Source organism: Halomonas chromatireducens (assembly GCF_001545155.1).
Lineage (GTDB): Bacteria > Pseudomonadota > Gammaproteobacteria > Pseudomonadales > Halomonadaceae > Halomonas > Halomonas chromatireducens.
In genome coordinates this window covers 3,085,748-3,143,000 of record NZ_CP014226.1, presented here as the reverse complement: position 1 = coordinate 3,143,000, position 57,253 = coordinate 3,085,748, and the positions used below count along the sequence as shown (strand labels likewise).

Below are 57,253 nucleotides of genomic sequence, written 5' to 3'. Positions count from 1 at the left end.
GTTCACGGGACACGAAGATATTGCCGGGATGCATGTCGGCATGGAAGAAGTTGTCACGAAACACCTGGGTGAAGAAAATCTCCACGCCGCGCTCGGCAAGGCGCTTGAGATCTGTGCCCTGGGCCTTCAATGCTGCCAGGTCGGCGACCGGGATGCCGTAGATACGCTCCTGTACCATGACCCGACGACGAGTATGGGACCAGTGGGTCGCCGGTACGTAAAGTAGCGGTGAATTCTTGAAGTTGCGCTTCAGCTGCGAGGTATTGGCAGCCTCCTTGTGGAGATCCAGTTCGTCGAACAGCGTTGATTCGTAGTCGCGTACCACTTCCACCGGGCGCAGGCGACGGGCCTCGGGAATCCGGGCCAGTACGCCGGCCACCCGATACATCAGCGCCATGTCCTGGCGCATGATGTGCTCGATGCCGGGACGTATGATCTTGGCAACAACATCCTCGCCGGTATGCAGGCGGGCGGCATGTACCTGGGCAATGGAGGCAGAGGCCAGTGGTTCGGGCTCGAAGTGGGCGAATGCCTCGTCGATCGTCATGTGCAGTTCCGCCTCCACCAGCTCACGGGCTTCGCGACCGGGGAAGGGGGGCACCTGATCCTGCAGTCGCCGGAGTTCGTCGGCGATCTCCTCGGGTAGCAGGTCGCGACGGGTGGAGAGCAACTGCCCGAACTTGACGAAGATAGGGCCGAGAGCTTCCAGCGCCAGGCGCAGGCGCTCGCCAGGCGAGCGCTTGCCGACAGGCACCACTCGCAGTGGCGATAGGATGAACATCAGCCTGAGGTACCAGGGGAGACGCTCCAACGGCAACAGCGTGTCGAGACGGTAGCGGGTGATCACCCAGATGATGCGCAGCAGCCGAAGACTCATCACAGCGCGGCCTCGCGGTCGAGTTGTCGATGCAGCCTCGCCAGGCGCGCTTCGAGGCGGTCGGTGGTCATTTCCAGTTCGGTGAGGTGGTCACGCAGATTCTCGAGTTGGTGCTTGCCAGGCAACAGCTTCGCTTCCTCGAAAACGTACTCGGCAATATCGCTGCGCATTTCACCATGGGCACGGCGACCCCAGCGAGTGACACGGCGCAACCCTTCGGCCAGGCCGTGGGCGGGTACATCGCCCAGCCAGCGGGCCATCTCACCCTCCCAGTCCAGGTCCAGATCCAGCAGCAGGTCGCGGGTTGCCTCCAGCAGATGGACCTGCCCACGTACCGAGAGCTTGCCCTGGAACATCAGCCGTTCGATGCTCTCCCCGCCCAGCAGCTTGCCCAGGGTTTCGGCATTAAGCGTGACCACGGCATCGAAGGCGTCCTCGTCTTGTGCTTCCGGGCGCAGCAGGTCCAGGCCGGCAGGGTGGAAGTGAATCGCCAGCGACAAATCGGGGCGCTCGAGGCGAAGCAGCAGACGGTTTCCGCTCAGGCGGGCCAGTCGCGAAGGCGCTGCGGGGTCTTGCGCCAGCAGGGCATTGAGCGTTCTTTCTATGCCGGCCAGCAGCAGGGTGGGGGTCAATGTCATCACCGCCTCAAAGCTTGATACCGCGATGCAGGGCAACGATGCCCCCGGTGAGATTGGTGTACTCGACCCGCTCCAGCCCGGCGGCCTCCATCATCTCCTGCAGCGTCTCCTGGTCGGGATGCATGCGGATGGATTCGGCGAGGTAGCGATAGCTGTCGGCGTCGCCGGCAACCATCTGACCCATCCGCGGCAGCAGGCGGAAGGAGTATTCGTCGTAGGCCTTGGAGAGCAGCGGATTGACCGGCTTTGAGAACTCCAGTACCAGCACGCGGCCACCGGGCTTGAGGGACCGGGTCATGGAGCGCAGTGCGGAGGCCTTGTCGGTGACGTTGCGCAGGCCGAAGGCAATGGTGATGCAGTCGAAGGAATTGTCGGGGAAGGGCAGGCATTCGGCGTTGGCCTGCACGTATTCGACATTGCCCCCGACGCCGTTGTCCAGCAGCTTGTCCCGGCCGACCCGTAGCATGGATTCGTTGATATCGGCCAGAACCACCCGGCCGCGTGGGCCCACCATGCGCGAGAATTTCAGCGTCAGGTCGCCGGTGCCGCCGGCGATATCCAGCACGCTATGGCCTGGGCGAACGCCGGAGCGCTCGATGGTCAGGCGCTTCCACAGTCGGTGGATGCCGAAGGACATCAGATCGTTCATGACATCGTAGCGGGCCGCCACGGAGTGGAAGACATCGGCCACGCGGGAGGCCTTTTCGTCGACCGGGACTTCCTGGTAGCCGAAGTGAGTGGTGTGCTTGTCACCGGGGCTGGAAAGAGGGCTCATGCGAAAAAGGCTCCCGAATCGCTGCAGTGAGAGGAGGCCGGGGTGATTCGGCCTCGAATGGGCGCCATTGTAGCCTTGCACGACCGTACTTGTCTTGACGTCGGTCCCCTACAACTGCTTGATCTCGATGCCCAGCGGCTCTCGTGAAGCACCAGCTTCCTCCAGGCGTCGCAGGTAGTCGGCCCAGTAGGCGTCGCGATTCTCGATCAGGTCGTGGAGGTACTCCCAGCTGTACAGGCCGCTGTCGTGACCGTCGTCGAAATGCAGTTTGACGGCATAGCGGCCGACAGGCTCAATGTTCTGCAGTCCCACATGCTGCTTGCCGACCTGCAGTACCGCCTGGCTGGGGTTGTGGCCGCGCACCTCGGCGGAGGGGGAGTAGACGCGCAGGTACTCGACCGGCAGGCAATGGGTCTGGCCGTCGGAGTAGGTGAGCTCCAGCTCGCGGGCCTTCTTGCGGTAATGGATCTTGCTGGGGGCGGGGGTAGTCATGTGGGTGTCCTTCGCAAGAATGGGCGTCAGGCGCCGGGCCGAGCGATTTGCGACAATCAAGAGCGAAACCCTGGCCCCGCGCTTGCAGCTTGCGCGTCGGACAGGAACAAGGTCCCTCTTGCCTGTCCTCGATCGACATCCCTGTCGATCGCCGCGCGCTGCTGCGCTTGAGCCAGCGCTCTTGCTAAGGTCGCGTCACTGCTCGCCCGACGCCTTCATGACAGCTCAGATCATACGTTACCGCATCTCTTACGCTACAGAATATACCGCGACAGATCCTCGTCCATGGCCAGTTCGCCGAGCTGGGAATCCACGTAGGCGGCATCGATCTCCAGCGGCGTGCCGATATCGGCCCCCTTGAACGAGGCCTCTTCCAGCAGCCGCTCCATCACGGTATGCAGGCGGCGCGCGCCGATGTTCTCGGTGCCCTCGTTGACCTTCCAGGCGATCTCGGCGATGCGCACGATACCGTCTTCGGTGAAGCTGATATCCAGCCCTTCGGTGGCCAGCAGCGCCTTGTACTGCTTGGTCAGCGAGGCCGACGGCTCGGTGAGGATGCGCTTGAAGTCCTCCGGCGTCAGCGCATTGAGCTCGACGCGGATCGGCAGGCGGCCCTGCAGTTCGGGGATCAGGTCCGATGGGCGCGACAGGTGGAAGGCGCCGGAGGCGATGAAGAGGATATGGTCGGTCTTGACCATGCCGTACTTGGTCGAGACCGTGGAGCCCTCGATCAGCGGCAGCAGGTCGCGCTGGACCCCCTCGCGGGAGACCTCCCCGCCGCTGGACTGGCCGCTGCCCTTGGTCACCTTGTCGATCTCGTCGAGGAAGACGATGCCGTTCTGCTCTACCGCGTCGATGGCGCGGTGCTTGATCTCTTCCTCGTTGACCAGCTTGCCGGCCTCCTCGTCGCGCAGCAGGGCGAAGGCGTCCTTCACCGCCACCCGGCGAGTCTCGCTCTTCTGCCGGCCCATGTTGGAGAACAGGCTCTGCAGCTGGCTGGTCATCTCCTCCATGCCCGGCGGGGTCATGATGTCGATACCCGGCCCCTGGGGGGTGATCTCGATATCGATCTCCTTGTCGTCTAGCTGGCCCTCACGCAGCTTCTTGCGGAAGATCTGGCGCGTCGAGCTGTCGCTGCGGGCGCTCTCTTCCTGGCCCCGGGGCGGGGGCAGCAGGGCGTCGAGGATGCGGTCCTCGGCGGCGTCCTCGGCGCGGTGGCTCACCTCCTCCTTGGCCTGTTCGCGGACCAGCTTGATGGCTGCCTCGGTCAGGTCGCGGATGATCGATTCGACGTCGCGGCCCACGTAGCCCACCTCGGTGAACTTGGTGGCCTCGACCTTGATGAAGGGCGCCCGGGCCAGCTTGGCCAGGCGGCGGGCGATCTCGGTCTTGCCGACGCCGGTGGGGCCGATCATCAGGATGTTCTTGGGGGTGACTTCGTGGCGCAGGTCGTCGTCGAGCTGCATGCGCCGCCAGCGGTTGCGTAGCGCGATGGAGACGGCGCGCTTGGCATCCTGCTGACCGATGATGTACTGGTCCAGGGCGTGGACGATCTCGCGGGGTGTCATCTGTGTCATGGTGGCGGCCTTAGCGTTCCTGTGAAGCGTCTTTGGCAGACAGCTCTTCGAGGGTGACGTGGTGATTGGTGAACACACAGATATCACCGGCGATCTCGAGTGACTTGCGGGTGATTTCGCTGGCAGGGAGGTCGGTGTTCTCGAGCAGGGCCCGGGCGGCGGCAAGGGCATAGTTGCCACCGGAGCCGATGGCGATGATGCCGCGCTCGGGTTCCACCACGTCACCGTTGCCGGTGATGATCAGCGATGCCTCCTTGTCGGCCACGGCAAGCAGCGCCTCCAGGCGGCGCAGGGCGCGATCGGTGCGCCAGTCCTTGGCCAGCTCCACGGCGGCCTTGACCAGGTTGCCCTGGTACTTTTCCAGCTGCGCCTCGAAGCGCTCGAAGAGGGTGAAGGCGTCAGCGGTGCCACCGGCGAAGCCCGCCAGTACCTGGCCGCGATAGAGGCGGCGCACCTTGCTGGCATTGCCTTTCATCACCGTATTGCCCAGCGAGACCTGGCCGTCACCGGCAAGGGCAACCTGGTCGCCGCGGCGCACGGATACGATCGTGGTCATGGAGAGAACTCCGTAACGGGGAGCGAGGGCTCCCGATGACTTTCGGCGCCGCGGCGGTGCCGGGTGCCGTGAACGAGCATTCAAGGAAAGTGTGGGCGTGATCTCTCGAATTCAACCGGCAGCGTCGTTGCAGCTGGCAATTACCGTCTGTCAGTTACTGGCCCGGTGCCGCAGCGGCGTGATGCCCTGGGTGGTCATCAGGTCCTCGGCGCGGTTGAGTTCACGGGTATCATCATAAGGACCCACCATGACCCGGTGCCAGGTATCGCCATCGGCTGACTGGACCTGGCTCACCTGGGCCACCAGGCTGAGGTTGCGCAAGCGCTGTTGCAGCGCTTCGGCGTCGGCCGGCTGGCGGAAGGACGCCGCTTGCAGCATATAGCGCGTACCGTCGGGCACCGCCGTCTCACGGGCGGCTTCGCTGGCCGTGGCGTTGGCATCGTCCTGCAGGTTGGCGGCGATGACCTGGGCGATCGGGTCATCGACTCTGTCACCATCGGCAGGTGCCTCGGTGACGTCGGGCACGGGTGTGACGACCTCGGGCGGGGAGGCCGTCGAGGCGATGTCACGGGGAGCAACGACCTCTTCGGGCAGCAGCGTATAGAACTCGAAGGTCGGCATACGCGGCTCGCTGGGTTCGACCGTCGGCGTGGGAGGCACCTGCTCCGTCGTCGGCGTTCGAGGTATCAAGCTGGCCAGCGGTGAGTCGTGCCCCTCCTGCCAGGGCGCCGTACCGTGCTGATGCTGTGCCAGCAGGAAACCCGCCGCCACACCGCCCAACCCCCACACCCAGCCGGGCAGGCGGAAGCCCTCACGACCTCGTGCGGTGCGGCGCCGGGCGGTGGTGGCGCCACGTTTCTTCGGTGGGGGGCGACGGGTTGCCATGGTTTACATCTCCTCCGGGGCGCTGACGCCCATGAGGTCGAGGCCGTTGCGCAGCACCTGGCGGGTGGCGAGCCCAAGCGCCAGCCTGGCGTTGCGCAGCTCGTCGTCCTCGACCATGACCTTGACGGCGTTGTAGCAGGAGTGGAACTCGGCAGCCAGGTCCAGGAGATACTGGGCCACCTGCTGCGGCTCCCGCGACAGGGCCGCATGGGATACGACCTCCGGGAAACGAGCCAGGCGGTTCATCACTGCCTTCTCCTGCTCCGCATCCAGCCTTGCGAGGCTGACCATGGCCAGGTCGTGGTCGAAATGCAGGGATTCGGCCTCGGCGCGGCGCAGCATGCTGCAAACCCGGGCATGGGCGTACTGGACGTAATAGACCGGGTTGTCGTTGGACTGCGAGCGCGCCAGGTCGATGTCGAAGGTGAGCTGGGAGTCCGCCCTGCGGGCGGCCAGGAAAAAGCGGGTGGCGTCGCGACCTACCTCGTCGATCAGGTCGCGCACCGTGACATAGCTCCCGGCACGTTTGGACAGCTTCACCTCGACGCCGGATCGGGTCACCATCACCATCTGATGCAGCACATAGTCTGGCCAGCCCACGGGAATTCCGGCCTCCAGGGCCTGAAGACCGGCCCTTACCCGGGTGACGGTGGAGTGATGGTCGGCGCCCTGCTCGTTGATCACCGTGGTAAAGCCGCGCTGCCACTTGTTCAGGTGATAGGCCACATCGGGCAGGAAATAGGTGTAGTTGCCGTCCGACTTGCGCATCACCCGGTCCTTGTCGTCACCGAAGTCGGTGGTGCGTAGCCACAGGGCGCCGTCCTGCTCATAGGTATGGCCGTTGGCAATGAGTCGCTCGACTGCCTCCTCGACCTTGCTCTGGTCGTACAGCGAAGACTCCAGGAAGTAGACATCGAACTCCACCCCGAAGGCCTTGAGGTCGAGGTCCTGTTCGCGGCGTAGCCAGGCCACGGCGAATTCGCGGATCGCCTCCAGGTCGTCGGGGTCCGCCTTGGCGGTGACATGGCGGTCGTCGGCGTGGACCGTCTCGCCAGCCAGGTAGTCCTTGGCCACTTCGGCAATGTAGTCGCCGCGGTAGCCGTCGGCGGGCCAGGCGGTGCTGTCTGGCTCGATGCCCTTGACCCGGGCCTGGACTGACAGTGCCAGATTGCTGATCTGGGCGCCGGCGTCGTTATAGTAAAACTCCCGGGTGACGTCGAAGCCGGTGGCTTCCAATAGGCGGCAGATGCTGTCGCCGATGGCTGCGCCGCGACCGTGGCCCACGTGGAGCGGGCCGGTGGGGTTGGCGGAAACGAATTCCACCTGCACCTTCTGGCCCTTGCCCTTGAGGCTGCGACCGAAGGTGTCGCCGGAATCGAGTACCTGGCGCACCACCTGGGCGGCGGCATCGGTGGCAGCGAAGAAGTTGATGAAGCCGGGGCCGGCGATTTCGACCTGCTGTACGGCGTCGCTGTCAGGCAAGGCCGCCAGGAGCTCTTCGGCCAGCTCGCGGGGCTTCCTGCCGGCCGGCTTGGCCAGCATCAGCGCCAGGTTAGTGGCGTAGTCACCGTGGGCCTTGTCCCGGGTGGGATCGACCTTGATGGTGGGAGCGGCATCCGCGGGCAGCACACCCTGCTGCTTGAGGTTGTCGAGGGCAGTCTCGAGCAGGGAAATGATCGTTTCTTTCATGAAGTCTGTTGTCCTGTAGCGCCGGGCCCGCATCGGGTAAGGGTGACTGTGCGACTGGCGGGCGGACGCTGGCATGAAAACTCGCCCGGTGGGGCATGATCGCCCATTATCGGCAATTGTGCCTCGGCTTTAAACCCCGCGTAGGCAGGCTGTTCGCGGGGTGCCCTGCCCCAGTGGCTTGAATCGTCGCCAGGAGCCTGTCGGATTTGACCGATCGTCACGAGAGATTTGGATTTCGAGACAAGTTTATCGATCTGATGAGGCGAATAGCCCGCTATTTAACGAATCAGAGCGAATGAAATTGGCCGAAAGACCGGATCTCGCAGTAGATCAGCGTTAAGTCCGACAGGCTCCTAGGATAGCGTCTGAGGGTCGATATCCAGTGACCAGCGTGCCTTGCGCGCCTCGGGCGCCGCTTCCAGCCAGGCAGTGAGCTGGGCGCAGGCCTCATGGAGCTGGCTGCGCTTGTTGCTGGCCAGCATCAGCTGCAGGTGGTAGCGATTCTGGCGCCGCTCCATGGGTGCAGGCACCGGTCCCAGGCAGTCCACGCCCGGCCCGCGTGCCTGCAGCCACTCGCGCAGAGCCGCCGAGGCAGCAGAGGCTAGGGCGTTGGCCGCCTCTTCCCGCGGGCTCTCCAGCCGCAGCAGGGCGAGGAAGCGGAAGGGGGGGAGGCCGGCGGCGTGGCGCTCGGTCAGCAGCTGTTCGGCAAGGGCATCATAGCCGGTCTCCGCCAGCAGGCGCAGGTGCGGGTCATCGTCGTGCAGCGTCTGCACCAGCACTCGTCCAGGATGGGAGGAGCGGCCGGCACGGCCAGCGACCTGGATCAGCAGCTGGGCGCTGTGCTCCAGAGCGCGAAAGTCGCTGGCGTAGAGGCCGGCGTCGGCATTGACGACCACCACCAGGGTCACATGGGGCAGGTGATGTCCCTTGGCGAGCATCTGGGTACCCACCAGCAGGCAGGGCTCGCCGCGCTTCACCTCGGTCAGGATCGCCTCGAAGGCGTCGCGGCGTCGGGTACTGTCGCGGTCGATGCGATGCACCGGAACCCGTGGAAAGAGAGCGGCGAGGGTCTCTTCGGTGCGCTCGGTGCCGCTGCCGAGAGGGCGAAGATCGCCGCTGCCGCAGGCAGGACAGATCCCGGGTATCGGGCGTCGCTTGTCGCAGTGATGGCAGGCCAGTACGGGCGGCTGGCGATGCAGGGTCATGCGGGCATCGCAATGGTCACAGTCGGCCAGCCAGCCGCAGGCGTGGCAGGCCAGGGTGGGGGCGAATCCCCGTCGATTGATGAACACCAGCACCTGATGGCCGGCATCGAGGGTGCCCTGAATCGCCTCCAGCACGGGGGGGATCAGGCCGCCCTGGCGGGGGCGGCCGCGCAGGTCGACCAGCTCCAGCTTTGCCGGGGCGTGACGGCTGGCTCGCTGTGTCAGCCGCAGGTGGCGATAGGCGCCGCTGCGGGCATGGTGCAGGCTCTCCAGTGACGGGGTGGCAGTGCCCAGTACCAGCGGGATGCCATGGTGGTGGGCGCGGGCCACGGCCAGGTCGCGGGCGTGGTAGCGCAGCCCCTCCTGCTGCTTGAACGAGCCGTCGTGCTCCTCGTCGACGATAATCACGCCCGGGCGAGACAGCGGCGTGAAGATGGCCGAGCGGGTGCCGATGACAATGGGCGCCCGGCCACTGGCGGCGGCTTCCCAGGCATCCAGGCGCTCGTTATCGGTCAGCCCCGAATGCAGTGCCACCACCGGTACCTGAAAGCGCTGACGAAAACGGGCCAGGGTCTGGGGGGTGAGGCCGATCTCGGGCACCAGCAGCAGTGCCTGTCGGCCGCGGTTCACCACGGCTTCAATCAACTGAAGGTAGACCTCAGTCTTGCCGCTGCCGGTGACCCCGTGCAACAGGCAGGGGTGGAAGTGGTCCAGCCGCTCGTGGATTGCCGCCAGGGCTGCCGCCTGTTCCTGTTTCAGCGGTAGGGACGGTTCCGCCAGCAGATGGCCGCTGGCTGGCTGGGGGGAGGCCGCCACCGGGGTCTCGTGGCGCTGAATCAGCCCCTTTTCCACCAGCGCCAGTAGCTGTTCGCGGGTAAAGGATTGGGCCAGGATTGCCTGGGTCGGCAGTCCGTGAGGGTGCTGGCACAGCATTGCCAGCAGTTCGGCCTGCCGAGGGGCGCGCTTGAGGCGTTCGTCGTCCTTGTGCCGGCTTTTGTCAGTGGCCTGCCACTGCTCGCGTACCCGGCCCGCCAGGGGGCGCCCTTGGCGCAGCAGCACCGGCATGGCCTGATGCAGGGTGTCGCCCAGCGAGTGCTGATAGTAGCGGGCAGTGAAGCGGCAAAGCCACAGCCAGTCGGCCGGCAGCGGTGTCGCGTCCAGCCACTCCTCTACGGCCTTCAGCTTGGCCAGTGGCAGATCACTGTCCTGGTGACAGCTCTCCACCACGCCCACCATCTGTCGCCGGCCGAACGTCACCCGGACGCGAATGCCGGGTTGCCAGCCGCCGGGCGGTGGCGTCTGGCTGGGACGGTAGTCGAACAGTCGTCGCAGCGGCGTGGGGATAGCCACGCGCAGGACGCGGGGGATGCTGCAAGATGAGTCGAGCAATTGGCCTCCGGCCTCGGTTCTGCTAGAATGCTCCGCCGTCGTGGCGCCTGGCGCGCCCGGCGGCAACCGGTTAGAGACGACAGACAACCCGTATGCGGTGCCTGGCAATGGATCAGGTGGCGGCATACCGCTCCATGAGGCTCAAGATGAAACAAGGTATCCACCCCGATTACAAGATGGTCACTGCCACTTGCTCCTGCGGCGCGACCTTCGAGGTCGGCTCCACGGTCGGCCATGACCTGTCACTGGACGTCTGCTCTCAGTGCCACCCCTTCTATACCGGCAAGCAGAAGCAGGCGACCACCGGTGGCCGCGTCGAACGCTTCAACAAGCGCTTCGGTGCCGCCATCAAGCGCGGCTGATGCGTCCGTGCCTGCGGCTGCGGCCGAGAGGAAACCCGCCCAGGTGGCGGGTTTCTTTTTGTCAGTACGCTGGGGACTGCAGCGATAAGCAATGGCTTATGACTGGCATCATGAGTATAAGTTACAGCAAATAGCTGCGAATGGTCATGATCAGGTGATGAAAATGCGCGAACGCGCCGGTCATTGAGAAATGGAAGGTTTTTCTATATTCTGTTTTTCCATGTTCACGTTACACGGATACCGGATCACAGCATGACAGACGCCAAGAAGCAGGCCGCGCTGGACTATCACGCCAAGCCCATTCCCGGAAAACTCTCGGTGGAGCTGACCAAGCCTACTGCGACGGCTCGTGATCTCTCCCTCGCCTACAGCCCCGGTGTCGCCGAGCCGGTCCGTGAAATCGCCCGTGACCCGGAGAACGCCTATCGCTACACCGGCAAGGGTAATCTGGTCGCGGTGATTTCCGACGGAAGTGCCATTCTTGGGCTTGGTAACCTGGGGCCGCTGGCAAGCAAGCCGGTCATGGAGGGCAAGGGGGTCCTGTTCAAGTGTTTTGCCGGTATCAATTCGGTGGATATCGAGGTCAATGCCGAGAGTCCACAGGCCTTCATCGACACCGTGGCACGTATTGCAGACACATGGGGCGGCATCAATCTTGAGGATATCAAGGCGCCCGAGTGTTTCGAGATCGAGCAGGCGCTGATCGAGCAGTGCAGTATCCCGGTGTTCCACGATGATCAGCACGGAACCGCCATCGTCACTGCGGCGGGCATGCTCAACGCGCTCGATATCGCCGGCAAGCGGCTCGAGGATGCCAGGATCGTTTGCCTGGGTGCCGGTGCGGCAGCCATCGCCTGCATGAAACTGCTGATTTCCTGTGGCGCCTGCTCCGAGAATCTGGTGATGCTCGATCGCCGTGGCGTCATCCATGCCGGTCGTGAGGGGCTCAATCCCTACAAGGCGATGTTCGCGGTGGAAACCGACAAGCGCACCCTGGATGATGCCATCGACGGTGCCGATGTCTTTATCGGGTTATCGGGTCCCAACCTGATGACGGCCGACCATATTCGCAAGATGGCACCCAACCCCATCGTCTTCGCCTGCACCAATCCCGACCCCGAGATCAATCCCGAACTGGCCCGCGAGACCCGCCCGGACGTGATCATGGCCACCGGTCGTTCGGACTATCCCAATCAGGTGAACAACGTGTTGGGCTTTCCCTTCATCTTCCGCGGCGCGCTGGACGTGCGAGCCACGCGCATTAACGAGGAGATGAAGGTGGCGGCGGTGCATGCGCTGAAGGATCTTGCTCGTGAGCCGGTGCCCCAGGCGGTGCTCGATGCCTATGAGCTCGACCACATGACATTCGGCCCCGAGTACATCATTCCCACCCCGGTGGACGTTCGCCTGCTGGAGCGGATCACCTCGGCAGTGGCCCAGGCGGCAGTGGACTCCGGCGTGGCACGCCGGCCCTATCCGGCCCACTACCCGCTCAAGACCGTGGATGACGTCTACGGCAGTTGATGCGCCTGCTTGCCTCTTGTCGTCTCTTGCCCCTGTCACTGCGCCGGCCCCTTGGGGCCGGCGCAGTGCGTTGAGGTGTAGCGACTACCAGGTGTAGAGCAGCGTGACGTTGGTGGTATTGTCGGTGTCTGCCACGGCCGTCTCGGGAGGGCTGGAATTGTGCTTGACCTCATGCGAGAGCCTCAGGGAGAGGCGAGAATTGAGGCGGGCGGTGAGCGACGAGAGCGAGCGTGAAGTGGTGTTCTCGTCGGTGGACTCCACCGACATTTCCTGGCGCAGGCTGGCGAATCGAGAGAGCGTCCAGTGGTAGTCAAGGGCGCTGTAGATGACGCCGAGTCCTCGGTTCTCTTCTTCATCGATACGGTCATGGCGGTATCCTGGGCCGGCTTCGAGGGACAGGCGGTGGCGTTCGCCATCGAGGATATCTCGTCCGTAGCCGCCGATGAGGGTGGACTGCTGGTCGTAGCCACTGAAACGATCCTTTCCCCAGCGGGCAAAGCCAAAGGCATAGTGGGGGCCGTCAAAATCATAGCGCTCCCGCCCCGACAGCAGGTATTGCTCCGCGCTGGTATCGCCATCGCGTGTCACGTTTCGCACTTCACCACGCAGGGTGTGGGTCCAGTTGCCGGTCAGCCAGGAGAGACGGCTCTTTCCGATCAGTGTCTGGCTGTCGGTATTGCCGGAGAGGTGGGTGTAGCCAAGCTCGGCTTCGCCGCCGAAGGTGGGGGCTTCTTCATCCGGAGGCGGTGGGGCATAAAAGAGGCCGCTCGCCTGGGCGATGCAGGGAACTACCAGCAAAAGGAGGGCGAGCCGGCAGGGGGTGATAGGGTGTGGCATAACAAGGCGTTCCTGCTTTTCCGTAAGACTGGGCCGCACAGACGTGCGACAGACGCGGTCGGCAAGACGGAAAGGGCGGCGTCCTTGCCGCCCGACGAAGCGACCGTGTCAGAAGATCGCTTCGTAGCTCCCGCTACCCTGGGAGCCACTGCTCTGCTCGACTTCCTGCTCGATTCGGCGCGGCTCCATGTCCGGCAGGTAGTCGGGATGAAAGATCTCGCTGATGCCGCCAGACTGGCCATCGGCAAGTCGGCGGCCGGTCTGGCCGTCGACCCTTGCCTGCACTAGGCCCGAGGGTCTTTCTGGCTTGGCTTCGGGGCGTCCGTCGAGAGCGCGTTCCATGAACTCGATCCAGATCGGCAGGGCGGCGTTACCCCCGTACTCGGCGATCGTTTCGTTATTGTCCTTGCCGATCCATACGGTGGCCACCAGGTCGCGGTTATAGCCGGCGAACCAGCCGTCGCGCTGGTTGTTGGTCGTACCGGTCTTGCCGACCACGTCGTTGCGGTTCAGGCTGAGGGCGGCGCGGCCGGTGCCGGATTCGATCACGTCACGCAGCATGTCGGTAAGGATATAGACCGCGGTGGGGTCGGCTACCCGGTTGGCAACCTGGTAACGCCTGCCGTCTATCTCCACTTCGGTCTGGTCCTCGCGACACTCCCGGCAGGCAATCATCGGGCTGGCCTCTTCGATCAGGTTGTCGTCGCTGATGCGAGTGACGCGATCGATGAACCAGGGCGAGACCTGATAGCCGCCGTTGGCCAGCACGGCATAGGCGTTGGTCATCTCCAGCGGGGTCAGGTCGGCGCTGCCCAGCGCCAGTGACAGCCCGCGAGGGAGCCGGCTCGAGGCGAAGCCGAAGCCTTCCAGGTAGTTGATGGTGGCGTCCAGCCCCAGTGTCTGCAGTATCCGAATGGTCACCAGGTTGCGTGAACGGGCCAGGGCGACGCGCAGCCGTGTCGGGCAGAGGAAGTCACCGCTGGCATTTACCGGGCGCCAGATCTCGTTGCTGCCATCCTGCAGCACCACCGGGGCATCGTTGACCACGCTCGAGGCGGTCATCAGGCCGGTATCGAGGGCCGCCAGGAAGACGAACGGCTTGAAGATCGAGCCCGACTGCCGCTGGGCCTGCACCGCCCGATTGAACTTGCTGGCATTGAAGCTGAAGCCGCCCTGCAGGGCGAGAATGGCACCGGTGTCGGGCTCAAGCACCACGATCGAGCCTTCCGCGTCGGGGCGCTGAGAGAGTCGGAGGCTGCCGTCCTCCCGCTCCAGGAGGCGAACCAGGTCACCGGTGTTTGCAATCTCGGAGGCGGCGCTCGGCTCGGGGCCGCGCGCGCGCGGGTTGCGGTAGGCGCGAGCCCAGCTAAGGCCATCCCACTCCACGGTGCGCAGTTCGCCGCCGCGCGTCATGACCTGCATCTCGCGCCCTTCGCTGGCAACGACGATGGCGGGTTGCAGCGGGCCGAACCCGGGAGTGCGTTCCAGCACTCTCAGCCAGTTGCTGACATCGCCATCGACACCTTCGACTTCGGTCTGGCTGCGCTCTGCCGCCTGACGAGCTGTCTCCAGTATCTCGGGGGATTCGGAAAGCTCCTCCTCCAGGCCGCGACGTTCGGTGCGCGCCTGAGCCTCGGCAAGGCTGCCCGGGATGTCGGTCTCTTCCGGGCCGCGCCAGCCGTGGCGGGTATCGTAGGCGATAAGGCCGTTGGCCAGGGCGTTGCGGGCAAATGGCTGGAGCTCGCTGTCAAGCGTGGTGTGTATGCGATAGCCGCCGGTATAGGCCTCCTCGCCGAAGCGCTCGATGGCATACTGCCGCGCCATTTCGGCGACATAGTCGGCGTCTACCTCGACCTGGGCCACATGACGGCGGGCGGTGATGGGCTCCTGCACAGCGGCTTCATAGCTGGCCTGGTCGATATTGCCGAGCTGGCGCATCCGGTACAGGATCCAGTTGCGCCGGATCAGCGAACGCTCTGGATTGGCCAGCGGGTTGAAGGCGGAGGGTGCCTTGGGCAGGCCGGCAATCATCGCCTTCTGAGCCAAGCTGAGCTCCTCGAGGGGCTTGTCGTAATAGACCTCTGCCGCTGCCGCAATGCCGTAGGCGCGATTGCCGAGGAATATCTTGTTGACGTAGAGCTCGAGGATTTCTTCCTTGGTTAGGATCCGCTCCATCTGCAGCGCCAGCAGGATCTCTCGAATCTTGCGGGTGAAGGTCCGGTCCAGGGTCAGCAGGTAATTCCGTGCTACCTGCATGGTGATGGTGGAGCCCCCGGTCTGGATCTCGCCACCGCTGGAGGCAAGCTCCAGCGTAGCCCGCGCCAGGCCGCGAGGGTCGACGCCGCGGTGTTCGAAAAAGGCGGCATCCTCGGCGGCAAGCAGCGCCTGGATGAAGTCCTGTGGAATCTCGTCGAAGTCCACCGCCATGCGGCGCTCCTCACCATATTCGCCGATCAGCTTGCCGTCGCGGGTGAAGATGCGCAGGGGGGTGTGCAGCTCGAAATCCTGGAGCTGGCGCACGTCGGGCAGGCCGGGTGTGAAGTAGAGGGCTGCGCCGGCCACGCTGAGCAGGGCCGTGGTCGACAGCGCTATCAGCAGCCAGAAGGCCGAAAAAATCAGGGTCTTGATCCACTTCATGAAAAGGCGGTTTCCGTGATGAGGGCAGGAAGGAAAGGGCGATGATGGAACGGGCCTTCACTGGCGATAATCATTATATGAATCCAGGCCGTCGGCCACCAGCGTTGAGGCGTCAGAAGTCCAACTTTGTGTGATAAGGGCCAATATCATGTAACCTCGATCCTACAGTACAAGGTATTATCTATCTGAGCCTTGTCGTTTAGACGATCTAAGGCGCACCGATAACAAGCGGGATACCGCGACTGATTACGCAGGTATATGAATTGATACGACTCAGAGCCTCTGGCAAGGGGTTGATCGGCGTCGATATCACCTCGGCGACGGTCAAGCTGATCGAACTCAAGCGGGCGGGCTCCCATCACCAGATTGACAGCTATGCCGTCAGACCCTTGCGGGAAGGGGCCGTGGTGGAAAGACGCATTCGTGACATGGGCGAGGTGGCCGATGCCTTGCGTCGTGCCGTGGAGAGTGCGAAACCCTCCTCCAAGCTCGCCGTAGCCGCCGTTCCGGCCAGCGCCGCGATTACCAAGACACTGACGATGCCAGCTTCTCTCAATGACGATGAGATTGAGGCACGCATTCAACTTGAGTCAGACAAGCACATTCCGTTTCCGTTCAGTGAAGTGGCCTTCGACTTCCAGCGGCTGGGCCTGAACGCTCGCTATGGCGACCAGCAGGACATCCTGCTGGTCGCCTGCCGCCAGCAGGATGTCAACCAGTTGACCGACGCCCTGGTTCAGGCGGGGCTGACGCCGGCGGCGGTTGATGTCGAGACTTTTGCCATGGAGCGCGCCTTCACGGAACTGCGCCATCAGCTGCCGTCTGTCGGCGCGGGAGACGATTGCGTGGCGTTGGTTGATATCGGGGCCACCATGAATGCCTTTCACGTCGTGCGTGAGGGGCGCATCACCTACAGTCGGGACACCGTATTCGGCGGGCGGCAGCTCACCGAGGAGATCCGCGTGCGCTATGGCTTGACCCTGGAAGAGGCTGGGCTGGCCAAGAAACGTGGCGGTCTGCCCGAGGATTACAAGACCAGCGTGCTGGCTCCCTTCCTGGATACCCTGGTCCAGCAGGTTGGCCGCTCGCTGCAGCTCTACTATACCGCCGGCCGTAAGCACGAAGTCCGGCGCATGGTATTGGCCGGCGGGTCCAGCGTGATCCCCGGCTTGGCGGAGCGGCTGGCAGAGGAGAGTGGAATGGAGGTCGTGATCGCCAATCCCTTCCTGCGCATGCGGATCAATACGCGTATCGATGTCCAGACCCTGGCTAGTGATGCGCCCGCCATGCTGACGGCATGTGGTCTGGCAATGAGGTCGGTGTCATGACGATCGAAATCAACCTGCTCCCCTGGCGAGAGCGGCAGCGAGAGCGTCGCAGCCGCCGCTTCTATGTCGCCATGGCATTAGTGGCGGTGCTGGGCATGACGGGTGGGTTTGGCATGACCTACCACTACCAGGAAGCGCTGTCGGCCCAGGAGAAGCGCAATGCGCATATTCGCGAGGAAATGCAGCGCCTGGAGGGAGACATTCGTTCCATCAGTGAGTACGAAGCCATTCGTGAGCGCATGATCGGCCAGATCGAAGTCTTCAGTGAGCTGCAGCGGGGCCGCTCCCAGACGGTAGAGGTCATTCGCGACCTGGCCACCAGCCTGGTCGACGGCGTGCATTATACCGAGTTGAGTCGACAGGAGAGCCGCCTGAGGCTCTCCGGGCGCGCGGAAAGCAATCATCAAGTGTCGGATCAGCTGCGAGGGTTGTCCGCTGCATCATCGCTTTCCGAGCCGGTGCTGTCCGAAGTCGAAGCCGATGGCGGCGCCAGGCGACGCTTCAGTCTCAGCGTGAACCAGCTGGTGGGCCAGCCATCGGACTCGGATGAGGAGGCGCTATGAGTCTACAGGCTGAACTGCGTCGCTTGCGTGAACTCGACTGGCGAGAGCTGGACATCAAGGAGGCGGGTACCTGGCCGTGGTTACTGCAATTGATCTGTTGCGTGCTGATATTCGGCCTGACTTTTGCCGGTATGCATTGGTATCTCGCCAGCCCCAAGGCGCAGGAGCTGCAGCAGATGGAGGCCGAGGAGGGCCAGCTGTTGCGCGACTATCGCAACCGTGCCGCCCAGGCTGCCAGGCTGCCGGACATGCTCGAACAGATGACGGTGCTCGAGTCCCGCATGGATCGACTCATGGCCATGTTGCCTTCGGGGGCCGAGATTCCGTCGCTGATAGACAGCATCAGCGAGATAGCCATCGACAATCAGCTGTCGATCGATTTCATCCGCCTGCGCGGCACCGTCGAGCGCGATTTTTATATCGAGCGGCCTTTCGATATCCAGGTGGAAGGCCAGTACCACCATATCGCTGCCTTCCTGGCAGGCATTGCCTCGCTGCCGCGTATCGTGACACAGCATGACTTTACCTTGGTGCCGGTTGAGGGGAGCGATCGCCTGAGGCTGTCAATGCTGGCCCGGACCTACAGCTATCTTCCAACGGCCCAGGAGGCGTCGCCATGAGCGTGAGACGACACCGCTGGCTGGCGGTTGGGGGTGCCCTGGTACTGGCGCTTGCCGGCTGTGCGGATCCGCAGTTGGCGTCGCTCGACCGCGAGCTCGCAACCATTCGAGCCAATCCCGGGATGCCGGAGCCGCTGGCGCTGCCAGAGGTGCCGCGCTACGAGCCGACTCCTTATACAGAGGGGGACCGGCGCAGCCCCTTTCGGCCTCAACTGCCGGAGCCAGAGGCAACGCCGCAAGGGGATGACGGGGTGGCGCCGGATGCCGACCGGCCTCGCGAGCCATTGGAAGACTATTCGCTGGAGGAGTTGGAGCTGGTTGGCGTGCTGTCCATGGGCGGGCAGTCCAACGCCCTCATCAAGGCGCCCGACGGTGAAGTGCATCGCCTGCAAATCGGGCGTCATATGGGGCGCGATCACGGCAGGATCGTCAGTATCACAGGGTCTTCGGTGCAGCTGGTGGAGCTGGTGCCAACGGGCGGTGGCGGTTGGGTAGAGCGCAACACGCGTATCGCGCTGGATAATGACTAGATTAGAAGGCTGCATCGCTGCGCCCCAGCAGGGGCGTGGTCTCAGGCGGGGGGAAGGGGAACCATGAAACAGATGATTCGCGCATTGTCAGGGCTCTGCCTGCTGGCAGTGTCCTCGACGGCGCTGGCGACGACGACATTGACCGACCTGGATTTTCGGCAGGGCGAGAGCGGGGAGCTCCAGGTGGATCTCACCTTCAGTCATGGGGTGCCGGAGGTGCGTGGCTATCGGCTGGACGACCCTGCGCGATTGACCATTGACCTGGTCGATACTGCCAACCAGCTCGATCAGCGCAGGATGGAACTGGGGATCGGGGGCGTCGAGCAGGTCACCGCCCTTGAGGCCGGCTCGCGGACACGGCTGGTCTTCAATCTGGAGGGGCCGCTGCCCTATGACACCACGCAGCAGGGTGATCGACTCAGGCTCTCCATCGGCGGTGGTGCCGCCGCGCCGACGACAGCGGTCGCGCAGCAGCCGGCGGCTCGTCAGGAGGCACCCGCGCCTGCACCCGTCAGCGGCAGGCCGACCATCGAAGACATCGACTTTCGCCGCGGCGAAGGCGGCGCGGGTCGACTGATCGTCACCTTCGACCGCGCTGGCGTCGATGCGCGGGTGCGCGAAGAGGGTAGCAACCGTATCGTTGCCGAAATGCGCGACGTGGAGCTTCCCGCTTCCCATGACCAGGTGCTCGACGTCACCGATTTCAATACGCCGCTGAGCCGCATTACCCCGCGGACCAGTCGTGATGGCGTGACCTTCGATATCGAAGGCAGCGGTGAATTCGCCATGCTCTCCACCCAGAGTGGCCGGCAGTTGACCATCGAAGCGCAGCCGGTTACCCAGGCCGAGCGCGACCAGCGAGTGCGCCAGCAATTCCCCTATACCGGCGAGCGTATTACGCTCAATTTCCAGGATATCGAGGTCCGCTCGGTGCTGGCGGTCATCGCCGATTTCACCGGCCTCAATCTCGTCGCCAGCGATAGCGTGACCGGGCGCGTCACCCTCAACCTTCAGGACGTGCCCTGGGATCAGGCCCTCGATCTGGTGCTCAAGAGCCATGGCCTGGCCAGTCGCCAGGAAGGCAATGTCATCGTCGTGGCCCCTGCCAGCGAGCTTGCCAATATCGAGCGCCAGGAGATCGAGGCCAGGGCGCAGGTGGAGACGCTGGCGCCGCTGGTCTCGGAGTATGTGGAGGTCAAGTACGCCCGGGCCGAGGATCTGGCCCAGCTGCTACGCGGTGGCGACGGCTTCGGCCTGCTCACCGAGCGTGGTCGGGTCGCGGTGGACCAGCGTACCAACATGCTGCTGATTCAGGACACGGCCGACCAGGTGCAGGAGATTCTGCGCACCCTCGACCGGCTAGACGTGGCGGTGCGTCAGGTGCAGATCGAGGCGCGCATCGTGATCGCCCGCGATGGTGTAACTCAGGAGTTGGGGGTTAACTGGGGGGCATCGTCCCGGGGCAGCAGCCGCCTGAATCTGGAGGGTGCCTCCTCGGGGAGCATGATTTCCGGGACCGGCGATGGGCTGGGCGGGCAGCGCGACAGTCGCGGCGCCTTTACCGGAGGGTTCGACGACCCGAGTGGCAGTCGGTTCCAGCGTGGTGGGCTCGCCGTCGACCTGGGTGGGGCCAACCCCATGACCAGCTTCGGCTTTGGCTACCTGTCCGGAGATATCCTGCTTGACCTGGAGCTTCGCGCGCTGGAGACCGAGAGCAGGAGCCAGACGATCTCCCAGCCCCGCATCATCACGGCCAATCAGCGCACGGCCGTTATCCGTCAAGGGGAGGAGCGTGCCTTCCAGACCATCAGTGACAACGTGCCGCAGATCGAATTCAAGGAGGCCGTACTCTCCCTTGAGGTAACACCGCAGATAACACCGGACAACCGCATCATCATGGACCTGGTGGTGACCAATGACAGCTTCCGTGACGTGGCAGCTGGGCAGGAGCCGCCTATCGATACCAGCAGCATCGAGACCCAGGTGCTGGTCGATAACGGTGAAACCGTGGTGTTGGGCGGCATCTTGACCACCGAGCAGCTGAGCCGGCTGGCGAGGACGCCCTTCTTCGGTGACCTGCCTGTGCTGGGAAGGCTTTTCCGTTATAATGAGGAGAGCAGCCAGAAAGTCGAGCTGCTGGTTTTCATTACTCCACGAATACTCGAAGACGGCCTGGCCATTCGCTGATGCAGGACTTGCCCAATCTCATACTGGTCGGCCCCATGGGGGCCGGCAAGAGTACCATCGGCCGCCTTCTGGCGGCCGAGCTGTCACGTGAGTTCTATGACAGCGACCACGAGATACAGGCTCGGTGCGGCGCCGATATCCCCTGGATCTTCGACGTCGAGGGCGAGGCCGGCTTTCGCCAGCGTGAAGCGCATATGATCGATGAGCTGACTCAGCTCGAGTCCGTGGTTATCGCGACGGGCGGTGGCGCCGTGCTGCGCGAGGATAATCGTCGCCGGTTGCGTGAACGGGGTACCGTGGTCTACTTGTTTACCACCGTCGAGCAGCAGCTCAAGCGAGTGGCCAAGGATCGCAATCGTCCCCTGCTGCAGCGTCCCGACCGGGAAGCGACGCTGCGCGAGATGTTCGAGTTGAGAGACCCGCTCTACCGCGCTACCGCCGATGTCGTGGTACGTACCGACCGGCGCAGCCCTCGCGCCGTGGTCAACGAGATCGTGCGTCGCATCCAGCGGCTGGTCGATCCCCTTCAAGCCAAGGCCTGATCCCCCATGACCCTGACGCAATCCCCCGCCCCCCAGCGCAGCCTCCAGGTCGCGCTGGGCGAGCGCAGCTACCCCATCCATATCGGCCCCGGCCTGCTGGGCGATGCCACCTGGCTGTCGCCCTATCTCGCCGGGCGTCAGGTGATGATCGTGACCAACGAGACGGTGGCGCCCCGCTATCTGGCACGCTGTCGCCAAGGGCTTCCCGAAGGGCTCGAGGTGGAGGAGCTGGTGTTGCCCGATGGGGAGGCGACCAAGACGCTGGAAAGCGTGAGTAGGATCTGGGATGCCCTGCTGGCGGCGGGATTCAATCGCCGCTGTACCTTGATTGCCCTGGGCGGGGGAGTGATCGGCGATATGGTCGGCTTCGCGGCGGCCTGCTACCAGCGTGGGGTGGCCTTCATCCAGGTGCCGACCACCCTGCTTTCCCAGGTCGACTCCTCGGTGGGCGGCAAGACCGGCGTCAACCATCCGCGTGGCAAGAACATGATCGGCGCCTTCTGGCAGCCGCAGGCGGTGCTGATCGACACCGACACCCTGCTGACCCTGCCGTCGCGGGAGCTGTCGGCGGGCCTGGCCGAGGTGATCAAGTACGGTCTTATCCGTGATGTCGGCTTCCTGGGCTGGCTTGAAGAGAACATGACGGCGCTGCGTGACCTGGATGCGTCAGCGCTGACCCAGGCCATCGAGCGCAGCTGCACGATCAAGGCGGAGATAGTCGCCGAGGACGAGACCGAGCAGGGGGTTCGTGCCCTGCTCAATCTGGGCCACACCTTCGGCCATGCCATCGAGGCGCACCAGGGCTACGGCAACTGGCTTCATGGCGAGGCGGTGGGTGTCGGCATGCTGATGGCGGCCGAGCTGTCGCAGCGCCTCGGCTGGCTCTCCGTGGCGGAGGTAGCGCGTACCGCCGCCATTATCGAGGCTGCCGGCCTGCCGCTGCTGGCGCCTGCCGACATGACGGCCGAGGACTTTCTCGATCGCATGCGGCTCGACAAGAAGAACGTCGACAGCCGCCTGCGCCTGATCCTTCTGCGTGGCCTGGGTGACGCCTGTCTCCATGACGAGACCCCGTCTGGTTTGCTGACGGAACTGCTGGCTTCCTTTCCCCGCCGCTGACTGCCCGGGGACATGCCGGCCTGCTCCTCCAGCCGGCATAAAGACGCAACAATCCGCAGGTTTTGAGTACGGCGACCCCCGTCAGCGACGGGGGTCGTTTTTTTGTGGACTGGCGGTTATGCACCGAGCCGATAAATTTGCATGCCTCATGCCGTATCGGTATGGGAGAAAATGGCCATATTAGACTAAAGTCTAAATCATGGGCTCATGCCGTTTGAAAATCGTTTATGGCGAGTGCAAGTTATTGAACTACAGGATGTTTTCTTGGGGATTGATTAGGCAAGTTGCGGATTTGGCGGGAGTTTTCATGAGGCGCGGAGAGGGGTGGAATTGCGCGTAATGCCTTGGGGTGTCTATGCTGGGCGTCCTTTTTCTCACGGCAGCAGCGCGTCGATTTTTTAATAGATACAAATAAAAAACATAATAGAATATAAATTATCTGCTGCTGAGTCAATAGTCTTTTTTTGAGGCACGCCCATGAACAGAGGCCTTCATCACCCCGGTGAATTTCGCGATAACTGTGGCTTCGGCCTGATCGCCCATATGGAAGGACAGGCCAGCCATGACCTGCTCCGGACTGCCATCGAGTCGCTGACCTGCATGACGCATCGCGGCGGCATCGCTGCCGATGGCAAGACCGGCGATGGCTGTGGCTTGCTGCTGAAGATGCCAGGCGCCTTCATGCGTGAAGTGGCAGCAGAGACGCTTGACGTCACCCTGGGCGAGCGCTTTGCCGTCGGCGCGATCTTTCTCCCCGACGATGATGCCAAGGAGGCGCGTGCTCGCGGGATCCTCGAGGGGGAGCTGCGCGCCTGCGGCCTGGTCATACGGGGCTGGCGCGACGTGCCGGTAGATCCCTCATTCTGCGGCCCCATGGCGCTGGCTTGCCTGCCACGCATCCGCCACCTGTTTGTCGAGCCCGGCAAGCTGAGCGATCCGGAACGCTTCGACGTCGACCTGTTCATGGCGCGTCGTCGTGCCGAGCAGATGCTGCGCGACGAGGAAGATTTCTACGTCTGTTCGCTCTCCGCCGAGGTGGTTTCCTACAAGGGACTGGTTATGCCGGTGGACCTGCCGGCCTTCTACCATGATCTCGGGGACGAGCGGCTGGAAACGGCCATCTGCGTCTTCCATCAGCGCTTCTCGACCAACACGGCGCCGCGCTGGCCGCTGGCGCAGCCGTTCCGCATGCTGGCCCACAATGGCGAAATAAACACCATCGAGGCCAACCGCGGCTGGGCCAATTCGCGGAAGGAGAATTTCGTCAACGAGCGCCTGCCCGACATCGCGGAGCTGGACGAGATCGTCAATACCGTCGGCTCCGACTCATCGAGCATGGACAACATGCTCGAGGTACTGCTGATGGGTGGCATGGAGCTGCACCGGGCGGTGCGCATGATGGTGCCGCCGGCGTGGCAGAACGTGGAGACCATGGGCGGTGAGCTGCGTGCCTTCTACGAGTACAACTCCATGCACATGGAGCCATGGGACGGCCCCGCCGGCGTGGTGATGACCGATGGCCGCCAGGCGGTCTGCATGCTCGATCGCAACGGGTTGCGCCCGGCGCGCTGGGTGATTACCAAGAATGGCTATATCACACTCGCCTCCGAGATCGGTACCTACGGCTACAAGCCGGAAGACGTCGTCGCCAAGGGGCGCGTGGGTCCGGGACAGATACTCGCCGTGGACACCCAGACCGGCGAAGTGCTGCATACCAGCGATATCGATGAGCGACTGAAGTCGGCCTACCCCTACAAGCGCTGGTTGAAAGAGGAAGCGCACTACCTGGAGTCGGCGTTGACCGAGCTTGCCAGCTTCCAGAACATGGACCAGCAGGCGGTCAATACCTGGCAGAAGATGTTTCAGGTCAGCTTCGAGGAGCGTGACCAGGTGCTGCGTCCGCTGGCGGAGAGCGGCCAGGAGGCAGTGGGCTCCATGGGCGACGACACGCCCATGGCGGTGCTTTCACGAAAGCATCGGCTACTGACCGACTATTTCCGCCAGAAGTTCGCGCAGGTCACCAATCCGGCCATCGACCCGCTGCGTGAAGCGATCGTGATGTCGCTGGAAACCTGCATCGGCCCGGAGCTCAACGTCTTCAAGGCCACGCCGGAGCATGCGCACCGTATCATCCTCACAACCCCGGTGCTGTCACCGCGCAAGTTCACCGCGCTGCTCGAGCAGGATGATCCGACCTTCGCCAGTCATGCTCTCTCGCTGGGCTACGATCCCGAGCAGGTCGGGCTCAAGGCGGCGCTCGTCGAGCTGTGCCGTCAGGCCGAAGCCGCGGTGCATGACGGCAAGGTGATCCTGGTGCTGTCGGATGCCAACCTGGAAAAGGGGCAGTTGCCGATCCATGCGGCACTGGCGGTCGGCGCCGTGCATCACCACCTGGGCAAGCTGGCACTGCGCCCAAGGGCCAACATCGTGGTCGAGACCGGCTATGCCCGGGATGCTCACCAGATGGCGGTGCTCTTCGGCGTGGGTGCCACTGCGGTCTTCCCGTGGTTGGCCTATCAGGTCATGGCGGACATGCACCGTACCGGCGAGCTCACCGGCAGCCCGGCTGACGCCCGCGAGAACTATCGCAAGGGGATGCAGAAGGGTCTCTACAAGATTCTTTCCAAGATGGGGATCTCGACCCTGGCCTCCTATCGTGGCTCTCAGCTGTTCGAGGCGGTGGGGGTGCACTCCGAGGGGATGGACCTCTGCTTCAGCGGCATGGCATCGCGTATCGAAGGTGCCGGTTTCGCCGAGCTACAGCTGCAGCAGGAGCTGCTGGCCCGGGACGCCTGGACGCCGCGCAAGGGCATCTCCCAGGGCGGCCTGATGAAGTATGTACACGACCACGAGTATCACGCCTACAACCCGGACGTGATCAAGGCGCTGCAGGAGGCCGTGCAGGAGGGCGACTACGCCAAGTGGAAGAAATTCGCCGCGTTGGTCAACGAGCGCGAGCCCGCCACCCTGCGTGACTTGCTCAAACTCAAGCCGTCCGAATCCCCGCTTTCACTGGAGGAGGTGGAAACGGTCGAAGAACTGATCCCGCGCTTCGACAGCGCCGGCATGTCGCTGGGGGCACTATCGCCCGAGGCCCACGAGGCCCTGGCCCAGGCCATGAACGAGGCCGGTGGACGCTCGAACTCCGGCGAGGGCGGGGAGGATCCCGCGCGCTACGGCACCATTCGCAGCTCCAAGATCAAGCAGATCGCTTCCGGTCGCTTCGGCGTGACTCCGGCCTACCTGGTCAACGCCGACGTACTGCAGATCAAGGTGGCACAGGGTGCCAAGCCCGGCGAGGGCGGCCAGCTGCCCGGTGGAAAGGTCAACGACCTGATCGCCCGGCTGCGCTACTCGGTGCCTGGCGTGACCCTGATTTCGCCGCCGCCGCACCATGATATCTACTCCATCGAGGACCTGGCGCAGCTGATCTTCGACCTCAAGCAGGTCAATCCTGAGGCCCAGGTGTCGGTCAAGCTGGTCTCCGAGCCCGGCATCGGCACCATCGCCACCGGCGTGGCCAAGGCCTACGCCGACCTGATCACCGTCTCCGGCTACGACGGCGGTACCGCGGCGAGCCCGCTTACCTCGATCAAGCACGCCGGCTCTCCTTGGGAGCTGGGCCTGCCGGAGGTGCATCAGGCGCTGCGCATCAACGGCTTGCGCGACAAGATCCGCCTGCAGACAGACGGCGGCCTCAAGACCGGTCTCGACGTGGTCAAGGCGGCCATTCTCGGCGCCGAGAGCTTCGGCTTCGGTACGGCGCCCATGGTGGCGCTGGGCTGCAAGTACCTGCGTATCTGCCACCTCAACAACTGTGCCACCGGTGTCGCTACCCAACACCAGTACCTGCGTGACGAGCACTTCCGCGGCACCGTGGACATGGTCAAGAACTACTTCCGCTTCATCGCCGATGAAGTGCGTGAGCTGCTGGCAATGCTGGGTGTGCGCAGGCTGACCGACCTGATCGGCCGCACCGATCTGCTCGAGGTCCTTGAAGGCGCGACCGCCTCCCAGCGCAAGCTAGACCTGAGCCCCCTGCTGACCAATGACTTCGTGCCGTCAGATGCACCGCAGTATTGCCAGGTGAGCCGCAACGTACCCCATGATCCGGGTGTCAAGAACCAGGAGGTACTCGGCGCCATCGATCAGGCCATCGCCGACAAGAGCGGCGGCGAGTTCGAATTCACCATCACCAACTGCGACCGCTCGGTGCCGGCGCTCTCCTCCGGCGCGGTGGCCAAGCGCTACGGCGAGGCCGGGCTCGAGGACGCCCCGATCACGCTGCGCTTCGAGGGTGTGGCCGGGCAAAGCTTCGGCGTTTGGAATGCACGAGGCCTTCACCTCTACCTGGAAGGCGATGCCAACGACTACGTGGGCAAGGGCATGAACGGTGGCAAGGTGGTGATCACCCCGCCGAAGGGCAGCCGCTTCGCCAGTCACGAGACCGCGATTATCGGTAACACCTGCCTGTACGGGGCGACCGGCGGCAGGCTGTTCGCCGCGGGTACGGCCGGCGAGCGCTTCGCCGTGCGCAACTCCGGCGCTCATGCGGTGATCGAGGGGGCCGGCGACCACTGCTGCGAATATATGACCGGCGGTCTGATCTGCGTGCTGGGAGAGACCGGCGTCAACTTTGGTGCCGGCATGACCGGCGGTTTCGCCTACGTGCTCGACGAGGATCGCTCCTTCGTCGACCGTTACAACCATGAGCTGGTGGAGATCCACCGCGTCAATACCGAGGCCATGGAGGCCTATCGGCGTCACCTGCGGGAAATCATCGAGGAGTTCGTTGCCGAGACGGGGTCTGCCCGGGGGCACGAGATACTCGACGATTTCAGCGACTACGTGCGTCATTTCTGGCTGGTCAAGCCCAAGGCGGCGAGCCTGGGCAGCCTGCTCGACGAATCCCGCAGGCGCCCCGAGTAAGCCGGACTTCCCAGGAGACAAGACATGGCCAATCGTTTGACCAATAACGACTTCCAGTTCATCGACGTGGGCCGCCAGGACCCGCAGAAAAAGGATGCCCGCACCCGTGCGCGGGAGTTCGGCGAGATCTACGAGCCGTACAAGCCCCAGGAGGCGGCCAGCCAGGCGCACCGCTGCCTGCACTGTGGCAACCCCTACTGTGAGTGGAAGTGTCCGGTACATAATTACATTCCCAACTGGCTGCAGCTGGTGGCGGAGGGCAATATCCTCGAGGCGGCGGAGCTGTCCCACAAGACCAACACACTGCCCGAGGTGTGCGGCCGGGTATGCCCGCAGGATCGCCTGTGCGAGGGGGACTGCACCCTCAACGACGGCTTCGGTGCAGTGACCATCGGCTCGGTTGAGAAGTACATTACCGATACCGCCTTCGCCATGGGCTGGCGTCCCGACATGTCCCAGGTGGAGTGGACCGACAAGAGGGTCGCCATCATCGGCGCAGGCCCGGCTGGGCTCGGTTGTGCCGATATCCTGGTACGCAACGGCGTCAGGGCGGTGGTCTTCGACAAGTATCCGGAAATCGGCGGCCTGCTGACATTCGGCATTCCCGAGTTCAAGCTCGAGAAGACGGTGATGGAACGCCGTCGTGCGGTATTCGAGGAGATGGGCATCGAGTTCCGGCTCAATACCGAGATCGGCCGTGATATCGACTTCGAGGCATTGCTGGCGGAGTACGACGCGGTGTTCCTCGGTATGGGCACCTACAAGTACATGACTGGCGGGTTCCCCGGCGAGGAGCTGCCCGGGGTGCACAAGGCGCTCGACTACCTGATCGCCAACGTCAACCACTGCCTCGGCTTCGAGAAGGATCCGGCCGACTACGTCTCGCTGGAGGGCAAGAAGGTGGTGGTGCTGGGCGGCGGTGATACTGCCATGGACTGCAATCGCACGGCGATTCGTCAGGGCGCCTCAATGGTGACCTGCGCCTACCGCCGCGACGAGGAGAACATGCCGGGCTCCAAGCGCGAGGTGAAGAATGCCCGCGAGGAGGGGGTGGAGTTTCTTTTCAACCGCCAGCCGGTGGCGGTGGTGGGCGAGGGCAAGGTGGAGGGCGTGAAGGTGGTGCGCACCCGCCTCGGCGAGCCCGACGAGAACGGTCGCCAGCGTCCCGAGGTGGTGCCGGGCTCCGAAGAGGTCCTGCCTGCTGATGCCGTGGTCATCGCCTTCGGCTTCCAGCCGAGCCCCTCGTCCTGGTTCGAGCCCGCGGGCATCGAGCTCGACGAGCGCGGCCGTGTGCTGGCGCCCGAGCATGGCACCTACGCCTTCCAGACCGCCAACGAGAAGATCTTCGCCGGCGGCGACATGGTCCGCGGCTCCGACCTGGTGGTCACCGCCATCCATGAAGGACGCCAGGCCGGCGAGGGCATCCTCGACTATCTGGGCGTATAAGCGACGAGCCACGAGCTACGAGCTACGAGCCTCGATACCATCCTGCTCGGGGCTCGAAGCACCCGTGATGGTGAGCGGCGCCGGGGACAGGTCGAAGCGGAGGTCCGATTCCAGGGAAGGAATCTGTAGCGTACAGGGATGTATTCACAGCGCCTCCGCGAAGACCTGTCGCCGGGGAAGCCGCGGGCTCTGGCCTGACCGAAATTGAGCCATTGGTCGTAATCTGCTAGTCTGTCGTCCCATCCTGGCGCAGCTTCCTGCCGCGCCTCATGATCACGTTTCGACAGGTTCTCCATGACACGATATATCTTCGTGACCGGCGGCGTTGTGTCCTCTCTCGGCAAGGGCATCGCGTCGGCCTCGCTGGCGGCGATTCTCGAGGCGCGCGGCCTCAAGGTCACCATGCTCAAGCTCGATCCCTACATCAACGTGGATCCGGGCACCATGAGCCCCTTCCAGCACGGCGAGGTCTTCGTCACCGAGGATGGTGCCGAGACCGACCTGGACCTGGGCCACTACGAGCGCTTCATTCGTACCAAGATGACCCAGGGCAACAACTTCACCACCGGCCGCGTCTACGAGCACGTGCTGCGCCGCGAGCGCCGTGGCGACTACCTGGGCGGCACCGTGCAGGTGATCCCCCACATCACCGACGAGATCAAGCGCCGCGTGTATGCCGGTGGCGAAGGCTTCGACGTGGCCCTGGTGGAGATCGGCGGCACCGTGGGTGATATCGAGTCGCTGCCGTTCCTGGAGTCGATCCGTCAGATCCGCAGCGAACTGGGCATGAGTCGGGCGATCTTCATGCACCTGACGCTGGTGCCCTACATCAAGACAGCGGGGGAGACCAAGACCAAGCCGACCCAGCACAGCGTCAAGGAGCTGCGCTCCATCGGTATCCAGCCCGACATCCTGATCTGTCGCAGCGAAGTCGAGCTGGAAGAGAGCGAGCGGCGCAAGATCGCCCTGTTCACCAACGTCGAGGAGCGTGCGGTCATCCCGTTGCAGGATGCCGATACCATCTATCGCATACCCCTGATGCTCCATGAGCACGGCCTCGACGAGATCGTCTGCGACAAGCTGCGCCTGGAAGCGGAAGAGGCGGACCTCAACGAGTGGGTCCATGTGCTGGATGCCAAGCTTAACCCGCTCAAGTCGATCAATATCGCCATGGTCGGCAAGTACATGGAGCTGCTGGACGCCTACAAGTCGCTCAATGAAGCGCTGATCCATGCGGGTATCCAGACCCGGGTCAAGGTCAACGTCGACTACATCGACTCCGAGGATATCGAACGCCACGGTACCGAGCGACTGGCGGGCAAGGACGCCATCCCGGTGCCGGGTGGCTTCGGCGAGCGTGGCGTCGAGGGCAAGATAGCCACCGCCCGCTTCGCTCGTGAGAACGGTATTCCGTATCTGGGCATCTGCCTTGGCATGCAGGTGGCGGTGATCGAATATGCCCGGCACGTGGCCGGCTGGGAAGACGCCAACTCCACCGAGTTCACCCACGACACCCAGCATCCGGTGGTGGGCCTGATCACCGAGTGGATCACCCCGGAGGGGAAGATCGAGCTGCGCGATGCGGCCTCGGATCTGGGTGGCACCATGCGTCTTGGCGGACAGGTCTGTCACCTGAAGACCGGCACGAAGGCCCGCGAGGCCTATGGTGCCGATGAGATCGTCGAGCGTCATCGGCATCGCTTCGAGGTCAACAATCAGTTCATCGACGAGCTGGAACAAGCGGGTCTGGTCATTTCCGGCAAGAGCGTGGACAACTCCCTGGTGGAGATGATCGAGCTGCCCGATCATCCCTGGTACGTGGCCTGCCAGTTCCATCCGGAATTCACCTCCACCCCCCGCGATGGCCACCCGCTCTTTACCGGCTTCATCAATGCGGCGCTGGAGCACAAGAACACCCGTGCCCGCCAGCAGGCCCAGGCCCAGCCGCAGGGCTGAGGGTCGAAGGAGTGTTCATGACAGACGCACAACGCATCATCACCATTGCCGGCCTTCAGGCCGGCAATTCTCTGCCCCTCATGCTGCTGGGCGGCATGAACGTGCTGGAGTCCCGTGAGCTGGCCCTGGAAGTGGCTGAGACCTATGTCGAGGTCACCGCCCGTCTGGGCATCCCCTTCGTGTTCAAGGCCAGCTTCGACAAGGCCAACCGTAGCTCTATTCACTCCTTTCGCGGCCCGGGGCTGGAGAAGGGGCTGGAGATTCTGGCTGAGATCAAGTCGCGCTTCGGCGTGCCCATCATTACCGATGTGCATGAGCCCTGGCAGGCTGCACCGGTGGCAGAGGTGGCCGACATCATCCAGTTGCCGGCCTTCCTTGCCCGCCAGACCGACCTGGTGGTGGCCATGGCCGAGACCGGGGCGGTGATAAACCTCAAGAAGCCGCAGTTCCTGGCGCCTCATGAAATGCGCCATATCATCAGGAAGTGCGAGGAGGCCGGGAACGCAAGGTTGTTGCTTTGCGAACGCGGATCCAGCTTTGGGTATAATAATCTGGTGGTTGATATGCTCGGTTTTGGTGACATGAAGCAAACCGGCTATCCGGTCTTCTTCGATGTCACTCACTCCCTCCAGCGGCCCGGCGGCCGCGCGGACAGCGCCGGCGGCCGCCGCGAACAGGTTGGCGAGCTGGCCCGTGCCGGCGTGGCCGTTGGCCTGGCCGGGCTCTTCCTGGAGGCGCATCCGGATCCGGACAACGCCAAGTGCGATGGCCCCTGTGCCCTGCCCCTGGACCGGCTCGAACCCTTTCTGGTCCAGCTCAAGGCCATCGATGACATGGTCAAGGCCTTCCCGGCGCTGGATATCACCTGATACTGACTCACTCAACGCTGATTCATAAGACCGACTCATAAGAATAGGACGACACACGATGACCAAGATTGCCGATATCCTTGCCCTCGAGGTGCTCGACTCCCGCGGCAACCCCACCGTGCAGGCCGAGGTGCGCCTGGAGAGCGGTGCGGTCGGCGTGGCCTGCGCGCCCAGCGGTGCCTCCACCGGGTCCCGCGAGGCCCTCGAGCTGCGCGACGGCGACAAGGCACGCTACCTGGGCAAGGGCGTGCTGAAAGCCGTCGAAGCGGTCAACGGTGCGATTCGCAGCAAGCTCGTGGGTATGGATGCCAGGGATCAGCGCGGCCTGGACAATGCCATGCTGGCGCTGGATGGCACCGACAACAAGGCCTCGCTCGGCGCCAACGCCATTCTGGCGGTGTCGTTGGCCGCCGCCAAGGCAGCCGCCAACGCTAAGGGTGTGCCACTCTACGCGCATATTGCCGAACTCTACGGTCAGCCGGGCCGTTTCAGCATGCCGGTGCCGATGATGAATATCCTCAACGGTGGCGAGCATGCCGACAACAACGTCGACATCCAGGAGTTCATGATCCAGCCGGTGGGCGCAGCGAACTTCCGCGAAGGCCTGCGCATGGGGGCCGAGATCTTCCACGCTCTCAAGAAGGTGCTGGCCGCCCGGGGGCTCTCCACGGCAGTGGGTGATGAAGGCGGCTTCGCTCCCAATCTGGCCTCCAATGCCGAGGCACTGGCGGTAATCAAGCAGGCCGTGGCGGATGCCGGCTATACCCTGGGGGATGACATTACCCTGGCGTTGGACTGCGCCTCCTCCGAGTTCTACAAGGACGGCCAGTACAACCTCGCCGGTGAAGGCAAGCAGTATGACGCTGCGGGCTTTGTCGACTACCTGGCCGGGCTGTGCGATGACTACCCCATCGTCTCCATCGAGGATGGCATGGATGAGTCCGACTGGGCTGGCTGGAAGGCGCTGACCGACAAGCTGGGTGACAAGATTCAGTTGGTCGGCGACGATCTCTTCGTCACCAACACCCGGATCCTCAAGCGCGGCATCGACGAGAAAATCGGTAACTCCATCCTGATCAAGTTCAACCAGATCGGTTCGCTCTCCGAGACCCTGGATGCGATCAAGATGGCCCAGGATGCCGGCTTCACTGCCGTCATCTCGCATCGTTCCGGCGAGACCGAGGACACCACCATTGCCGATCTGGCCGTTGGCACTGCGGCAGGCCAGATCAAGACCGGCTCGCTGTGCCGCTCCGACCGTGTGGCCAAGTACAACCGGCTACTGGTGATCGAGCAGCAGTTGGGTGGGCAGGTCGACTACCCTGGGCGTGCCGCCATCAAGGGGCAGTGAATCGTTGTGACAGTACCCACTATTGAGTAGCTGGCCGACGACATTGACTACACGGCTTGTAGGAAATTGCCTACACGGTGCCGACGATCTACGCTGTGTTTCATGCAGGGAGACCGGCGATTTTTGTGCCGGTCTTTTTGTATATATCTGTTTTCACTTTATTTTTCTCTTGGGAGTAAGCAAAAGTAAAGTTAGGATCATTCGTGGGCGGGAGTTGCGCTGATCTGGGGAAATGCCACAATGCATGTGGGACAAGAGAGAGCGGGATGGCTCTCCGGCAGGATGCAAAACGGGATGCGTTAAAAGATGGTGCGCCAGGTGCGACAGGATGTGGCTACCGGGCAGGGACGTTACCAAAAGGAATTCGGACGGAGGGATCCGTCCAAGGATGAGCTGGGAGCCGGGCGGCCTGAGGGTCGCCTTTCAGCTGTGCATGATGCTTGAATATGCATGACACATGAAGGCAAAACGCCGGACGTTATCAACGTCCGGCGTTTTCTTGTTCGCTCGATGCACTCGAATCAGCGTTCCAGATGCTGCAACTTACCCGGCTTGCCATCCCACTCTTCGGCATCGGCGGGCGGGTCTTTCTTCTCGGCAATGTTGGGCCAGACCTCTGAGAGCTCGGCGTTGATGGCGATGAACTCCTCCTGCCCCTCCGGCAACTCGTCCTCGGCGAAGATGGCCTCCGCCGGGCACTCCGGTTCGCACAGGGCGCAGTCAATGCATTCGTCCGGGTGGATGACCAGGAAGTTAGGACCTTCATAGAAACAGTCCACCGGGCAGACTTCGACACAGTCGGTGTACTTGCACTTGATGCAGTTCTCGGTGACGACAAATGTCATGCCTGTCTCCCTCCTCGGGGCCGGGGTGTGCGGTGCCCGGTCTGGTGATGATTGAGCATCAGGCCGATAGGCCTGATGGTTATAAAAAAATCCGTTTATATAATCTGCTTTCGGATAAACGCTTCATTCTAGTCATGCGCCACCGCGGGGGCAAGCCGGCTAGGGAAATGCTGAACAAATCGACGAGCGAGATGAAGCACAAGGCGCACGGAGCACAGGAACCGGAGCATATGGGGTATATGTGAGGATTCCGAGCACCGCGTAACGAAGTGATTCGCTCGCACAGTCATTTGTGCAGTGTTTCCTAGACGCGTTCGCGCCATTCATAGAGTAACTCCAGCGCCTGCCGCGGGGTCAGCGCATCGGGGTCCAGCCCCGCCAGCGCCTCGAGCAGCGGGTGCGGTGCCGTGGCGAACAGGTCGGTCTGCAGCGGGGCCGGCTCGCCGTTGCTGCGCAGTGGCAGGCGGCTGCCCTGGTCGACCTCCTGCTGCTCCAGCTGTGCCAGCTTCTCCCGAGCCCGGGCGATCACTCCCTGGGGGACGCCGGCCAGTTGGGCCACCTGGAGGCCGTAGCTCTGGCTGGCGGGTCCGTCTTCCACCCGGTGCATGAAGACGATGCCGTCCCTGTGCTCGGCGGCGGTGAGGTGGACATTGGCCACCCCTTCGGCCTGCTCGGCCAGGGCGGTCATCTCGAAGTAGTGGGTGGCGAACAGCGTGAAGGCCCGGCTCCGGGTCAGGTGCTCGGCGCTGGCCCAGGCCAGCGACAGGCCGTCGAAGGTGCTGGTGCCCCGCCCGATTTCGTCCATCAGCACCAGGCTCTGCTCGGTGGCATTGTGCAGGATGCTGGCGGTCTCGGTCATCTCCACCATGAAGGTCGAGCGGCCCCCGGCGAGATCGTCGCTGGAGCCGATGCGGGTAAAGATGCGGTCCACGGGGCCGACGCGGGCCGCATCGGCGGGGACGAAGCTGCCGGTATGGGCCAGCAGGGTGATCAGTGCCGCCTGGCGCATGTAGGTGGACTTGCCGCCCATGTTGGGGCCGGTGATGACCAGCATCCTGCGGCTGTCGTCCATGACCAGGTCGTTGGGCACGAAGGGGGTGTCGCTGACCTGCTCCACGACCGGGTGCCGGCCGCCGCGGATCTCGATGCCGGGGGTGTCGAGCAGCTGTGGGCGCTCGAAGCCGAGCGCCTGGGCGCGCTCGGCAAAGGTGGCCAGCACATCCAGCGACGCCAGTGCCTGGCCGGTGGCCTGCAGCGCGCCCAACTCGGCGTTGAGCGCATCGAGCAGGCTCTCGTAGAGCAGCTTCTCCCGGGCCAGGGCGCGGGACTTGGCCGACAGCGCCTTGTCCTCGAACTCCTTGAGTTCGGGAATGATGAAGCGCTCGGCATTCTTCAGCGTCTGGCGGCGGACATAGTCGACCGGGGCGTCCTGGGCCTGGGCGCGGGGGATCTCGATATAGTAGCCGTGTACCCGGTTGTAGCCCACCTTGAGGCCGGGCAGGCCGGTGCGCTCGCGCTCCCGGAGTTCCAGCTTGATCAGGTAGTCGCCGGCGTGTTCGGCCAGGCCGCGGTACTCGTCGAGTTCGGCGTCGTAGCCCTCGCGGATCACGCCGCCATCACGGATCACCACCGGCGGGTTGTCCATCAGCCCGCGGCTCAGGGTGTCGGCCAGTTCGGGATAGGGGCGGATATGGTGCTGAAGATCGTCCAGGGCGGTGCCGTCGCTGAAGGCACTCAGCTCCTGCTGCAGCGCCGGGAGCGCGAGCAGGGCGTCACGCAGCCGGGCGAGGTCCCGGGGCCGGGCGCTGTAGAGTGCCACCCGGGCCAGGATGCGCTCCACGTCGCCGATGGCCTTGAGCAGCTCGCGCAGCGTGACGAAGGCCTCCTGGTCGAGCAGCAGGGCGACCGCCGCCTGGCGATTCTGGACCAGGGCGCGGTCCCGCAGCGGACGGTTGAGCCAGCGCTTGAGCAGTCGCGACCCCATGGCGGTGGCGGAGGTATCGAGTACGCTGGCCAGGGTGTTGTCGGCGGTGCCGCCGAGGTTGGTATCGATTTCCAGGTTGCGCCGGCTGGCGGCATCGATCACCACGGCATCGTCCCGGCTCTCCACGCCCAGCGCGGTGACATGGGGCAGGCGCGAGCGCTGGGTGTCACGGGCGTATTCGATCAGCACGCCGGCGGCGGTGATGGCGGCCTCGAGATGGGCGCAGCCGAAGCCGCGCAGGTCCTGGCACTGGAACTGGTCGCACAGGGTGCGGGTGGCGCCGTCGTGGTCGAACAGCCAGTCGCTCTGGCGGCGCAGGCCGCGGCGCCCGTCCAGGGCCGGTGGCAGGGTCAGGCTCTCCGGCACCAGCAGTTCGGCGGGGTCGAGGCGCTGGAGCTCGGCCAGCATCTCGCTCTCGCCTTCCACTTCGAGCACGCTGAAGCGGCCGCTGGAGAGTTCCAGCCAGGCCAGCCCCCAGCAGATACCCAGCGGATGTACGGCCACCAGCAGGTTGTCGCGGCGGGCATCGAGCAGCGCCTCGTCGTAGAGGGTCCCGGGGGTGACGATTCGCACCACCTTGCGCTCGACCGGACCCTTGCTGGTGGCCGGGTCGCCGAACTGCTCGCAGATGGCCACCGACTCGCCGGCCTTGACCAGGCGGGCGAGGTAGCCTTCGGCGCTATGGTAGGGCACCCCGGCCATGGGAATCGGCTTGCCCGCTGACTGGCCGCGCTGGGTCAGGGTTATGTCCAGCAGCGCCGCGGCGCGCTTGGCGTCGTCGAAGAACAGCTCGTAGAAATCGCCCATTCGGTAGAAGAGCAGCACCTCCGGATGCTCGCGCTTGATCCTGAGATATTGGGTCATCATGGGCGTATGCTGGGCGCTGGCCTGTGACATGGTGGTCCTGTGCTGAGCGGTCGGTTCCGGATCTCTGACGCGGCGATGGTGCCACGGCCTGCATATCGCAGACAAAGGCGCTATTGTACGCAAAAGTCTATCCCTGCGCGCGGCCGGCGTCAGGGGCCGGCCACCACTCTTGAAGGAGCGATACCATGGCTCATCGTGCGGCCAGCCTGGCCAATCTCGACCTGATCACCCTTGCCGAGCGCCTGGGACGCCGCTGCCGGGAACATGGCTTGAGCGTTACCGCTGCCGAGTCCTGCACCGGCGGGGGCGATGAAGACCAGCGGCGAGCGAGTCAGCGACTTGAAGGCCAGCGGACCGGGCACGCTACGGGGGCGAGGAGTGATCGCCATGTCGAGGTCTCCGAAGGTGCCACCACCACCCTGGGCGCCTACGAACCCCGCTGGAAATAGGAGCAGATACGTCATGTCGACTTCCCCTACCCTGCAGCTGTCGCTGGGCCCGGTGCTGTTCTACTGGACCGCGAGGATGACGACAGCGCAGGCAATCTGGACGCCCGGATCGCCGACTTCCTCGAACCCGGCGAATACCAGCTCACCGCCCGCACCGCCTATGGGCAGGAGAGCGGCCTCTACACCCTTACCGTTGAGCCTCATGAGCTCGCCGACGGCGCTTCCCTGCGCAACAGTGGTGAACTGGCGATCGACGAGCCGCTTCAAGGCTGGCTCAGTGGCGAAGCGCTGGAATACCAGTTGATCCTCGAAGCCCCTGTCTTCGTCACCATCGACATGCTTTCCGACGACTTCGATGCCTTTCTCGAACTGCACGGCGAGGGGGTCTCCACCAGCGACGACGACGGCGGCGAAGGGCTCAATGCGCGCATCCGCTACAACCTGGGACCGGGCAGCTACACCGTTATCGCCCGCGGCCACGCCTTCAGCGGCAGTGGACTGTTCGAGCTCAAGGCCACCGCAGTGGAACTCGACGAGCTCCCTGATGACGGCCAACTGCCCATCGGCCAGCCCATCGAAGCCTGGCTGGAAGCGGGAGCCCGAGACGCATACACCTTTCGACTGGATGAAGCCGGCATCTACCGCCTGGACATGATGTCCAGCGACCTGGATGCTTTCCTGGAGCTGGAGGGGGAAGGGCTTTTCCTGAGCGACGACGACGGCGGCAACAACCTTGATGCCCGTATCGAGGCCCACCTGGAGCCCGGCGAGTACCGCGCCATTGCACGCGGCTTCAACAACCGCGACAGCGGCGCTTATGTACTGAGCCTGAGCGCCGAATAGCCCCCGGCTGCATGATGACTGCCTCATCCTCCCTGTCGGGGCGAGTGGCTGCTACGCTTTGCTGTATCAGCCACTATCCAGACGCACCAATGGAGGATGACGATGTCACGGCAAATGGATCATGCCAATCTCTTCGACGATGCCCGCTCGCGCCTGGAGGACGTCTTCCAGGCGCTGGACGTCCATGACGACGTCATCGAGCGCCTGATGCAACCCAGTCTTGCACTACAGGTGAGCGTGTCAGTGCGCATGGATGACGGCCGGCTGCGCGTCTTTCCCGGCTGGCGTGTCCAATATGACACCACGCTGGGCCCGGCCAAGGGTGGCATTCGCTTCCACCCCGACGTCGATCAATTGGAGGTAACCACGCTGAGCTTCTGGATGGCGGTGAAATGTGCCGTCGTCGACCTGCCCTATGGTGGCGGCAAGGGCGGGGTCAAGGTCGACCCCAAGCAGCTCTCTCGTCTCGAGCTTGAACGGCTGGCGCGGGGCTATATTCGTGCCATTGCCGATGTAATGGGCCCCCGCCGTGACATCCCCGCACCGGACGTCAACACCAACGCCACGGTGATGGGCTGGATGGCCGACGAGTACGACCACCTCGTGCGCGGCAAGGAGCCGGCCGCGATTACCGGCAAGCCACCGGCGCTGGGCGGCTCCCTCGGACGGGTGGCGGCCACCGGGCGCGGCGCCCTGCATGTGCTGGACCAGTGGGCCAAGCGTGAGCAGCGCAAGCCCGAAGACACCACGCTAGCCATTCAGGGCTTCGGCAATGCCGCCTACCACTTCGCCAGGCTGGCCCATGAGCGCGGCTATCGCATCGTGGCCCTTTCCGACTCGGGAGGCGCCATCTACAGCGAGGAAGGGCTGGACCCTGAACCGATCATGCAGCAGAAGACCAAGAACCAACGTCTGCATGACCTCGTCTATTGCGATGAATCGGTCTGTATCGCCGAAGATGCCGAGCACCTCGACCGAGACGACCTGTTGACACTGGATGTCGACGTGCTGGTGCTCGCAGCACTCGAGGATCAGATTCACGAGGACAATGTGGACCAGGTGAAGGCCAAGGCTTTGCTCGAGATCGCCAATGGCCCCGTGACCAGCAAGGGCGAGGCGGCTCTCGCCGAGCGTGACATTCCGGTCCTGCCGGACGTACTCGCCAATACCGGCGGCGTCATCGTCAGCTACTACGAGTGGGTGCAGAATCGTACCGGCGAACGCTGGTCAGAGGAAACCGTCAACGAGCGCCTGGCCGAGCGGCTCGAAGCTCAGGGGCGGCTGGTGCTGGAGCGGGCCGAGAAGGAGGGAATTTCCTACCGGCAGGCTGCCTATCGCCAGGGTATTGAACGCATCGCCCATGGCATCCTTCAACGGGGCAACTGTCAGGACAGCGAATGATGACATGCACGACCGCCCTGGCATCAAGGTGAAAAGCATCGAGGTGACAACGCTTCTCAGGACGGCGACAATGGCGACCCCGTTTCATGAGCCAGGCTGACATGTCGGAAGCGCTGACGATTCTCCATCAGGACGAGCACCTGGTCGCCGTGCATAAGCCGGCAGGCCTGCTGGTGCATCGCTCTGCCCTGGCCCGAGGTGAACGCGAATTCCTGCTGCAGCGACTGCGCGACCAGCTCGGCCAGCGGGTCTATCCGGTACACCGCCTTGACCGCCCCACCTCGGGGGCGATGATCTTCGCCCTGTCAAAGGCGGCGGCAGCCCGGCTCGCGGACGCCTTTACCGAGCGCCGGGTCACCAAGCGCTACCTGGCGGTGGTTCGCGGCGTCGGCCCCGAGCACGATTGGCTCGACTACCCCCTGCGCGAAGAGGATGGCACCCGCCCCAAGGCGGAAATGCCGGCCATGGAGGCGCTAACCGAAGTCAGGCGGCTCGACAGCGTCGAGCTGCCGGTGCAGGTGGACCGCTACCCCCAGAGCCGCTACTCGTTAATGCAGGCATCGCCCGTGACCGGGCGCCGCCACCAGATACGCCGCCACCTGTCGCAGCGGGGCTATCCCATCATCGGCGACGCCAAGCACGGCAAGGGCAACCACAACCGCTTCTTCAAGGAGCGGCTGGCGTGTCCGCGGCTGCTGCTGGCCGCCGTGTGCCTCGCCTTCGATCATCCGTTCGAAGCGTATCGCCTGACCTTGAGCTGCGCCCTGGACGCCCCCATGTCGGCCCTGTTCGAGCGCTTTGGCTGGGGCGGCCACCTGCCGGTGAACGGCACCAGCCTCAGCGCCCCCAACCTCGAACCCTCCGCCTGACAAAGAGTCCGAACCATCGATCATGACAGCCCCTTTATCGAGCCACGCCGACCCCGCCAGCCAGCATGACCACGACCTCCGTTTCGGCGGCATCCGCCGGCTTTACGGCTCCCGTGCCGCCGAGCGCTTTCGTACCGCCCATGTGGTGGTGGTGGGCGTCGGCGGCGTAGGTAGTTGGGCGGTGGAGGCACTGGCACGCTCGGGCATCGGCAAGCTCACGCTGATCGACCTGGACGATGTCTGCATCTCCAATGTCAATCGCCAGCTCCACGCCCTGGACGGTACCATCGGGCGACCCAAGGTAGAGGTCCTGGCCGAGCGCTGTCGGGCGATCCAGCCGGGTATCCAGGTGGTGGCGGACACCGCCTTCGTCACCCCAACCAACCTGGCCGAGCGCATTCCCCAGGACGCCGACCATGTGGTGGATGCCATCGACAGCGTGCTGGCCAAGGCCGCCCTGATCGCCTGGTGCAAGCGGCGCAAGCTGCCGATCACGGTGACCGGTGCCGCAGGCGGCCAGACCGACCCGACACGCATCCGCATAGCGGATCTCAGCCGCACGGAGCACGACCCGCTGCTGGCCAAGGTTCGCGCACGCCTGCGGCGCGACTTCGGTTTCTCGCGCAACCCCAAGCGCCGCTTCTCGGTGGAGTGCGTCTATTCCGACGAGCAGTTGGTCTATCCGGACAGCGATGGCGAGGTATGCTTTCAGAAGCCGGGCACCGGCGAATCGACGCGACTCGACTGCGCCTCGGGCTTCGGCGCCGCCACCTTCGTCACCGGCAGCTTCGGTTTCACGGCCGTCTCGCGGGTGTTGGCCAGGCTGGCCCGGCTATCCGCCACACCCGGCGAGTGACCCTCCCTACCCCACCTCATTGCATGGAGACTCCAATGACAAGCCCCCACCCCGTTCCCGGCATCTACAGCCACTACAAGGGCAACCGCTACGAGGTGCTGGGTGTCGCCCATCACAGCGAAACCGAGGAGCCCCTGGTGCTCTATCGCGCCCTCTACGGCGAGTACGGCCTGTGGGTGCGGCCGCTCGCCATGTTCACCGAGACCGTCGAGGTCCAGGGCGAACCGGTGCCGCGTTTCGACCTGGAGAAGGCGTTCTAGCTGAGGTAAGCGTGGATTCCCGTAACGAGCGAAGAGAGGCTGGCCGCCGCCGGAACGGAGCAACCGGAGTTGACTGGCTGCTCAATGAGGATTGCGACGGTCCGACGCTTCGGTACCGCCGGCGGCCAGGATATCGAGCGCAGTAGGGAAGGCACCTTACCTTAACGTTGGCCGCGATGTGCCCACCCCGTCATCCGCTTCTCCAGCACGGCAAACAGCTCATACATCACCATCGCCATGGCGCTGATCACGATAAGCCCGGCGAACACCAGCCCCATGCGCATCTGCGAGCCGGCGCTCATCATCAGGTAGCCGATACCCTGGTTGGAGGCCACCGTCTCGGACACTACGGTGCCGACGAAGGCCAGGGTGATGGCCACCTTCAGCGAGGCGAAAAAGTATGGCAGCGAGCGCGGCATGCCTACCTTGAGCAGCACGTCGAGGCGCTTCGCCCCAAGCACCCGCAGCACGTCCTCCATTTCCGGTTCCAGGGTGGCAAGCCCGGTGGCCACGTTGACCACGATGGGGAAGAAGCAGATCAGGAAGGCGGTGAGGATCGCCGGCACCGAGCCGATGCCGAACCACACCACCAGAATCGGCACGAAGGCGACCTTGGGAATGGCGTTGAAGCCCACCAGCAGCGGATAGCAGGCGTGATAGAGGAATTTTGATGAGCCGATGATGAAGCCCAGCAAGAGGCCTACCGCCACGCCGATGCCAAAGCCCACCATGGTGGTCCAGAAGGTCTGCCAGGAGTGCATGCCGATGGGGCCGGCGTAGGTCACCAGGGCCTGAGCCGTGGCCCAGGCACCGGGGAAAATGAACTCCGGCACGTCAAGCAGACGCACTGTGACTTCCCAGATCACCACCAGGATCGCCACCGCCGCCCAGGGTGCGATCCGCTGACGGCTCTTTTCACTCAGTTGCATGTCACGTCCTCGATCAGGTGGCGCGGATCTCGCCGATCTGCTTGCGCAGGCTCTGCACCATGCCGGTGAACGGCTCTTCGTAGGTGATTGCCAGTTCACGCGGGCGCGGCAGGTCGATGGTGCGCCGCTCGATGATGCGTCCCGGACGTCGACTCATCACGTAGACAGTGTCGGCCAGGAAGGCCGCCTCGCGCAGGTCATGGGTTACCAGCACCACCGTGAAGCGCTGGGCTTCCCACAGGTCGCGCAGTACGCACCACAGCTCCTCGCGGGTGAAGGCGTCCAGGGCAGCGAAGGGTTCATCGAGCATCAGCAGCCGCGGGCGGTGGATCAGCGCCCGGCAGATCGACGCCCGCTGCTGCATGCCGCCGGAGAGCTGCCAGGGAAACTGGTCCTCGTAGCCCTCCAGGCCCACGGTGCGCAAGAGGTCCCGGGCCCAGCCGACGAACTCGGCCCGGCGCTTGCGGAACTGCGAGCGGTAGGGCTTGACGATCTCCAGCGGCAGCAGGACGTTGTCCAGGGTGGTACGCCAGGGCAGCAGGTTGGCATTCTGGAAGGCCATGCCCGAGATCTTCAGCGGACCGCCCACCGGCGTGCCATCGACCCTTACCTGACCGGCCGTGGGGCCATGCAGCCCGGTACACAGTTTCATGAAGGTCGACTTGCCACAGCCACTGGGGCCGACGAAGGCGACGAACTCCCCCTCCTCGATGGTCAGCGAAATGTCCTCGATGGCGTTGCCCGAATCGTCATAGGCCAGGCTCACCTGATCGAAAGCGACAAAAGGTACGTCGGCGGGTTGCTTCAGGGATGCTTCCGGCATACCGCTACTCCACCCGATCGGCAAAGATCATCCGTTCATCCTGGGGCGGCAGGAAGCGTGAGGTAAAGACCCGCTCGGTTTCCGGTACCGACGGCAGCTCATAGGCGTCGGCCACCAATTGAATGGCGTTGCGCAGGCGTTCCTCGTCCACCGCCCCGGCGCCGTTGGCACGGGCATCCTCGGTATCGATCACGCTGTCGATGGCAAGCCTGAGGCGCCGGGTCTCCATCTCCCTGTCGATCAGAGAGTCGCGATTGTAGACATAGTCAATGGCGCCATCCGGGTCGGCCAGGGTCTCCTCCAAGGCGCGGTTGAAGGCGCGCAGGAAGCCCTCTACGGCTTCCGGGTTCTCCTCGGAGAAGGCCTCGCTGGCAATGATGGCATTGCCATAGAGCGGCACGCCATAGTCGGGGAACGGCATGATGGTGAGTTCCTCTTCACTCATTCCACGCCCTTCCAGGTTGAGCAGGCTGGTGAAGTAGAAGCCCGTGATCGCATCCACATCACCGCGTACCAGCAGGGTCTCGCGGAGGGTCGGATCGACGTTCTGCCACTCGACATCGTCGGCATCGAGGACGTTGGCCGCGGCGAAGATGCCCCAGGCCCGGTAGCCGGTATCGAAGGCCGGCGCGGCGATGGCCTTTCCGGCGAGGTCCGCGGGGGATTCGATATCGCGGTCCTTGCGCGCGAATACCGAGGCCGGACTGCCGTCATACACCACGTAGACGCCCTGGATGCCTGGCCCATCAGGATTCTCGGCGAGAAACTCCACCAGAGCGTTGAGGTCCCCGAAGCCCATCTCGTAGGCGCCGGAAGCAACCCGGTTGATGGCACCGGCGGAACCGCTGCCGGAATCGACTTCGACCCTCAGCCCCTCCTCGGCAAAGTAGCCGCGCTCCACGGCCATCAGGAAGGGAGCCGAAGGGCCCTCGAAGCGCCAGTCGAGTTGGAAACGGATGCGGGTCTCATCGGCCTGGGCCAGCGATGCGCCGACCAAGGACAGACCAAGTGCGCCGACCAGCAGGCCGGTGGAGCGGGACAGGGAAGGGTTCATCAAGGCTGCCTCTCAGTTTATGGTTATGATTGTAATATGCAGTTTTCCTGCCAATATTCTTGATACTGGCTGATGCCCCTGCAATGAGCCTTCTCACAGGCAGGAGCGGTCAGCAAGAGCAACATACTGGTGCAGTATGTAACGATTTGCACACCCACATGCACCAGCGTAGATCATTGACGAAGGTTGCCAAGTGCCGTTATCAAGTGACGTGGGGAGGCCATAAACGCCACCGGCGCCTCATGGGCGCCGGTGTGGGTCTCTCTTGCAGGCAGGTTACTCGTCGCCGGCTTCCTGCATCTGCTTGAGCAGGTAGTTCTCGATGCCGACCTTGTCGATCAGGCCGAGTTCGGTCTCGATGTGATCGATGTGGTCCTCTTCGTCGGCGAGGATTTGACGGAAAAGGTCACGGCTCACGTAGTCCTTGACCTGCTCGCAATAGGCGATGGCGTCGATGTAGTCCTGACGCCCCTCGTGCTCGATCTTCAGGTCGCTCTCGAGCATCTCACGCACGTTCTCGCCGATATGCAGCTTGCCAAGATCCTGCAGGTTGGGCAGGCCCTCGAGAAACAGGATTCGCTCGATCAACTTGTCGGCGTGTTGCATCTCTTCGATGGACTCGTCGTACTCCCACTTGGCCAGCGCCTTGAAACCCCAGTCCTTGTACATCTTTGCATGCAGGAAATACTGATTGATGGCCACCAGCTCGTTGCCGAGGGCCTTGTTGAGGTATTCGATAACCTTGGCGTCGCCTTTCATGGCATCTCTCCATTGTCGTCAGGATTCGGGGGACTAGTCAGTATTGGGTACACAGACGAGAAAGTCCAATAGCGACAGGGAGTTGGAGAAAGGACAACAATAATGATAGCGATTGGCATCAGGCCCGGAGGCGACGAAAAAAGATCCTTCCACCAGCGCAAGACCGAAGGCTACACGGCATAGGCCAAGTCGGCTGCCGAAGCCGACATTTCTGAGCGGATGGCATCGCGGGTGATGGCCTTGGCCACAGAAGCGCACTTGCCGCACTGGGTTGCACAGCCGGTCTCGCACTGTACCTCGCGCCAGCTGCGGGCACCGTCTTCAACGGTCGCGCGGATCTTGTGGTCGGATACGCCCTTGCAGAGACATACGTACATTTGCCATCACCTCTTCATAGCCTACAGAGTTAATGTAAATGATTCGCATAGCCTATCGCAAGTGGAAATCGCGTATTTTTTGACCGACATCATGTCTACCGCCTGCAGGACGGTGCTAACCGGCGGCCTTGGGCACCACCACCACACGGGTTCCTGAGGCAATATCCGACCAGCTGCGCTTCTGCTCGTCGAAGAGAATCCACCAGTAGCCAAGACCAAAAGCCGCCAGCGACACCCAGGCCACCAGATAGCGCACCAGGCTCTGGGTCCAGGTGATAGAGAGTCCGGTGTCGGTCTGCACGCGCAGACGCCAGGCCTGCATCCCGAGGGTCATCCCGCCACGGGTCCAGGAGAAGGCGAAGAAGGCGTAGGCGCTGAGCGCCAGGGCAAGGCGTAGCGAGAGCACCTGCGCCAGGTCATCCCCTACCGTTTCAGGCGGCTGCTCCAGTACCAATCTCACCCAGGCCACGTGGGCGGTAGTGATGCCGATCCAGATAGCCAGCACCAGCAGCCCGTCATACACCATGGCACCCAGTCGCTTGGCCAGGCCGGCCGGCCATACCTCGTCAAGCTTGTCGAAACGTCGTCGCATAGACTCCTAGCCTGTTCGTCGCAGGAAATAGAACCCCAGGGCCGCACTGATCAGGGTTGGCGCCAGCACCGCCCATATCGGCGAAAAACCGAATACCGTAGATGCCGGCGCCAGAAGATCCTGCAGGTACTTGAAACACAGCCCGGTCACCACGCCATAGAAGACCCGCGTTCCGGCAGCAACGGTACGCAAGGGGCCAAAGACAAAGGAAGCTGCCACCAACACCAGCGATGCCATGGTCAGCGGCATCAGCATTTTCTGCCAGAAATAAAGCAGCGGCTGCGTGGCCTGGAGACCCTGATCGTTCAGGAAACGGGCATAGGCCCAGAGTTCGCTGGGTGCCTGGCTGTTGATGGGGCGCAGCAAACGGTTGAGCTGGGCCGGCGTCAGGCTGGTTTCCCACTCCTGCTCGGCCAGGTGCTCGGCCTCGGTACGCCCTTCCTCGAAGCGCGTCATGGCCACATCCTCGAGCACCCAGGCGCCGTCACGCCAGACGGCACGCTCGGCCACGGTCGCTTCGCGAAGTTGGCGGCCCTCGAAGCGGTATCGGGTCAAGTCGACCACGGTATCGTCGGCACGGATGGCGCCGAAGCGATAGACGCTGTCACCCTCGCGCTGCCAGCCGCCGCGCTGCATCACCACCGCGCCTTCACCCTGCATCTGTTCCAGTCGCCAGGCACTGGCAAACTGCTCGGTGCGCGGGCTGATGTACTCGGCCACGATCAACACCACCGCCACCACCAGTATTATCGGCTTCATGACGCCCCAGAGAATCCGGGTCAGTGAACGTCCCGCGGCACGCATCACCGTCAGTTCGTTACTCGATGCCATGCTGCCCAGGCCGATCAGGGCGCCGATTAGCACCCCCACCGGGGCGTATTGATAGAAGCGCCAGGGCAGACGCATGATCAGGTAAAGCAGCACCTGGAAGGCACCGTAATCGCCTTCCACATCGTCCAGGTCATTGATGTAGGAAATCACCAGGTCGAGACCCAGCAGCACCACCTGGACAACAAGGATGGCACCCAGCACATTGCGCGCGATATAGCGGTCGAGGCGATCCGTTACCATCAGCGCATACCCTTCTTCTGGGCACGCACCATCATGCCCAGGCCGAGCGCCAGAAAGGCGGCATGAATGGGCCACATGCCGATCGCAGCCGGCAACGACCCACGCCCGATGGCATCCAGCGCTGCCAGCAGCAGGCTCAAGTAGCAGACATGCAGAAAGATGGCAGGCAGCAGCTTGGCGAAGCGCCCCTGGCGCGGATTGACCCGGGACAGCGGCATCGCCATCAAGGTCAGGATGAATACCATTATTGGCAGAGAGAGCCGCCACTGCAGCTGTGCCCTTGCCTGGCTGGAGTCATCGCTCACCAGCTCCCTCGTGGTGGCGTAATCGACCGATTCCAGATCACGCCGGTCCCCCCCCAGCGCAAGCCTTACGGCATAGGTGGCAAACTGGAGCCGTTCGGCCTCGAATCGCCCCGGATCGACGCTATAACGCTCGCCGTCGGCCAGCACCAGGAACCGGCTGCCGGTCTCCGGGTCCACGGTCTGGTATCCGCTTGCCGCCCGTGTCACGGCTCGCTCGGGGGTGCCGTCCCGCCTGCGCTGGTTTTCGCTGATAAAGACCTCCTGCATGCGGCTGCCATCGTCACTGAACGACTCAGTGTAGGCGGTACGTCCGCCACCGAAGTCCTGGAAACGCCCCGGCGCCAGGGCAGTAAAGTCGAGCCTGCTGCGCTGGTCTTCCAGCATCACGGCATTGTGCAGCGCTCCGGCGGGGGTCAGCCACAGGCTGCACAATCCTACCAGGACCGCGACCAGAGTGGCCGGAACCAGGCTGACCTGCAGTAGCCGCGCCGGGCTGGTACCGCAGGCGACCAGCACGGTGATCTCGCTGTTCAGGTAGAGCTGCCCATAGGCGAGCAGGATCCCGAGAAAGAACGCCAGTGGCAGAATCAGCTCGAGAAAGCCCGGCAGGTGGAACAGCATCAAGTTGCCGAGAATGCTCGCAGGGATGTCCCCCTCCGCCGCATCGGCAAAATAGCGGATGAAGCGGCTACCCATGATGACCAGCAGAAGAACGCCGGCAACGGCGGCCATCGTCAGGAGAATCTCGCGGGTCAGGTAACGAAAAATGATCATGCAGCCGTCTTCCATGCAATGGCGCCATGCCTTGAGTACACTGGGGTGACTCGGCAATGGCCTGGAGCCGTGCCGGCATTATCCAGAATCCCCCTTCGCTTGTCTTGTGGAGTCACAATGGAATTCCCAGTTCAGACGGCTAATCCCGCCAAGGCCGAAACGGCCTGCCTCGTGGTACCGGTTTTCAAGGAGGGCGACCTGCTGCCCACCGCCGCCAAGCTCGACGATGCCAGCGAGCGGCTGATCGGACAGCTTATCGAGCGCGGCGACTTCGATGCCAAGGCGGGCAGCGTACAGCTGGTGCCGTTTGCCCCCGGCCTGGGTGCTGACCGACTGATGCTGGTGGGCCTTGGCGAACAGGCCAAGTGCCACGAGCGCGCCTTCATCAAGGCGCTGGATGCTGCCTTCACCGCCTTGTCCGCGCTGCCGGTGGAAGATGTCGCGGTGGCCTTCACCGACGTCCCGGTACCCGATCGTGCCTGCGACTGGAAGGCGCGCATGGTGGCAGAATCCGCTCACCGTGCCGTTTACCGCTTCAACGAGTTCAAGTCAGAGCCGGCACCGGTACCCAGGCTGGCCCGTATCACGCTGCTGGTCAGCGAAGGTGGCAACGCCGCAGCGGCCCGGGAAGGCGCCCGTATCGGTGACGCCGTCGGCCAGGGCGTTGCCCTGACCCGCACCCTGGGCAACCTGCCGGGCAACGTCTGCACGCCGAGCTACCTGGCCAAGCAGGCGGAGTCCATGGGCAAGGAGTCGTCCGGCGCCCTTGCGGTCGAGATTCTCGACGAAGCGGCGCTGGAAGCACTGGGCGCCGGCTCGCTGTTGTCGGTCGGCCGGGGCAGCGAGGAGCCCACGCGGCTGATCGTGATGAAATACCAGGGTGCCGAGAACCCCGAGGAAGCCCCCCATGTGCTGGTGGGCAAGGGGATTACCTTCGATACCGGCGGTATCTCGCTCAAGCCCGGCGAGTCCATGGACGAGATGAAGTTCGACATGTGTGGCGCTGCCAGCGTGTTCGGCACCGCCAAGGCGGTTCTGGCGATCAAGCCCAAGCTCAACCTGGTCTTCATCGTCGCCGCCGCCGAGAACATGCCCGATGGCCGTGCCACCAAGCCCGGCGATATCATCAAGACCCTCAAGGGGCTGACGGTAGAGGTGCTCAACACCGACGCCGAGGGCCGCCTGGTGCTGTGCGATGCCCTGACCTACGCCGAGCGCTTCGAGCCTGCAAGCGTGGTCGACATCGCAACCCTCACCGGGGCGGCCATCATCGCCCTGGGCCACCACGCCACGGGGCTGCTCTCCAACGACGACGACCTGGCGCTGGACCTGCTGGACGCCGGCGAAGCCGCCTGGGACCGCGCCTGGCACATGCAGACACCACCACGCCTTCGCTGCGCGTGATCGCCGACCATATCCGCTCCTGCGCCTTTCTCATTGCTGATGGTGTGCTGCCCTCCAACGAGGGACGCGGCTATGTGCTGAGACGGATCATTCGCCGGGCCGTACGTCACGGCAATAAGCTGGGCGCCAAGGGCGACTTCTTCCACAAGCTGGTCGGGGCGCTGGACGCCGAGATGGGCGATGCCTACCCGGAGCTGCGCGAGGCGCGCCATCAGATCGAGCGTGTCCTGCTCAAGGAGGAGGAACAGTTCGCCCGTACCTTGGAGCATGGCATGAGCCTGCTGGAGGAGGCGCTGGAGGACCTGGAAGGCGACTTGTTGCCCGGCGAGACAGTATTCAAGCTCTACGATACCTTCGGCTTCCCCTACGACCTGACGGCAGATGTCTGCCGCGAGCGGGGCGTGACCCTCGACGCTGAGGGCTTCGAACGGGAGCTCGAGGCCCAGCGCGAGCGGGCCCGGGCAGCCAGCCAGTTCGGCGGCGACTACGGTGCCGCCCTGGAGCTCGAGGGTGAAACCCAATTCACCGGCTACGACCGGCTCGAGGACCGCGCCAACGTCACCGCCATCGTGGACCGTGAAGGCAACGCCCTGGCCAGCCTCGAGCCAGAGCAGCGTGGCCTGGTGGTGCTCGATCGCACGCCGTTCTACGGCGAGTCGGGCGGGCAGGTGGGGGATACCGGCTATCTCCACGTCGAAGGCGGCCGCTTCCTGGTCACCGATACTCAGAAGCAGGGCGGACACCACGTCCACCATGGCGTTTTACTCGAAGGTAGCCTGGCGGTTGGTGCCGAGGTCCATCCCCAGGTCGACGCCAGGCTGCGTGGCGCCACCATTCGCAACCACTCCGCCACCCACCTGATGCACAAGGCGCTGCGCCTGGTGTTGGGCGATCACGTCCAGCAGAAGGGCTCGTTGGTCACTCCGGAACGGCTGCGCTTCGACTTCAGCCACTTCGAGCCGATGACGCCGGAGCAGCTGGCGGAAGTGGAGCGACTGGTCAACGAGCAGATCCTGGCCAATGCGGCCACCCAAATCGAGCAGATGACCCTCGACCAGGCCAAGGAACGGGGCGCGGCAGCGCTGTTCGAGGCCAAGTATGCCGACAGCGTGCGCGTGCTGACTATTGGCGCCGACGACTTCTCCATCGAGCTCTGCGGCGGCACCCACGTGGCGCGCAGCGGCGATATCGGCTGCTTCCATATCGTCAGCGAGCAGGGCATCGCTTCGGGTGTGCGACGCATCGAGGCGATCACCGGCGAGGGAGCGCTGGCTTGGTTCCGTGAGCAGGAGGCCAGGGTCAATCGCATCGGCGAGCGGCTCAAGGCCAGGCCGGAGCAGGTGGAGGAACGGGTCGAATCGCTGGTCGAGCGTAACCGTGCGCTGGAAAAGGAGCTCGAGCGGCTCAAGGCCAAGCTGGCCAGCGCCGCCGGCAGCGACATGCTGAGCGAGGCCCGTGAGATCGGCGGCATCAAGGTGCTTGCCACCCAACTGGAGGGGGTTTCCGGCAAGGAACTGCGCGGCGTGCTGGATCAGCTCAAGCAGAAGCTGGGCTCCGGCGTCGTGGTGCTGGGCGTGGCCGACAGGGAGGCCGGCAAGGTGAGCCTGATCGCCGGCGTCACCGACGACCTGACCTCCCGCGTCAAGGCCGGAGAGCTGGTCAACCATGTCGCCTCCCAGGTAGGCGGCAAAGGCGGCGGGCGGGCCGATATGGCCCAGGCAGGGGGGAGCGACGTCGCAGCCCTGCCTGGAGCCCTGCAGAGCGTGCCGGCCTGGCTTGAGCAGCGTCTGCAGTAATATCCCGGGCCGGCAACAGCGAGCCCGGCCCTTTCACGCATACGAGCGCTTACACTCGAAGAACGAGGGAAAACCGCATATGGCACTATACGTTCAGAAATTCGGCGGCACCTCGGTGGGCTCCGTGGAGCGCATCAAGGCCGTGGCCGAGAAGGTCAAGGGCTTCCGCGACCAGGGCCACCAGATCGTCGTCGTCCTGTCCGCCATGAGTGGCGAGACCAACCGCCTCATCGGCCTGGCCAACGAGATCAACGACGAGCCGACGCCCCGGGAGATGGACATGCTCGTCTCCACCGGCGAGCAGGTCACCATTTCGCTGCTGGCCATGGCGCTGCACAAGCTGGGCGTGCCTGCGACCTCCTATACCGGCTCCCAGGTGGGCATTCTCACCGACAGCTCTCACACCAAGGCACGCATCCAGCGCATCGAGACCGACGAGATGCGTGAGGACCTGGACGACAACAAGGTGGTGGTCGTCGCCGGCTTCCAGGGTGTCGACGAGGAGGGCAATATCACCACGCTCGGCCGCGGCGGTTCCGATACCACCGGTGTGGCCCTGGCGGCGGCACTCAAGGCCGACGAGTGCCAGATCTACACCGACGTGGATGGCGTCTACACCACCGACCCCCGCGTATGCTCCAAGGCCCAGCGCCTGGACACCATTACCGTCGAGGAGATGCTCGAGCTGGCGAGCCTCGGCTCCAAGGTGTTGCAGATCCGCGCCGTTGAATTCGCCGGTAAATACAATGTGCCGCTGCGCGTGCTGTCCAGTTTCCAGGATGGCCCCGGTACCCTGATCGTTGCTGACTCCGACCAAGACGAGGACTCCATGGAAGAACCGCTTATCTCCGGTATCGCCTTCACCGCCAACGAGGCCAAGCTCACCCTGCTCAATACCCCCGATGTGCCCGGCGTGGCGTCACGGATTCTGGGCCCGATCGCCGATGCCAACATCGAAGTCGACATGATCGTGCAGAACGTGGCGCCGGCAGGCGACTACACCGACTTCACCTTCACCGTGGCCAAGGGCGACTACAAGCAGACGATGAAGATCCTCCAGGAGCAGGTGCTGCCTGACCTGGGCGAGGGCGAGGTGAAGGGCGACGACAACATCGCCAAGGTGTCGCTGGTGGGGGTCGGGATGCGCTCCCACGCCGGTGTAGCTTCCAAGATGTTCCGCGTACTGGCCGACGAGAACGTCAATATCCGCATGGTTTCAACCTCCGAAATCAAGATTTCGGTGGTTATCGACGAGAAGCACATGGAGCTTGCGGTCAAGGCGCTGCACAAGGCCTTCGGCCTGGACAAAAGCGATATTGAAAGCGAATAGCTCAGAAAGCATCGAGCTTAACCTGTATCTTCTACGCTGGAGGGAGGTCGATGACACCACAACAAATCGACTTCCCTTCAACGCATCCATGGTGTCATGGTGCGCGTCGGTGGTGCATAGTGGTGTCATGCCACATAATATGTTTAGTTTAATGGCGTCGATTGGATCGTCGCGTATCCCGTTGCTAGTCGTCTGAGAAGGAGATCAGTCATGCTCATCCTGACCCGCCGTGTCGGCGAAACCCTGATGATCGGTGATGACATCACCGTGACAGTCCTTGGCGTCAAGGGCAATCAGGTCCGTATCGGTGTCAATGCACCCAAGGATGTTGCTGTACACCGTGAGGAGATCTATCAGCGCATACAGCGCGAGAAGTCTGACGAAGGGGGTGGCGGCGCAGCATCTTGAGAGAGCCATAACGAGACGCTGGCGATTCAGCCCGGAAGAAACAAATCCCTGAATACGCTAGACAAAGCGGCGCAGAGGCGATAGAGTATGCGCCGTGTCGTGAGGGAGAGGTGGCCGAGTGGCTGAAGGCGCTCCCCTGCTAAGGGAGTATGGGGTTTATAGCCCCATCGAGGGTTCGAATCCCTCCCTCTCCGCCATCGCGGCACGTGCCAAGGTATAAGTGGTAGATCGAGCAAGAAGCGTTGGAGAAAGCAACGCGCCCGTAGCTCAGCTGGATAGAGTACCTGACTACGAATCAGGGGGTCGGAGGTTCGAATCCTCCCGGGCGCGCCATGTTGCCAGAGCGCATGATGGCGACATGATCATCGAGTCCTTCGCGTAGAGCTAGTGTTCATGGCCCTGGAGCTGGTGTTCATAGCCCTAATTGGTTTAACGATAAGTGGTTTAGCGATAAGAGACGTAGCACTTATTGAATAGTGCCAAGTAATATCGTGCAAAGCGGCATGAATGTAGCAGCACGGTACTACGTGTAACGTTTCAAGTATCAAGGCAAGTCACGGTTATACCGTTCGCGCCCGTAGCTCAGCTGGATAGAGTACCTGACTACGAATCAGGGGGTCGGAGGTTCGAATCCTCCCGGGCGCGCCAGATTCAGACCCGCCCTCCATGTGAGGGCGGGTCTTCTGTTTGTGGCCATTGAGCCAGCCCGCTTCTGCTAGTGGCATCGGCCTGTTCAGGGATGATTGCGCCGGCTGCGATCGTTTGGGGTGACGTTGCCTGTCGACGTCCACCCCTTTTTTATGGTTCGGCTTACACTCACGACTCAAGAGAGACGAGCCCGGACTCAAGCGGGTTCGAGAGCGGCCCTTGCGCCGGGGTCGCCGCAAGCCCGGCGAGCAGAGTATCGAGGTCGGTAATGCGCTTGAGTTGCTCGAAGCGCTGAGCCGCCATGGCATCCCGGTAGCGCATCTGGTTCAGCCACTGCTTGACCAGTGATACCACTACCCGAGCTTGCAGTTTTTCGCGCTGCGTTGCAGCATAGGCGACAAGCATCGCTGCACGGGCCTGCCAACTGGTATCGAGGAGGCGTTCGCCGGTGCATAGCCAATGACGAATGCGGGGTGCCAGCCAGGGGTCCGCAAGGGCGCCACGACCCAGCATGACATCCTGGCAGCCAGATAACGTTCTCGCTTTCCAGTAGTCTTCCAGGCTCCAGATATCGCCATTGGCGACCACGGGTATGCTCAGGTGTCGGCGTATACGACCGATCCATTCCCAGTGGGCCGGTGGCCGATAGCCTTCGTCGCGGGTGCGGGCATGCACCACGAGCTGTGACGCGCCGCCGTCTTCGGCTGCCCCGGCGCAGGCCAGGGCGAGGCGGCGGTTGGAAAAGCCGAGACGGATCTTGGCTGTTACCGGTATGGCGTGGCCGACCGTGTCATGTACGGCAGCTACCGCCGCGTAGACCCGGCGGGGATCGCGCAGCAGCGAGGCGCCGCCATCATGGCGATTGACCAGCTTGGCCGGGCAGCCGAAATTGAGATCGATGCTGCGCACGCCCAGCTGCAGGGCCTGCCGGGCATTGGCAGCCAGGGCGCTGGGATCGCTGCCCAGCAGCTGCAGATGCACCGGCACACCAGAAGGGGTGCGGGCCGGGAGTCGGGCGAGCTCGGGGCAGATCTTGTGGTAGACCCGTGGCGGCAGGCGGGCATCGACAACGCGCACGAATTCGGTGACCGTCCAGTCGAAGCCGGGCAGTCGCGTTAGCAAGTCGCGGGTGACGGAGTCGATCACTCCTTCCATGGGGGCGAGCCCGATACGGCCCATCTCACGGCCTCCTTGTAGTAAATTAACAACGCTGGCTTCCACCATGGGGCGCTTGCAATCTGTCCTGAGTGTGGCAGTTTAGACGACCGGATTTCTACGCTATACGACCTGATGGCGGCTGTTCGTGGTCAGGTTACGGGAGAAGGCGAATGCAGGATCTGCAGCTGTTACATGACGGTCTGGCCCTGATGGGCGTCGGCATGGGATTTGTTTTTGTTTTTCTTACCGTGCTCGTGCTGACCACAAGCTTGATGTCGCTGGTCATTCGCCGCCTGGCCCCCACACCGCCTGCCGTGCAGCCCGCCGCCGGGAAAGGCGTGGCGCCCACCGCTGACAGGACCGATGATGCCGAACTCATGGCCGTCATCAGCACCGCCGTCCATCGTTACCGCCATCGCCGCTGACTCGCTACTGGCTGAGAGTGCGGCGAGGGCGCGCCATATTACTACATAACTACACTGCCATCTCTACGGGGTCATCGTCATGAGTGAGACCAAGCGCCCGCTGGGCATCACCGACGTCGTGCTGCGCGACGCCCATCAGTCGCTGTTCGCGACCCGCATGCGCCTGGACGACATGCTGCCGATCGCCGAGAAGCTCGACCGTGTCGGCTTCTGGTCGCTGGAGTCCTGGGGCGGAGCCACCTTCGACGCCTGTATCCGCTATCTCGGTGAAGATCCGTGGGAGCGGATACGGGCGTTGAAGGAGGCCATGCCCAATACGCCACAGCAGATGCTGCTACGTGGACAGAACCTGCTGGGCTATCGGCACTACGGCGACGATGTGGTCGACCGTTTCGTCGAGCGGGCCAAGACCAACGGCGTCGATGTCTTCCGCGTGTTCGATGCCATGAACGATCCGCGCAACCTGGAGCGCGCCATCAAGGCAGTGCGCGACGTGCAGGGCCACGCCCAGGGCACGATCTCCTATACCGTCAGCCCGGTGCATACCCTGGACAGCTGGGTGGAGCTCTCCGAGACCATTGCCGACATGGGGGCCGATTCCCTGTGCATCAAGGACATGGCCGGCCTGCTGACCCCCTATGACGCCTTCGAGCTGGTCTCGCGACTGAAGAAGGCGCTGTCGATCCCGATCCACATGCAGTGCCATGCCACCACCGGGATGTCCACTGCCTCGATCCTCAAGGCCGTGGAGGCCGGCATCGACAACGTCGATACCGCCATCTCTTCCATGTCGATGACCTACGGCCATAGCCCCACTGAATCAGTGGTCGCCATCCTGCGGGGCACCGAGCGCGACACCGGCCTGGACCTCGAACTGCTCGAGGAGATCGCCGGCTATTTCCGCGAGGTGCGCAAGAAGTACGCCGCCTTCGAAGGTTCTCTGAAGGGCATCGACTCCCGCATTCTGGTGGCCCAGGTGCCCGGCGGCATGCTCACCAACATGGAAGGCCAGCTCAAGGAGCAGGGTGCCGGCGACAAGCTTGACGACGTGCTGGGCGAGATACCGCGTGTCCGCGAGGACCTGGGCTATATCCCGTTGGTGACGCCGACATCACAGATCGTTGGTACACAGGCGGTAATGAACGTGATGATGGGCGAGCGCTACAAGTCGATCTCCAAGGAAGTCCAGGCGCTGCTCAAGGGTGAATACGGTGCTGCCCCCGCTCCCTTGAACAAGGAACTGCAGCAGCGCGTGCTGGAGGGTGGGGAGCCGATTACCTGCCGTCCTGCCGACCTGCTCGAGCCGGAAATGGACAGGCTCGCCGCCGAGCTCAAGGAGAAGGCCAAGGCCGAGGGTATCCGCCTCGCTGAGGGCGAGCGTGAGATCGATGACGTTCTCACCTACGCGCTGTTCCCGCAGATCGGCCTCAAGTTCCTCAAGAATCGCGACAATCCCGATGCCTTCGAGCCGGTGCCCCAGGCGGCGGAAGCCCAGCCCGCGGCCAGCCTGCCGGCCACGACGCAGGCCAAGGTGCCGGCGCAACAGGGCGCTGCCCCGAGCGGTCCCGAGACCTACACCGTCAAGGTGAACGGCAAGGCCTATGTAGTGGAAGTGGCCGAGGGTGGCGAAATCGGCGAGGTGTCGGAGCAGGCGGGCGCAGCCCCGGCGCCGGCCACACCGGCCGGGCCCAGCGGCGCGACAATCGCCGCACCCTTGGCAGGCAACATCTTCAAGGTCAACGTCAAGCCGGGTGACGCGGTAAAGGAAGGTGATGTCGTCATCATCCTCGAGGCCATGAAGATGGAAACCGAAGTGCGTGCCTCAAGCGACGGCACTGTCTCCATGGTCAAGGTCAGCGAAGGCGACAGTGTGTCCGTCGGCGACGTGCTCATCGAGCTTTAAGGGTCCACCATCATGGAACATTTATTGACCCTGTGGGAGGGCTCGGGCCTATACAACCTGACCCTCGGCCAGGCGGTAATGATCGCGGTGGGCCTGATCCTTCTTTACCTGGCCATCGCCAAGAAATTCGAGCCGCTGCTGCTGGTGCCGATCGGCTTTGGCGGCATTCTCGCTAACATTCCAGAGGCGGGCCTGGCTATCTCCGCACTGGATCAGGCCATCGAGGTGGCGCGCCCCGCG

General features: G+C 63.7%; 48 protein-coding genes, 3 tRNA genes and 2 pseudogenes (2 of these 53 cut by a window edge). 29 read left to right on the top strand and 24 right to left on the bottom strand.

The features are described 5' to 3' along the window. The 9 genes from ubiB to LOKO_RS14465 all read right to left on the bottom strand — a co-directional run. Positions 1 to 877, bottom strand: partial view of a ubiquinone biosynthesis regulatory protein kinase UbiB gene (ubiB, locus tag LOKO_RS14505; protein WP_066450910.1) — the 5' portion only. It extends 746 nt beyond the left edge of the window; the window shows 877 of its 1,623 coding nt (coding positions 1-877); its start codon is at positions 875 to 877; its stop codon lies beyond the left edge, outside the window. Further along, positions 877 to 1,515, bottom strand: coding sequence for a ubiquinone biosynthesis accessory factor UbiJ (locus tag LOKO_RS14500; protein WP_066450906.1), 639 nt, complete (start codon positions 1,513 to 1,515; stop codon positions 877 to 879). Before LOKO_RS14500 ends, ubiB begins: the two co-directional genes overlap by 1 nt. Positions 1,516 to 1,522: 7 nt before the next feature. After that, positions 1,523 to 2,290 carry a bifunctional demethylmenaquinone methyltransferase/2-methoxy-6-polyprenyl-1,4-benzoquinol methylase UbiE gene (gene ubiE / locus LOKO_RS14495; protein WP_066450904.1) on the bottom strand — a complete coding sequence of 256 codons (768 nt, stop codon included), beginning with the start codon at positions 2,288 to 2,290 and terminating at the stop codon, positions 1,523 to 1,525. A 108-nt stretch (positions 2,291 to 2,398) separates the two neighbouring features. Beyond that, complete coding sequence (locus LOKO_RS14490; RefSeq protein WP_066450901.1) at positions 2,399 to 2,782, bottom strand: gamma-butyrobetaine hydroxylase family protein; 384 nt, start codon at positions 2,780 to 2,782, stop codon at positions 2,399 to 2,401. A 254-nt stretch (positions 2,783 to 3,036) separates the two neighbouring features. Continuing rightward, a complete protein-coding gene (hslU, locus tag LOKO_RS14485) occupies positions 3,037 to 4,359 on the bottom strand; it encodes an ATP-dependent protease ATPase subunit HslU (RefSeq protein WP_066450898.1) in 1,323 nt (440 codons plus the stop codon). Positions 4,360 to 4,369: 10 nt separating this feature from the next. Then, on the bottom strand, positions 4,370 to 4,915 hold the full coding sequence (gene hslV, locus LOKO_RS14480) for an ATP-dependent protease subunit HslV (protein WP_043513922.1): 546 nt from the start codon (positions 4,913 to 4,915) through the stop codon (positions 4,370 to 4,372). Positions 4,916 to 5,065: 150 nt separating this feature from the next. Beyond that, on the bottom strand, positions 5,066 to 5,800 hold the full coding sequence (locus tag LOKO_RS14475) for an SPOR domain-containing protein (protein WP_066450896.1): 735 nt from the start codon (positions 5,798 to 5,800) through the stop codon (positions 5,066 to 5,068). Between the two features lie 3 nt (positions 5,801 to 5,803). Beyond that, positions 5,804 to 7,489 (bottom strand): arginine--tRNA ligase, encoded by a 1,686-nt coding sequence (gene argS, locus LOKO_RS14470; RefSeq protein ID WP_066450891.1) that lies wholly within the window; start codon positions 7,487 to 7,489, stop codon positions 5,804 to 5,806. Between the two features lie 353 nt (positions 7,490 to 7,842). After that, positions 7,843 to 10,209, bottom strand: coding sequence for a primosomal protein N' (locus LOKO_RS14465; RefSeq protein WP_066450889.1), 2,367 nt, complete (start codon positions 10,207 to 10,209; stop codon positions 7,843 to 7,845). Positions 10,210 to 10,229: 20 nt separating this feature from the next. Between LOKO_RS14465 and rpmE the strand changes: the two genes are divergently transcribed. Both rpmE and LOKO_RS14455 read left to right on the top strand, forming a co-directional pair. Then, positions 10,230 to 10,445: a 50S ribosomal protein L31 gene (rpmE, locus tag LOKO_RS14460; RefSeq protein WP_043514107.1), complete on the top strand. Its 216-nt coding sequence runs from the start codon at positions 10,230 to 10,232 to the stop codon at positions 10,443 to 10,445. Between the two features lie 252 nt (positions 10,446 to 10,697). Beyond that, positions 10,698 to 11,969 (top strand): malic enzyme-like NAD(P)-binding protein, encoded by a 1,272-nt coding sequence (locus tag LOKO_RS14455; protein ID WP_066450887.1) that lies wholly within the window; start codon positions 10,698 to 10,700, stop codon positions 11,967 to 11,969. Positions 11,970 to 12,053: 84 nt separating this feature from the next. On the opposite strand, the gene LOKO_RS14450 is transcribed toward LOKO_RS14455, so the two are convergent. Both LOKO_RS14450 and LOKO_RS14445 read right to left on the bottom strand, forming a co-directional pair. Continuing rightward, the gene (locus tag LOKO_RS14450; RefSeq protein ID WP_066450876.1) at positions 12,054 to 12,806 is read right to left on the bottom strand and encodes a DUF481 domain-containing protein; all 753 of its coding nucleotides are present in this window, start codon (positions 12,804 to 12,806) and stop codon (positions 12,054 to 12,056) included. Between the two features lie 108 nt (positions 12,807 to 12,914). Continuing rightward, positions 12,915 to 15,443 carry a penicillin-binding protein 1A gene (locus LOKO_RS14445; protein WP_066450874.1) on the bottom strand — a complete coding sequence of 843 codons (2,529 nt, stop codon included), beginning with the start codon at positions 15,441 to 15,443 and terminating at the stop codon, positions 12,915 to 12,917. 266 nt (positions 15,444 to 15,709) lie between these two features. Here LOKO_RS14445 and pilM point away from each other — a divergent pair, with 266 nt between their 5' ends. From pilM to eno, 12 genes are all read left to right on the top strand, one after another. Then, positions 15,710 to 16,771 carry a type IV pilus assembly protein PilM gene (gene pilM, locus LOKO_RS14440; protein WP_066452377.1) on the top strand — a complete coding sequence of 354 codons (1,062 nt, stop codon included), beginning with the start codon at positions 15,710 to 15,712 and terminating at the stop codon, positions 16,769 to 16,771. After that, a complete protein-coding gene (locus LOKO_RS14435; protein ID WP_066450865.1) occupies positions 16,768 to 17,334 on the top strand; it encodes a PilN domain-containing protein in 567 nt (188 codons plus the stop codon). Before pilM ends, LOKO_RS14435 begins: the two co-directional genes overlap by 4 nt. Continuing rightward, complete coding sequence (locus LOKO_RS14430; protein WP_066450863.1) at positions 17,331 to 17,954, top strand: type IV pilus inner membrane component PilO; 624 nt, start codon at positions 17,331 to 17,333, stop codon at positions 17,952 to 17,954. The genes LOKO_RS14435 and LOKO_RS14430 overlap by 4 nt, the downstream gene beginning before the upstream one ends. Continuing rightward, positions 17,951 to 18,484: a pilus assembly protein PilP gene (locus LOKO_RS14425; protein ID WP_066450862.1), complete on the top strand. Its 534-nt coding sequence runs from the start codon at positions 17,951 to 17,953 to the stop codon at positions 18,482 to 18,484. Before LOKO_RS14430 ends, LOKO_RS14425 begins: the two co-directional genes overlap by 4 nt. Positions 18,485 to 18,556: 72 nt before the next feature. Further along, a complete protein-coding gene (gene pilQ / locus LOKO_RS14420; RefSeq protein WP_235589029.1) occupies positions 18,557 to 20,671 on the top strand; it encodes a type IV pilus secretin PilQ in 2,115 nt (704 codons plus the stop codon). Further along, positions 20,671 to 21,213 (top strand): shikimate kinase AroK, encoded by a 543-nt coding sequence (gene aroK, locus LOKO_RS14415; protein ID WP_066450858.1) that lies wholly within the window; start codon positions 20,671 to 20,673, stop codon positions 21,211 to 21,213. Before pilQ ends, aroK begins: the two co-directional genes overlap by 1 nt. A 6-nt stretch (positions 21,214 to 21,219) precedes the next feature. Further along, complete coding sequence (gene aroB / locus LOKO_RS14410) at positions 21,220 to 22,332, top strand: 3-dehydroquinate synthase (RefSeq protein ID WP_144439675.1); 1,113 nt, start codon at positions 21,220 to 21,222, stop codon at positions 22,330 to 22,332. 477 nt (positions 22,333 to 22,809) lie between these two features. Then, on the top strand, positions 22,810 to 27,261 hold the full coding sequence (gltB, locus tag LOKO_RS14405; RefSeq protein ID WP_066450855.1) for a glutamate synthase large subunit: 4,452 nt from the start codon (positions 22,810 to 22,812) through the stop codon (positions 27,259 to 27,261). Positions 27,262 to 27,285: 24 nt separating this feature from the next. Beyond that, complete coding sequence (locus LOKO_RS14400) at positions 27,286 to 28,707, top strand: FAD-dependent oxidoreductase (RefSeq protein ID WP_066450852.1); 1,422 nt, start codon at positions 27,286 to 27,288, stop codon at positions 28,705 to 28,707. Positions 28,708 to 29,001: 294 nt separating this feature from the next. Next, positions 29,002 to 30,663, top strand: a complete 1,662-nt coding sequence (locus tag LOKO_RS14395; protein ID WP_066450849.1) for a CTP synthase — start codon at positions 29,002 to 29,004, stop codon at positions 30,661 to 30,663. A 17-nt stretch (positions 30,664 to 30,680) separates the two neighbouring features. Further along, entirely contained in the window at positions 30,681 to 31,532 is an 852-nt protein-coding gene (gene kdsA / locus LOKO_RS14390) for a 3-deoxy-8-phosphooctulonate synthase (protein ID WP_066450846.1), read from the top strand. A 58-nt stretch (positions 31,533 to 31,590) separates the two neighbouring features. Beyond that, positions 31,591 to 32,883 carry a phosphopyruvate hydratase gene (gene eno / locus LOKO_RS14385; RefSeq protein ID WP_066450844.1) on the top strand — a complete coding sequence of 431 codons (1,293 nt, stop codon included), beginning with the start codon at positions 31,591 to 31,593 and terminating at the stop codon, positions 32,881 to 32,883. A gap of 521 nt (positions 32,884 to 33,404) precedes the next feature. Here the strand turns inward: eno and fdxA are convergent. From fdxA to LOKO_RS14360, 4 genes and pseudogenes are all read right to left on the bottom strand, one after another. Then, positions 33,405 to 33,728: a ferredoxin FdxA gene (gene fdxA / locus LOKO_RS14380; RefSeq protein ID WP_043514074.1), complete on the bottom strand. Its 324-nt coding sequence runs from the start codon at positions 33,726 to 33,728 to the stop codon at positions 33,405 to 33,407. A 304-nt stretch (positions 33,729 to 34,032) separates the two neighbouring features. Beyond that, complete coding sequence (gene mutS / locus LOKO_RS14370) at positions 34,033 to 36,609, bottom strand: DNA mismatch repair protein MutS (protein ID WP_066450841.1); 2,577 nt, start codon at positions 36,607 to 36,609, stop codon at positions 34,033 to 34,035. A gap of 272 nt (positions 36,610 to 36,881) precedes the next feature. Next, positions 36,882 to 36,980: pseudogene (locus LOKO_RS19535) on the bottom strand (HTH-type transcriptional activator IlvY); the annotation flags it as partial. A gap of 108 nt (positions 36,981 to 37,088) precedes the next feature. Then, positions 37,089 to 37,295, bottom strand: a complete 207-nt coding sequence (locus LOKO_RS14360; RefSeq protein ID WP_066450831.1) for a hypothetical protein — start codon at positions 37,293 to 37,295, stop codon at positions 37,089 to 37,091. A gap of 33 nt (positions 37,296 to 37,328) precedes the next feature. On the opposite strand from LOKO_RS14360, the gene LOKO_RS14355 reads away from it, so the two are divergent. From LOKO_RS14355 to LOKO_RS14335, 5 genes are all read left to right on the top strand, one after another. Next, the gene (locus LOKO_RS14355; protein WP_066450829.1) at positions 37,329 to 37,871 is read left to right on the top strand and encodes a hypothetical protein; all 543 of its coding nucleotides are present in this window, start codon (positions 37,329 to 37,331) and stop codon (positions 37,869 to 37,871) included. Between the two features lie 102 nt (positions 37,872 to 37,973). After that, positions 37,974 to 39,272 carry a Glu/Leu/Phe/Val family dehydrogenase gene (locus LOKO_RS14350; protein WP_144439674.1) on the top strand — a complete coding sequence of 433 codons (1,299 nt, stop codon included), beginning with the start codon at positions 37,974 to 37,976 and terminating at the stop codon, positions 39,270 to 39,272. Between the two features lie 101 nt (positions 39,273 to 39,373). Continuing rightward, positions 39,374 to 40,141 carry a pseudouridine synthase gene (locus tag LOKO_RS14345; protein WP_066450827.1) on the top strand — a complete coding sequence of 256 codons (768 nt, stop codon included), beginning with the start codon at positions 39,374 to 39,376 and terminating at the stop codon, positions 40,139 to 40,141. 22 nt (positions 40,142 to 40,163) lie between these two features. Beyond that, on the top strand, positions 40,164 to 40,997 hold the full coding sequence (gene tcdA, locus LOKO_RS14340) for a tRNA cyclic N6-threonylcarbamoyladenosine(37) synthase TcdA (RefSeq protein ID WP_066450825.1): 834 nt from the start codon (positions 40,164 to 40,166) through the stop codon (positions 40,995 to 40,997). Between the two features lie 35 nt (positions 40,998 to 41,032). Then, complete coding sequence (locus LOKO_RS14335) at positions 41,033 to 41,257, top strand: DUF1653 domain-containing protein (protein WP_066450822.1); 225 nt, start codon at positions 41,033 to 41,035, stop codon at positions 41,255 to 41,257. 161 nt (positions 41,258 to 41,418) lie between these two features. Here LOKO_RS14335 and LOKO_RS14330 read toward each other — a convergent pair whose 3' ends face one another. The 8 genes from LOKO_RS14330 to lptF form a co-directional block, all read right to left on the bottom strand. Beyond that, positions 41,419 to 42,186, bottom strand: a complete 768-nt coding sequence (locus LOKO_RS14330) for an ABC transporter permease (RefSeq protein ID WP_201025329.1) — start codon at positions 42,184 to 42,186, stop codon at positions 41,419 to 41,421. 13 nt (positions 42,187 to 42,199) lie between these two features. Beyond that, positions 42,200 to 43,009: an ABC transporter ATP-binding protein gene (locus LOKO_RS14325; RefSeq protein ID WP_066450819.1), complete on the bottom strand. Its 810-nt coding sequence runs from the start codon at positions 43,007 to 43,009 to the stop codon at positions 42,200 to 42,202. 4 nt (positions 43,010 to 43,013) lie between these two features. After that, positions 43,014 to 44,063: an ABC transporter substrate-binding protein gene (locus tag LOKO_RS14320; RefSeq protein ID WP_083517603.1), complete on the bottom strand. Its 1,050-nt coding sequence runs from the start codon at positions 44,061 to 44,063 to the stop codon at positions 43,014 to 43,016. 276 nt (positions 44,064 to 44,339) lie between these two features. Further along, positions 44,340 to 44,822, bottom strand: coding sequence for a bacterioferritin (bfr, locus tag LOKO_RS14315; protein WP_066450816.1), 483 nt, complete (start codon positions 44,820 to 44,822; stop codon positions 44,340 to 44,342). A gap of 170 nt (positions 44,823 to 44,992) precedes the next feature. Beyond that, positions 44,993 to 45,199, bottom strand: coding sequence for a (2Fe-2S)-binding protein (locus LOKO_RS14310; protein WP_066450813.1), 207 nt, complete (start codon positions 45,197 to 45,199; stop codon positions 44,993 to 44,995). 115 nt (positions 45,200 to 45,314) lie between these two features. Continuing rightward, complete coding sequence (locus tag LOKO_RS14305; protein WP_066450804.1) at positions 45,315 to 45,791, bottom strand: RDD family protein; 477 nt, start codon at positions 45,789 to 45,791, stop codon at positions 45,315 to 45,317. Between the two features lie 6 nt (positions 45,792 to 45,797). After that, complete coding sequence (gene lptG, locus LOKO_RS14300; protein WP_066450802.1) at positions 45,798 to 46,862, bottom strand: LPS export ABC transporter permease LptG; 1,065 nt, start codon at positions 46,860 to 46,862, stop codon at positions 45,798 to 45,800. Further along, positions 46,862 to 47,941 (bottom strand): LPS export ABC transporter permease LptF, encoded by a 1,080-nt coding sequence (lptF, locus tag LOKO_RS14295; protein ID WP_083517741.1) that lies wholly within the window; start codon positions 47,939 to 47,941, stop codon positions 46,862 to 46,864. Before lptF ends, lptG begins: the two co-directional genes overlap by 1 nt. 117 nt (positions 47,942 to 48,058) lie before the next feature. Here lptF and LOKO_RS14290 point away from each other — a divergent pair, with 117 nt between their 5' ends. The 7 genes and pseudogenes from LOKO_RS14290 to LOKO_RS14260 all read left to right on the top strand — a co-directional run bounded on the left by LOKO_RS14290 (position 48,059) and on the right by LOKO_RS14260 (position 53,527). Then, entirely contained in the window at positions 48,059 to 49,345 is a 1,287-nt protein-coding gene (locus LOKO_RS14290; RefSeq protein WP_235588876.1) for a leucyl aminopeptidase, read from the top strand. Beyond that, positions 49,312 to 51,141 (top strand): annotated as a pseudogene (gene alaS / locus LOKO_RS14285) (alanine--tRNA ligase); the annotation flags it as partial. The gene LOKO_RS14290 and the pseudogene alaS, both read left to right, overlap by 34 nt. 79 nt (positions 51,142 to 51,220) lie before the next feature. Then, on the top strand, positions 51,221 to 52,471 hold the full coding sequence (locus LOKO_RS14280; RefSeq protein WP_066450799.1) for an aspartate kinase: 1,251 nt from the start codon (positions 51,221 to 51,223) through the stop codon (positions 52,469 to 52,471). A 210-nt stretch (positions 52,472 to 52,681) separates the two neighbouring features. Next, positions 52,682 to 52,879, top strand: a complete 198-nt coding sequence (gene csrA / locus LOKO_RS14275; protein ID WP_066450796.1) for a carbon storage regulator CsrA — start codon at positions 52,682 to 52,684, stop codon at positions 52,877 to 52,879. Between the two features lie 104 nt (positions 52,880 to 52,983). Continuing rightward, positions 52,984 to 53,076 (top strand) — tRNA-Ser (locus LOKO_RS14270). Positions 53,077 to 53,135: 59 nt separating this feature from the next. Next, positions 53,136 to 53,212, top strand: a tRNA-Arg gene (locus LOKO_RS14265). A gap of 238 nt (positions 53,213 to 53,450) precedes the next feature. Then, positions 53,451 to 53,527, top strand: a tRNA-Arg gene (locus LOKO_RS14260). Between the two features lie 168 nt (positions 53,528 to 53,695). On the opposite strand, the gene LOKO_RS14255 is transcribed toward LOKO_RS14260, so the two are convergent. Next, on the bottom strand, positions 53,696 to 54,706 hold the full coding sequence (locus LOKO_RS14255) for a tRNA dihydrouridine synthase (protein ID WP_235588874.1): 1,011 nt from the start codon (positions 54,704 to 54,706) through the stop codon (positions 53,696 to 53,698). Positions 54,707 to 54,855: 149 nt separating this feature from the next. Here LOKO_RS14255 and LOKO_RS14250 point away from each other — a divergent pair, with 149 nt between their 5' ends. The 3 genes from LOKO_RS14250 to LOKO_RS14240 form a co-directional block, all read left to right on the top strand. Beyond that, on the top strand, positions 54,856 to 55,110 hold the full coding sequence (locus LOKO_RS14250) for an OadG family protein (RefSeq protein WP_066450788.1): 255 nt from the start codon (positions 54,856 to 54,858) through the stop codon (positions 55,108 to 55,110). A 79-nt stretch (positions 55,111 to 55,189) separates the two neighbouring features. After that, positions 55,190 to 57,013, top strand: a complete 1,824-nt coding sequence (gene oadA / locus LOKO_RS14245) for a sodium-extruding oxaloacetate decarboxylase subunit alpha (protein ID WP_066450784.1) — start codon at positions 55,190 to 55,192, stop codon at positions 57,011 to 57,013. Positions 57,014 to 57,025: 12 nt separating this feature from the next. After that, positions 57,026 to 57,253: the start of a sodium ion-translocating decarboxylase subunit beta gene (locus LOKO_RS14240; RefSeq protein WP_066450782.1), read on the top strand. Its footprint extends 1,095 nt past the window's final position; only the first 228 of its 1,323 coding nucleotides appear in the window; it begins with the start codon at positions 57,026 to 57,028; its stop codon lies beyond the right edge, outside the window.

Excerpts from the sequence above, each read along its gene's own strand:
- LOKO_RS14500 (WP_066450906.1), bottom strand. The coding sequence starts at position 1,515 with ATGACATTGACCCCCACCCTGCTGCTGGCCGGCATAGAAAGAACGCTC.
- LOKO_RS14325 (WP_066450819.1), bottom strand. The coding sequence starts at position 43,009 with ATGCCGGAAGCATCCCTGAAGCAACCCGCCGACGTACCTTTTGTCGCT.
- LOKO_RS14475 (WP_066450896.1), bottom strand. The coding sequence starts at position 5,800 with ATGGCAACCCGTCGCCCCCCACCGAAGAAACGTGGCGCCACCACCGCC.
- mutS (WP_066450841.1), bottom strand. The coding sequence starts at position 36,609 with ATGTCACAGGCCAGCGCCCAGCATACGCCCATGATGACCCAATATCTC.
- lptF (WP_083517741.1), bottom strand. The coding sequence starts at position 47,941 with ATGATCATTTTTCGTTACCTGACCCGCGAGATTCTCCTGACGATGGCC.
- LOKO_RS14465 (WP_066450889.1), bottom strand. The coding sequence starts at position 10,209 with ATGCCGCCACCTGATCCATTGCCAGGCACCGCATACGGGTTGTCTGTC.
- LOKO_RS14435 (WP_066450865.1), top strand. The coding sequence starts at position 16,768 with ATGACGATCGAAATCAACCTGCTCCCCTGGCGAGAGCGGCAGCGAGAG.
- rpmE (WP_043514107.1), top strand. The coding sequence starts at position 10,230 with ATGAAACAAGGTATCCACCCCGATTACAAGATGGTCACTGCCACTTGC.
- csrA (WP_066450796.1), top strand. The coding sequence starts at position 52,682 with ATGCTCATCCTGACCCGCCGTGTCGGCGAAACCCTGATGATCGGTGAT.
- LOKO_RS14400 (WP_066450852.1), top strand. The coding sequence starts at position 27,286 with ATGGCCAATCGTTTGACCAATAACGACTTCCAGTTCATCGACGTGGGC.
- oadA (WP_066450784.1), top strand. The coding sequence starts at position 55,190 with ATGAGTGAGACCAAGCGCCCGCTGGGCATCACCGACGTCGTGCTGCGC.
- aroK (WP_066450858.1), top strand. The coding sequence starts at position 20,671 with ATGCAGGACTTGCCCAATCTCATACTGGTCGGCCCCATGGGGGCCGGC.
- LOKO_RS14395 (WP_066450849.1), top strand. The coding sequence starts at position 29,002 with ATGACACGATATATCTTCGTGACCGGCGGCGTTGTGTCCTCTCTCGGC.
- LOKO_RS14290 (WP_235588876.1), top strand. The coding sequence starts at position 48,059 with ATGGAATTCCCAGTTCAGACGGCTAATCCCGCCAAGGCCGAAACGGCC.
- aroB (WP_144439675.1), top strand. The coding sequence starts at position 21,220 with ATGACCCTGACGCAATCCCCCGCCCCCCAGCGCAGCCTCCAGGTCGCG.
- LOKO_RS14455 (WP_066450887.1), top strand. The coding sequence starts at position 10,698 with ATGACAGACGCCAAGAAGCAGGCCGCGCTGGACTATCACGCCAAGCCC.
- LOKO_RS14250 (WP_066450788.1), top strand. The coding sequence starts at position 54,856 with ATGCAGGATCTGCAGCTGTTACATGACGGTCTGGCCCTGATGGGCGTC.
- LOKO_RS14450 (WP_066450876.1), bottom strand. The coding sequence starts at position 12,806 with ATGCCACACCCTATCACCCCCTGCCGGCTCGCCCTCCTTTTGCTGGTA.
- LOKO_RS14490 (WP_066450901.1), bottom strand. The coding sequence starts at position 2,782 with ATGACTACCCCCGCCCCCAGCAAGATCCATTACCGCAAGAAGGCCCGC.
- LOKO_RS14350 (WP_144439674.1), top strand. The coding sequence starts at position 37,974 with ATGTCACGGCAAATGGATCATGCCAATCTCTTCGACGATGCCCGCTCG.
- hslV (WP_043513922.1), bottom strand. The coding sequence starts at position 4,915 with ATGACCACGATCGTATCCGTGCGCCGCGGCGACCAGGTTGCCCTTGCC.
- bfr (WP_066450816.1), bottom strand. The coding sequence starts at position 44,822 with ATGAAAGGCGACGCCAAGGTTATCGAATACCTCAACAAGGCCCTCGGC.
- pilQ (WP_235589029.1), top strand. The coding sequence starts at position 18,557 with ATGATTCGCGCATTGTCAGGGCTCTGCCTGCTGGCAGTGTCCTCGACG.
- LOKO_RS14425 (WP_066450862.1), top strand. The coding sequence starts at position 17,951 with ATGAGCGTGAGACGACACCGCTGGCTGGCGGTTGGGGGTGCCCTGGTA.
- LOKO_RS14430 (WP_066450863.1), top strand. The coding sequence starts at position 17,331 with ATGAGTCTACAGGCTGAACTGCGTCGCTTGCGTGAACTCGACTGGCGA.
- argS (WP_066450891.1), bottom strand. The coding sequence starts at position 7,489 with ATGAAAGAAACGATCATTTCCCTGCTCGAGACTGCCCTCGACAACCTC.
- hslU (WP_066450898.1), bottom strand. The coding sequence starts at position 4,359 with ATGACACAGATGACACCCCGCGAGATCGTCCACGCCCTGGACCAGTAC.
- LOKO_RS14335 (WP_066450822.1), top strand. The coding sequence starts at position 41,033 with ATGACAAGCCCCCACCCCGTTCCCGGCATCTACAGCCACTACAAGGGC.
- LOKO_RS14445 (WP_066450874.1), bottom strand. The coding sequence starts at position 15,443 with ATGAAGTGGATCAAGACCCTGATTTTTTCGGCCTTCTGGCTGCTGATA.
- ubiE (WP_066450904.1), bottom strand. The coding sequence starts at position 2,290 with ATGAGCCCTCTTTCCAGCCCCGGTGACAAGCACACCACTCACTTCGGC.
- LOKO_RS14330 (WP_201025329.1), bottom strand. The coding sequence starts at position 42,186 with ATGCAACTGAGTGAAAAGAGCCGTCAGCGGATCGCACCCTGGGCGGCG.
- fdxA (WP_043514074.1), bottom strand. The coding sequence starts at position 33,728 with ATGACATTTGTCGTCACCGAGAACTGCATCAAGTGCAAGTACACCGAC.
- LOKO_RS14255 (WP_235588874.1), bottom strand. The coding sequence starts at position 54,706 with ATGGGCCGTATCGGGCTCGCCCCCATGGAAGGAGTGATCGACTCCGTC.
- lptG (WP_066450802.1), bottom strand. The coding sequence starts at position 46,862 with ATGGTAACGGATCGCCTCGACCGCTATATCGCGCGCAATGTGCTGGGT.
- eno (WP_066450844.1), top strand. The coding sequence starts at position 31,591 with ATGACCAAGATTGCCGATATCCTTGCCCTCGAGGTGCTCGACTCCCGC.
- kdsA (WP_066450846.1), top strand. The coding sequence starts at position 30,681 with ATGACAGACGCACAACGCATCATCACCATTGCCGGCCTTCAGGCCGGC.
- LOKO_RS14305 (WP_066450804.1), bottom strand. The coding sequence starts at position 45,791 with ATGCGACGACGTTTCGACAAGCTTGACGAGGTATGGCCGGCCGGCCTG.
- LOKO_RS14280 (WP_066450799.1), top strand. The coding sequence starts at position 51,221 with ATGGCACTATACGTTCAGAAATTCGGCGGCACCTCGGTGGGCTCCGTG.
- gltB (WP_066450855.1), top strand. The coding sequence starts at position 22,810 with ATGAACAGAGGCCTTCATCACCCCGGTGAATTTCGCGATAACTGTGGC.
- tcdA (WP_066450825.1), top strand. The coding sequence starts at position 40,164 with ATGACAGCCCCTTTATCGAGCCACGCCGACCCCGCCAGCCAGCATGAC.
- LOKO_RS14345 (WP_066450827.1), top strand. The coding sequence starts at position 39,374 with ATGTCGGAAGCGCTGACGATTCTCCATCAGGACGAGCACCTGGTCGCC.
- LOKO_RS14320 (WP_083517603.1), bottom strand. The coding sequence starts at position 44,063 with ATGAACCCTTCCCTGTCCCGCTCCACCGGCCTGCTGGTCGGCGCACTT.
- LOKO_RS14310 (WP_066450813.1), bottom strand. The coding sequence starts at position 45,199 with ATGTACGTATGTCTCTGCAAGGGCGTATCCGACCACAAGATCCGCGCG.